The organism is Pseudomonadota bacterium, from assembly GCA_018823285.1.
Lineage (GTDB): Bacteria > Desulfobacterota > Desulfobulbia > Desulfobulbales > JAGXFP01 > JAHJIQ01.
Window position 1 is genome coordinate 1 of sequence record JAHJIQ010000011.1, and the last position, 45,535, is coordinate 45,535.

Here is a 45,535-nt window from a genome sequence, read left to right on the forward strand (position 1 = left end):
CCGATTCAGTAGCGCCGCCTCTTCAACCTGGGACAGCTCATACACCGTTTCACCGGTCTCGCTCTTGATTTTGGGGAACATCGCCGGCTGCACCTGCTCGTTCTCGGCCAACCCTCGCGCATCAATGATCAGCCACGGCTGATCCCCGTCATCCAGTTCCGCCCTCGGTTTCAAGGGGCGGACCGGGAAATCCCGCCATGAAGGTTCACTGCCGAAATGATCCAGAAGCTTGGCGGTAAGGCCGGATACCCCTTTCATCAAAGCGACGTTGATCACCTCGAAATAAGGATCGGGGACATTGTCGACAAAGGTGCTCTGAATCTGCTTGTCCTGCAGGAAAGCGTTGAGTTTGATCGTAACCCTGCCGCTGCCGATGGTTTCGAGGGTCCGGCGGTCGTCGAGGTGAATCCCGGCCGCAAGTTTGACGATGCTCGCCGATGCCAGCAGGTTGGCAGCCCCCTGCGCCCTCGGTTTCGAATTGTTGTTGCCGCTCAGATAACCGCGCCCGACACCATAGATGAGCCCCTGATCCCAGTCGATCCAGCCGTTGGCATGCTTTTCGATGTATGCGCTGAATCGACTGGCATCTACACTGGCGGATATGGCCGGCAGACAGAAAAGACAGAGGGCAACCAGAGAAGCCACCCTCACAAAACGACGATTGATCTTCTGCGGGCGATAGCTGCTGATCATAACGTCTCCCTTGGGCCTTGAGGCCGACTTTGGTTAGACCCTCCGGTCTGTGGACTCTCCGCCGGGAAAATACTTGAGGCAGAGCATTATCATTGCAATCATCCGGGAGCGGTCGAGGGTCATATCCAGCTCCGCAGGGTTGGTTTAATGATCAGGTCGGAAGCGAGGTCGCCTGATCAAAAAAGTCGGTCACATTATCTTTGTCCTTGGACTCCATCAAGGCAATGGCCGTCCGCGGGTGCTGGTTCAGGGTTCCGGTAACCATGTAGGGAATTGAGTACCCCCAGTCGATTTTCTTGCTCCAGGGGAGGACCTCCTTCTCGATAACTTCAATCAGAGGACGGACGTTGAATTTTGGATTCTTCAGGAAGGAGATCAGAAGTTCAAGCGGGCAGTTTCCCGCGCCCCGGCCGATTCCATACAGGGTCGCATCAAGGAAGTTGACCCCGTTGATGATCGCTGAAATGGTGTTGGCGAAACCGAGCTGCTGATTGTTGTGGCAATGAATACCGATGGTTTTGCCGGGCAGGCTGGTCATATACTTCTTCGCCAGTACATCGATGTGTTCGGAATAGAAGAACCCATAGCTGTCAACCAGATAGATGATCGGCACCCGGCTCTGGGCAAGATCGTTCAAAGCCTCTTCAAGGTCCCGTTCGTTGACGGTGGAAATGGCCATCAGGTTGATGGTCGTCTCATATCCCTTGTCCATGCAATGGTGGGCCAGCGCGATCGCCTTGTCAATCTGGTGGACATAACAGGCGACCCTGATCATATCCAGGGAACTTTCACTGCTGACCACGATATCGTCAAACTCTATCCGGCCGATATCAGCCATCGCCGAGAGCTTGACCTTCTTCTCCCCGTCGCCGATGACCCGCCTCAAGTCCTTTTCCGCACAGAATTTCCAGGGTCCCATCTCATCCCGGGAAAACATCCCCTCCGAACTGAGATAGCCGATCTCCATATAATCAACCCCCGCCTTGCCGAGGGCATGATAGACATTGCGCACGAAATCCTCACTGAACTGCCACTTGTTCATCAAACCGCCATCCCTGACGGTGCAGTCGATCACTTTAATCTGGGGCCTGTACACTTTCCTTTCTCCTTTAATGAATGAAAAAGCCTGTTGGGGGCCGGAACCACGGCCCGATTTATCTTACTCTTAAATATTAATATTTTGCAATGCTGTCGGCGGTCGCTTTTCTGATGGCATTGAGATATTCCCCTACGTTTTTCGCGACGGATTCAAGGTCTTTTTCGGCCATTGCCGCCCGGCCGAAAAGGGAATTCCCTATTCCCACCCCTGCCGCGCCGCAGGCAAAATAGTCGCCGATATTGTGAATATTCACCCCGCCGACGGCGATCATCGGGATCTGGTCAAAAGGGCCCCTCAACTCCCTGATATATTCCGGACCCACAACACCACAGGGAAACACCTTGACCATCTCCGCTCCCGCAGACCAGGCGGTATACACCTCGGTGGGAGTAAAAGCCCCCGCTATGACCGGCACACCTTTCTTCCCGGCAAATTCAATAACCCGGACACTGGTGTTAGGTGTCACGAGAAACATCGCTCCGCAGTCAATTGCCGCACGAGCCTCCTCAAGACACCGGACGGTGCCCATCCCGAGGTACCTGTCGGCCGGGACATCTCCCCGGCAGCCCGCGACAATATCAACAGCGCCCGGGGTATTCATGGTTATTTCCATGGCCTGAAGACCGGCGCCAAAGGCAACCGCCATCAGCTCCCTGAAAAAAGAGCCTTCCACCCCCCGCAGGATTCCAATCACAGGAACATCAAGTTGCATGACAGATCCAGTTTACGTTAAATCACGGCAAAATCAGCGCCGAAACCGCCATCCCGGTAGTAAATCAGTAGTATGCTCCCGGTGAAATTCCTTGACTTTTCAAGGTCATCAGGCAAATATCACCCTGCTACCACACTGTGGCAGCACCTCCCGGGAGCGCGGCTCCGGGCAGACAGATTAGCCTCTGCAACGGCACGGGTCAAGCAGGAAATCGGAAAATCAATTCAATCGAGCGCCAGAATAATGCCGGAAAAACAAGTTATTATCCAAAACGCCCTTGAAGCGATCATCACCGTCAACCAGGCCGGAGTCATCACCTCCTGGAACACCGCGGCGGAAAACATCTTCGGCTGGACCGAAAAGGAAGCCCTTGACCGAAAATTTTCCGAAGTGATCACCAACGGTTCCGGTCCCATACTCCCCGGGATCACCGACAATGTCGGGAGCCTCCAGGTTGAAAAAAAAATCAATCATAAAGACGGCCGCAAGGTTGCCGTCGAACTGCTGGTCACCGACGTCTCCACCGAAAAAAGTCCGCTGCTGGCTGTATTTGCCAGGGACATTTCCAAACGATGGGAAAGGGAAAAGAGGCTGAACCGCTCCCTCAACGACCAGCAGATCGTCAACGCCCTGCTCAATGTGTCACTGATGGCCGGATCGATGGAAGACCAGCTGGAACTGATTCTTGAGCTGATCCTGTCGATTAAAACCATCAAACTCCTGCCCAGCGGAGCGATTCTTCTGGTTGAAGACAATCCTGAAACCCTGGTGCTAAAAGTCCAGCGAGGATTCTCGGCGCAGCAGATCGCAACCTGCAGCCAGGTCCCTTTCGGCACCTGTCATTGCGGCAGGGCGGCACGCTCCGGCGAGATCCAGTTTGTCGAATGTATCGACAGCAGTCATGATTTCACCTTCGACAAGATGAAACCCCACGGCCATTACTGTGTCCCGATCAGATACGAGGGCAGAGTCCTTGGTGTGATCGCCCTGTACATTGAAGAAGGCCACCGGCAGGACGGCCAGGAACTGGAAACCCTTTCCGCGATCGCCAACGTCCTGGCCGGGATTCTCGCCAGGAAAAAAATGGATACCCAGCTGGTCGAACTTGTCGACAGCCTCAAGCTGACCATCAGAGACCTCGACAACCAGAAAAAATTCAACGAATCGGTTATCGGCAGCCTCGATCGCGGGCTGATGATCCTTGACAAGGAAGGGCGGATTGAAAAAACAAACCCCGCCGGAGAACTGTTGATTAGATCCTTTTATAACGATGACCCTCTGGGCCGAACGCTTGCCGAAGTCATCGGAAAAACTGCCGCCGAACAGATCAGAAAGGGGGAAGGGCAGAACCGGTTTGAGCGGGCGGAAATATCGCTGAAAACCAGAACTTCAGGTTCCGGCAAGAAAATATTCGAATACACCACCGTGCCGCGGGAAGATGCTTCCGGGCAGGAACAGGGGACGATCATCACCTTGAAGGATGTCACGGACCTGAAAAAGATCCAGGCGGAGATGGAAAAGATGAACCGCTTCAGCACCATTGCCGAGATCGCCTCCGCAGTGGCCCACGAAGTGAGAAACCCCCTGGCCGGAATCAGGACCATGTCCCAGGCGATCGACGAACAGCTGCCCGCAGGAGACGACAAGAAAGAATATATCCAGCGGGTGATCAAGCAGGTGGACCGGCTCAATATCCTCCTCACCGATTTCTTCACCTATGCCAGGCCCCCGGAGCCCAAGCAGGTGAAAATTTCGCTGAAGAAAATCATGGATGATATCAAGCCCCTGGTCAGCTCCCGGATCAGCAAATGCCGGATTGCCCTGCAGGAAAGCTACCAGCCAAAACTCCCCGACATCATGGTCGACCCGAACCAGATCCAGCAGGTTTTCTTAAACCTGATGCTGAACGCCATCGATGCCATCAAGCAGGGCGGCACCATCAGCGTCAAAGCGGAATCTTACAATGGCGGCAAGCATCCGTTCGATACCGATCTCTTCCCGTGGCTGCTGGAACACAAAAACTTCGTATCGGTTCATTTCAGTGATGACGGCTGCGGGATTCCCGACGAGATCTCCGACAAGGTCTTCGAACCATTTTTTACCAACAAACACGACGGCTCAGGCCTCGGGCTGTCAATTGTTTATCGGATCCTGAAAGAGAACAACGCCGGGATTTACATCGACCGGAACCGGAAAAAAGGTGCAACCTTCATTCTTTTTTTCAGTGTATGATAGCCCATGGCAAAAGTTCTGATCATAGAGGATTCGGAAGACATCAGACTGGTATTGTCCGATCTGGTGAGAAAGGAAGGGTACACCCCCTTTGCGGCGGGCTCCGGCGAAGAAGGGCTGCAAATCCTCGGCAGCCAGGTGATCGATCTGGTCTTCCTCGACATCGGTCTGCCCGATGCGAACGGCATCGAACTGCTCACCCCGATCCATGAGACGGCGCCGGACGTGGACGTGGTCATGCTGACCGGGATGAACGATGCCAGATCCGCGGTGAATTCCCTAAAAGGGGGCGCCGTCGACTATATTATCAAGCCCTTCGAACTCCTTGAGTTCAGACATATCCTGACCCGGCTGATCGCAGGCCGACTCTCCTTCAAGCAGGCCGCCCTGCACGCCAGGGAAACCAACAAAACGGACAATATGCTGGGAAATTCACCGGGCATGGTCCGCCTCAGAGCCGAGATTGAGACCGCCGCCCGGGTCAAGGCGCCGGTTCTGATCACCGGTGAAACCGGGACCGGCAAGGAACTTGTCGCCCGAGCAATCTACCGGCAATCTCAATCCGGAGAAGGGGTTTTTGTCAAGATTGACTGCGGCACCCTCTCTCCCGCGATCATGGAATCAGAGCTTTTCGGCCATGAAAAAGGCGCCTTTACCGATGCCAGGGAATCCCGTAAGGGCCTGGTGGAAATGGCCGACGGCGGCACCCTGTTCCTCGACGAGATCGGCAACCTGCCGCTTGATCTGCAGCCCAAATTGTTGAGACTTATCGAGGAATCAACCTTCAGAAAGGTCGGCGGCGCAAAAGACATTCAGGTCAATGTCAGGATCATTGCGGCCACCAATGTTTCCATTGCCGAAGAGATTCGGACCGGACGTTTCCGCGATGATCTCTACTACCGGCTCAATGTGCTGAATATTCAGATTCCACCGCTACGAGACCGGGGTGATGACGTCCTCCTCCTGGCTGCGATTTTTCTCGATACCTTTTCCCGGGAGATGAAGAAAAAGATCAGGGGCTTTACCCCCGATGCGGAAAAGGAGATCCGGGACCATGACTGGCCGGGCAATGTGAGAGAGCTGAAAAATCATATTGAGCGCGGAGTCATCTACTGCAACGGTGACCGCCTGCACAGCACCGGACTGAAGAAAAAGATGCCCACCTCACAGGATGAGGAAAGACTGACCCTGCAGGAAATGGAAACCCTGCATATCCGAAAAGTGCTCCAGGCAACCGGCAACAATAAGTCCCAGGCGGCACGCATCCTCGACATTTCCAGAACCACCCTGCGGGAAAAACTCAACCGTTGATCGGATTCCGGCCACCTGGTCGAAATCTGATCACCCGACCCTGGCCCTGCCCCGGACCACCCATCTCCCCACTTGTCCTTGAACACCAGCAAGCATCTGAAATCATTGGATAAAAACAAAATGTATCCCGCCCATACAACCGTGGCACGATAGTTGATATTGTATCTCCACTGTCCGGGAATGACCCCGACGAATTCAGATTCATTTCAACTCAAGAATGGGTATCGGCGTGAGCGACAAAACCGTCAAGAAAAAGATCCTGATCGTTGATGATGAAGAAGACATGATCTGGTCTCTGCAGAAAAACCTCAACAATGAAAACCTGCAGGCTGAGATCATGACCGCCTCGTCCGGAGAAGAAGCTCTGGAGATTCTCAACAGCCGAAGAATTGATCTGGTCATTACCGACATCAAAATGCCGGGGATCAGCGGTCTCGATCTCCTGATCGAGATCAAGAACCGTTATACCTACACCTCGGTCATCATCATGACCGCCTTTCCATCCACGGAATTCAAAAAGGAGGCGATCCTGCGCGGCAGCCTCCATTTCATCGAAAAACCCTTTGACATTAATGCGTTGCGAGACATGGTGGCCCATGCCCTGCGCGAAGACAACATGTTCAAGGGAACCGTCTCCGGGGTCGGGCTGACCGATGTCATCCAGATCAAGGGGATGTCGAGGGTCACTTCTGCTTTACGGGTCAAGGATGGAGAGCAACAGGGAATCATCTATTTTGATGAAGGGCAGATCATTCATGCAATCTGCGACGATCTGGAAGGCGAGGAGGCTTTTTATCGAATACTGGAATTCAAGGGCGGGGTTCTTGACTCGATGAATGTCTCCAACTTCCCGTCCCGAACCATCGACCTGCCGATAGAGGCCTTGCTGATCGAGGGCGCCAGAAGGTTCGATGAAGCGAATGCCGGCATAAGCCGGAAAGATGAGGAGTTCAACCTTGCCGGACTGGATAAGGCGGAAGACCTGTTCGTTTCGGCAAATAATAAAGCCCGCACCCCCATCAAGGAGCCAACCAAAAAAGATGGCGGGAAAAAGCATATCAACCACGAGGAGGATGAGGTAATGGCAGAACTAAAAGATGTATTGACTGAATTCACCAACATACCGGGGGTCAACACTGCCTGCCTGGTCGGTCGGGACGGCTTTCTGCTCGACAGCATCGCCATCTCCGGCATAGACACCGAAATGATCGGGGCCATCGCTTCAAGCGGTTTCGGCGCTTCCGAGTCGATGGGCGCCCAGCTGGGCAAAGGCGGGATGAGCATGAGCATGATCGAATACGACAACGGCCCGGTGATGCTGTCACCCATCGGCGAAGAGGCCTTTCTGGTGATCGTGGCCGAAAAGGAAGCCAACCTCGGGATGATCAGGCTGAAGATCAAAAAGCATTCCCGGGAAATTGCAAGCACCGCTGCGATCTGATCCGGTCGGTAACAGCAGCCGGGGATCGCTGGGAACAGGAACTCCTGTCGCCGGCAGGCATCCTCTCTGCCGACCCTGACACATGACCCATACCGCACGCCGACACCCGGGGCAAATCAACAGTGGGCATCGATTTTGCCGGAGAGAAAAACCCGATAATCCTGCTCGGAAACAGGCAGGAGACACCTGGAGAAACATATCATGGCTGAAGGAAAAATACTGGACATAGCACATATCAGCTTCCTTGACATGATCAAGGTAATGATCACCATGAGCGGAGCCGCGGCAGCAAAGGGCACGTTGATCAGAAATGCGATCAACACTGCGGAAAAGATCCACGAAACCGCATATGACACCTTTGAAGATTTTCTGGCCGCCATTGAAAAGTCGACAAACCCGATCACCCAGGTTGAAGGAAAGGCCTCGCACCAGGGAGAATTCGTCTTCGGCCTGGAAAAATGCCCGTTCGGACCATCGATTCAGAACTACACCGGTGTTTTTGAAAAACTGCCGGACGGCTATGCCGATTTCACCACCGAATTCAATAAACCAAGCAAGGTGACCGACATGTACCGGGTCGGCGAGGGCGCCGGAGTAAGTCCCTTCTGTTCCGTCCACCAGCCCATGCGAAGCGCCATTGCCGAGAAAATAAAAATCGGCGGCAAAAAAATCAGGATCTACCAGCTCGGCTGTAAAGCCGGTTCGGGCAAGAAGGGTTTTGCCGAAAAATGGATTGCGGAAACGGGGGTGGACAAGTCGATCGTTGACAAAACCCTGGACAACCATATGTGCTGTTATTATCTGAAAATCGAGGAATGATTCCGGCCGAATGGGTTTGCAAACGCCGGGGAGGAACACTGTGACCACAAGAATAACCGTTGCCAGCCACAAGGGCGGAGTCAGCAAGACCACAACTACCCTGAATCTCGGGTATGCCTTGAGCATGCTCGGGAAAAAGGTTCTCCTGGTGGACAGCGACCCCCAGGGAGGAATCGGCGTCGCCTGTAACTTAAGATTTACCACGGTCAAAGGGCTGGTCACGATTTTAAAGGGAGAGGCGACTTTTCCTGAAGTCCGGGTTTTTATTGATGCCTCTGAAAACCTGGCGGTAATCGGCACCGGCATCGAAGCGCCTGAGGATATTTCCTTCTTCGAGGAGCAGGCGCAATCAGGCCGTCTCCGGGAACTTCTGAATACCGACCTTGCGGAGTTCGACTACGTTTTGTTTGACGCCCCGGTCGGTGTCGGCCTGATCACCAGAGAGCTGCTGGCGGCCAGTGACTCCTTCATCCACGTGATCAACTGCCGGGCCAGTACCATCAAATCCGTGGCCAGGCTTCTGCAGCTCTTCGTCTGGATCAGAAAAACCATAAAACCCGGCTTGAAGCTCGCCGGAATCCTGGTCTCGATGTATGACGAAAAAAACGGGGTAGAGAAAAGATACCTGAAGCTGCTCAGGTCGAGACTTCCCTTAAGCCTTTTTTTCAAAACCATGCTCCCCTACGACACTCTGTATGACAAGGCCAGTGTAAAGGCGCTGCCGGTTGCTAAAATGGCGGGAGGGAAAAAACTGGCAGCCCTGTATGAGGCGCTGGCAGGGGAGATCATCGCTGGAAAAAGTGGCGGGGCGAAAGTTGATGAAACCCTGACGGATTCGATCCTGAGTGATCATGAACTTGAGCGGGATCTGGCCGGAGGCAGGAACGGGGCGGATATTGTCTGGGTTGACCGACGCAGCGATCAGCTGAAAAGAATCCTCGGTGATCTGTGCGAAAAGGGGTTATGCCATGGAGCGCTGCTGGCCGACGAGATGGGTTTTCTCCTCGCTGAATACAACAGCCCGCTTGGCGGTGAAACGCTGGCAACCTACAGTTCGGTCCTTGGCGAATCGCTCATTAAAGCGGGCTCGATTCTTGAAATGCCCGACGCGAACAACCTGGTAATGGACCTGAACGAGTCGGACAAACTCATTCTCCACTGGTGCTCCATCCTCGATGAACGTTACTACCTGATCACCATCTGCCCGCAGGAACACGAAGCGCTCGGAGAAATCGAACAGGCCGCCAACCAGATAGTGGAAGAACTTTCCGCCTGATCATGACAAAAAAAGGCCGCCCCAGCCAAATGAACAAGGGCGGCCGCTTGATAAACCAGTCTCCGGTGGATCCGATTACCGCTGAATCGCCACCACCTTCTGGAATTTTTCCGCATCAACCAATTCACGGTGCCCCAACATCTTTTCAAATTTGATGTGGACCGAGTAGTCATCCTTGTCGTCACTTCCGGGGCCGTTAAACCTTACCCCCAGGGCAAGCCCCAGCCTCTCGACATAAGACATGGTCGGGGGCATGCTGAATTTCACATGCAGCCTTCTTCCCAACAGCAACTGCGCGTGAGTACGATCTTTCACGTTGATATGGAACGAAACGCCACCCACCGAAACATCACCCATATTCCCGCGCAGGGTCTTGCCGATCGGCACCCCTTCTTCATTGACCAGCTTGATCAGCACTCTGCCCGGCAAACCGACCCGTTTCTGGGTCCGCCGATCCATGGCATTTTTTTTCAGAAGATCGTGGACCTTGGTTTCCTTGTCCGAAAAACTGCGCACCTTCGCTTCGAGTTCCGGTGCGGTGTGCCGCCACCGGTTTAATGTGTCTCGATCGAGATACTGCATTTTCACCTTGTCGATTGCCACCAGACTCGTTGTGCAAAGCGAGGCGTCAAAAAACGTATCTTCCCCGGCAATATTCCCCGGAGCCACTTTTTTGATAAAAATCTCCCGGTTGTCCTTGGTATAGAGATGTTTGGCCTGGCCGGAGTTGCAGAAATAGAGATTTGAATTATTGCCTCCCTGTTCAAATATCGCCTGCCCGGGACGAAAAACCACATCCTGCATATCGTTGAAAAGAGTATTCGCTTCGTCGATGGTCAGCTTGTCATAAAGCTTGGCCCAGATCTCCATATGCCCCTTATCGGAAGGGCTGGTGCGGGCCCGCTCGATAATTTCATGGGCCTTGATCGCCTCGGTAAGGGCCATCGGGTCTACGGAAATTATCTTCTCCCGAAGGGTTTCCGCAGTTTCGAAGTCCTGACCCTGGGCGTATTTGGTGATGAGAAAGAGAAGTGATTTTATCGCTTCGTCGGTGTTTCCTTCCCGGATATGCTTGGCAACAAGCTCTTCGTGTTTGCTGATGACATCCGCATTCTTTTTCATAGGCAGGTCTTTTTGATAATCAGTACTTTTTGGCTGAATATATATCGAAAGAAATCTTTACACAAACATTTTGTTATCAATCTATTTCCCACGCCGCCTGGACACTATTCATTGAGTCACGAACGTCGACGTCTTGTCAAATTTATTATGTAGCAACATCCGGGCCATCCGAAAAAATTGAATCAAACTACGTAGATTTTACTGATACCATTGAATATTTCAATATACAAGCATCAGATATCTGAAGAATCATTTATAAATGTTGACAATTTTTGGCCGAAACGGCTATCTGTCTGACAATATTTGGTGCAGCACAGGATATTCCTGGAGTTTTTATAATGCGGAGGAACACATGGCGGCAGAAGGCAACAAGATCATCTACTCGATGATCCGGGTGAGTAAATTCTTTAACAAAAAACCGGTTCTCGAAAACATCTCGCTCTCCTATTTTTACGGGGCGAAGATCGGGGTTCTGGGACTGAACGGTTCAGGCAAAAGTTCGCTGTTGAAAATTCTGGCCGGGGTGGACCAGGAGTTTAACGGCGAAATCCATCTTTCCCCCGGCTACACCATCGGTTTTCTGGAACAGGAACCAAATCTTGATCCCGGAAAAACGGTCAGGGACATTGTCGAGGAAGGGGTCCAGGAAACCGTGGATCTGCTGGCCGAGTTCAACCGGATCAACGAACAGTTTTCCGAACCGATGTCCGATGACGAAATGAATGCCCTCATCGAAAAACAGGGCAAGGTGCAGGACAAACTGGATGCTCTCGACGCCTGGGATCTGGATTCCAAGCTGGAAATGGCCATGGACGCTTTGCGCTGCCCTCCTGGCGACACTTCGATCAAAATTCTTTCCGGCGGCGAGAAAAGAAGGGTCGCCCTCTGCCGTCTGCTCCTGAAAAAACCGGACATTCTCCTCCTTGACGAACCGACCAACCACCTGGATGCGGAAACCGTCTCCTGGCTCGAACAACACCTGCAGCGCTACCACGGCACGGTCATCGCGGTCACCCACGACCGGTACTTCCTCGACAACGTGGCCGGCTGGATCCTCGAACTCGACCGGGGCCGCGGTATTCCATGGGAAGGGAACTACTCTTCATGGCTCGACCAGAAACAGAAACGACTGGCCCTGGAGGAAAAGCAGGAATCCGACCGGCAGAAAACCCTGCAGCGGGAGCTGGAGTGGATCAGGATGAACCCCAAAGGGCGGCACGCCAAGGCTAAAGCCAGGATCACCGCCTACGACAAGTTGCTGGAAGAAGCAGGCCAGGACAAAGTGCGTGACTTGCAGATCTATATCCCGCCCGGTCCACGCCTCGGCAAACTGGTCATCGAAGCTGACAAGGTGAGCAAGGCCTATGGCGATCGTCTGCTGGTCGAGAACATGACCTTTTCCCTTCCCCCCGGCGGTATTGTCGGGGTCATCGGCCCGAACGGCGCCGGCAAGACCACCCTGTTCAGAATGATCACCGGTCAGGAAACCGCCGACTCAGGCTCATTCAAGATCGGCGACACCGTCACCCTCGCCTATGTGGACCAGAGCAGAGATGACCTCAATCCAGAACATACGATCTGGCAGGCAATCACCGGCGGCAGCGAGACCCTGATGCTCGGCAACCGCGAGGTCAACTCCAGGGCCTACGTGGCGCGTTTTAATTTTTCCGGCACCGAGCAGCAGCAGAAAGTAGGGCTCCTGTCGGGAGGGCAGCGCAACCGGGTCCACCTGGCGAAGATGCTCAAGGAAGGCGCCAACGTCATTCTGCTCGACGAGCCGACCAACGATCTTGACGTCAACACCCTGCGCGCCCTGGAGGAAGCGCTGGAGAATTTCGGCGGCTGCGCCGTGGTGATCAGCCATGACCGCTGGTTTCTGGATCGAATCGCCACCCACATCCTCGCCTTCGAGGGCAACAGCCAGGTGGTGTACTTCGACGGCAACTACTCAGAATATGAGGAAGACCGCAAGGCCCGCCTCGGCCACGAGGCAGACCAGCCCCACCGGATCAAATACCGGCACCTGACCAGATAACAAGAGATCAAGAAATGAAGCGAAAGCGGCTCAGGGGAAAACTTGAACCGCTTTCGCTTTTGAATCAGCTAAATATAAAAGTTCCCCTCGTAATCTTGCTCCGTTTTTCATGTCAGACACATTTCCACAATACCAATCACGGGTGGACCAGTCGGCTTCCCAGCTGATAGTACTTTTTGAAGATGTCCACCGGTACCTCGGTCTGCCAGTGGCCGGTAGCAAGAGCAATTGCCCAGATCAGCAGAAAGAGAGACACCACCGCAACCGGAAGCAGAAACGGCGACAGACGTATACTGCAGTAAACCGACACCGTCAGGCAATCGGGCACCGGGCAGGTGGCAATGCATTCCAGGCAGCCGATGCATTCCGGACTCCATACCGAAATCCGGTTGCTGACCGGAATGGAACCGGGGCATTTTTTTTCGCATCTTTTACAATCGATACAGGTTTCCTGATCCCGCCTGACCCGCACCGGGCTGACCAAGGCGATTATCCCGAGCAATGCGCCATACGGACAGAGATACCGGCACCAGAAATTGCGCAGAAAAAAGGATGCCGCAACCAGGAAGGACATCACCCAGATGGTGAGAGCGGTCGGCTCCAGAAAAAAAAGCAGCATCTTGGCATCAACCGCCATATTGTACGGGGAGCGGTTAAAGCCTTCAATGGATCGCACGTCCATCTTGACCAGAATCAGAAAGGCAAAAAAACCGAGCAGCAGATATTTCATCGCCAGCAGCTGATAGTCGAGCCAGACTGGAGGCTTCCAGAGGATTTTCAGTTTCAGGGCGAGCTTCTCCGCCTGATGGGAGACAAAACCCACCGGACAGATCCAGCCACAAAATCCTTTCCGGAAAAAAAAGGCGAGCAAAATAGCGGCTATAAAAATGGTCAGCCCGGCCGGATGGATGTGATCATACACCCCGGTCAGAAAAAACCGCTTCAAGCTGACCAGGGCGCCGATGGGCAGAAAAGCCTCAACGGCTGGAGGCCTGGGAACATACGACTCGGATCGTCCCATCGCCCAGAGATAAAAAAGGTAAAACCGGTACCCGGAATACAGGCAGAACAGGGCAAAGGACGCCTGGACGATAACCCGGAGCCTGGTCAACCCGGCTGTTTTCATTAAATCCTTGATAGTCACTGATCGCCTCCAAATTTTCCTCCCATTATAGTGAAGGACGGGCGCAAAAAACCTTGACCTGGGTCAGGAAATTGAGCGAGGCCTACAATAACCCCTGCTCGCCAAGCTCCTTGAAAAATTGCCGGTCGACTTCCAGGATATGTTTTTTGAGCCATTGGATCAGATAGTTCAAGGTGTCAGCCGATACCTTCTTGTCCTTCCGGAAAGCGAAGACCAGCTCCATGCATTTTTTGGTGAAATCCCAGTGCGCCATGAAGTGATCTTTAAAATCAGCATGCTTTTCCAGATAAAGCTGTTCGCTTTTGAAATGCTCCTCCGCATAGCCGGCCATGTCCACCAGCACATGGCCGATGATATCTTCTTCCCGACCATCGGCCACCGCCCGGCCAAGAATATTGACCAGTTCAAAAAGGCGCTGGTGCTGCCGGTCAATCTCTTCAACGCCTACCCCGTAAGAGTCGTTCCACTCCAAAGTTTCCATAACCACTGATGTCCTCGCTTTTCCTAGAGGTTAATTGTAACCCGCCCGCCATGAACCCTGTCAGGGCAACAGGCCGAGATCCGCCATTTCCAGAAAATATTCCCTGTCGACGTGAATAACATGCTTCAGCAGCCAGTTTACCAGAAAATCCGCCATCTCCCTGCCGGCAGATTCCCTGCTTTCCTGGAACATTTTCACCAGTTCCATATTCTTCCTGGTAAACTCCCAGTGCATCAGGTAATGCTCCTTGAATCGGGGGTGTTTCTCAAGATAGAGCTGTTCGGCCCTGAAATGGCAATCCACATAATTGGTCATTTCGTTGAGGAGATGCTCGACAATATCCGCATCAAGACTTTCCCGGACTGCATTCAGAAGATTGTTGATTTCCTCGAACAGCTTCCGGTGCTGTTCATCAATTTCTTCAATTCCCACCCGGTAAGAATCATTCCACAGAATATAACTGTTCAACAGCACCCTCCTTGAACTGATTGCCGAACCGAACCGGGAAGAAGAGCCAGGAACGGCATCATGATGTACAAAGTATAGAGAATGCCCCGTACAGAGTCAAAAAAATTCATCAGCGCCATGCAACAAAGGCCTCTGAATCCACCAGGGGGTCAGGAGGCGGCTTCAACCTTGAACTTGCAATGATTTAATGGTAAAAAAGCCGCTTACCTCATAGCCTTGGTCGTTACACGCTCGTGTTCAACGACCGGCTGCAAGCCAATCATATCCAGACAGGAGCCAAAAGTGACGCAGCAAGAATCTTCGCCGGAGACGCTCTGGCTTTCAGGGAACGAGGCCCTGGCTTTGGGAGCCCACGAAGCCACGGTCAAAGTCGCCTCCGGGTACCCCGGAACCCCTTCCACGGAAATACTCGAAAACCTGACCGGCTACGACAATGTCTATACCGAGTGGGCCCCCAACGAAAAAGTGGGCCTGGAAGTGGCCATCGGCGCCTCGTTTGCCGGAGTCCGCGCCCTGGCCACCATGAAACACGTGGGACTAAACGTGGCCGCCGATCCCCTTTTCACCGCCTCGTATACCGGGGTGCGGGGAGGCTTGGTCATTATCGTGGCCGACGATCCCACCATGCACAGCTCCCAGAACGAGCAGGACAGCCGCAATTACGCATGGGCCGCCAAGCTGCCGATGCTGGAGCCGTCGGATCCGGCCGAGGCCAAAGAGTACCTGAAGCAGGCCTATGAGATCAGCGAGGAGTTTGACACCCCGGTCCTTCTACGAAGCTGCACCAGGGTGGCCCATGTCAAAGGCATCGTCGCATCCGGCCCGATTACCGCCTCAAAAGTGACTCCCGGAATTGAAAAAATGCCGGCAAAGTTTGTCATGCTGCCCGCCAACGCCAGACAGCGCCGTCTGGCTGTGGCCGAACGGATGGAAAAACTCGCCTTGATGGCAGACCACTCGTCTCTCAACACCATTGAATGGGGTGATAAAAAACGGGGCATCATCGCCGCCGGCACCTCGTATCTGTACGCGAAGGAAGCCTTCCCGGAGGCCTCCTTCCTAAAGCTCGGACTGGTCAACCCCCTTCCTCAATCCCTGATCAAAGAGTTCGCATCGAAAGTAAAAGAGCTGATCGTCATTGAAGACCTCGATCCGTTCCTTGAAACGCAGATCAAAGCCATGGGCATCAAATGTCACGGCAAGGACATGATCCCGGCCATCGGGGAATTGACCACCGCCGTTGTCCGCACGGGGGTGAGCGGGAAAGCGGGGAAAACGGATTTCGCTCCCGTCGAACTGGTCCCCAGACCGCCCAACATGTGCGCAGGATGTCCGCACCGCGGGCTGTTCTACAACCTGAACCGTCTCAAGGTGTTCGTCTCAGGAGACATCGGCTGCTACACTTTGGGTTTTCTGCCGCCTCTTTCCGCCATGGATTCCTGTGTCTGCATGGGCGCGAGCATCGGCGTGGCCCACGGCATGGCCAAGGCCCTCGGTGACGAGGGCAAAGGCAAGATCGTCGCGGTGCTGGGCGATTCGACCTTTATCCATTCCGGGATCACCGGGCTGATCAATACCGTGTACAACAAGGATTATTCCACGGTCATCATCCTCGACAACCGGATCACCGCCATGACCGGCCACCAGCCGAACCCCGCCTCCGGCTCCACCCTGATGGGCGAGCCGGCCAACTCGATCAACTTTGAAGAACTCTGCCGCGCCATTGGCGTGAAACACGTCCGGACGGTCAATCCGCAGAACATCAAGGAAACCCATGACGCGCTGAAAGAGGAGATCGAGCGGGATGAGCCGTCGGTCGTTATCACCCGTTTCCCATGTGTCCTGATCCCGGAAGAAAAGAAACGAAAGAAAATTCCCCTGCACTCTAATACCGACAACTGCACGGGCTGCACCGCCTGCCTGCGGATCGGCTGCCCGGCCATTCACTGGGAACCGCTCACCGCCGAGGAAGTTGCGGCACGGGGAGGCAAAAAAGCCCAGAAGGGAATTTCAAGAATAGATGAGGTGATGTGCGTCGGCTGCGGCCTCTGTAAGCAGCTCTGTAAATTCGATGCGATCGTCGACGGGGAGGAGAAATCATGAAGAACAGCGGCAACATTCTCCTCTGCGGGGTCGGCGGCCAGGGAATCCTGCTGGCCAGTGAACTCATTGCCTTTGCCCTGCTGGCCTCCGGAATGGACGCCAAGAAAAGCGAAGTTCACGGCATGGCCCAGCGGGGAGGCTCGGTGGAAGCGCATCTGCGCTACGGCAAAAAAGTGTACTCGCCGCTGATCGAACCGGGCACCGCCGACGTCCTGATCGCCCTCGAAACCATGGAAGCAATGCGCTATCTGCCTTATCTGCACCAGGGCAGCACGGTGATCATCAACACCCAGAAGATCATGCCCCCGGCCGTCGCCACCGGCAAAACCGAATACCCGGCCGATATTATTTCCGAACTAAAAAAACGGGGTCTGAAAGTCATCCCCATCGACGGCTTCGAAATTGCCAGAAAGGCGGGCAACGTCAAGGCTGCCAACGTTTCTCTGGTCGGCGCCCTCTCAAGCATCCTGCCGATTCCGGAAAAGACCTTCATCAAGGTAATCAACGACAAGATCCCCGCCCGCTTCCTGGAGGCGAACCTTGAAGTGTTCCGGGCAGGCAGGAAAGCGGCAAAAGGGAATGAAGGGTTAAAAATGTAAAGTGAAGAGTTGAGGATGTTACGTATCAACATGCTCGGGACATTTGGAACTTTAGTCCACCCAAGGCATTAACAAGGAGTCTGCAATGATCTGGAATGAACAAGCCGAAACAATGCCCAGGGAGGAGCTCGTGAAAGTACAGCTCTCCCGGTTACAATCCCAGGTGGAAAGGGTCTATGCCACCGTCCCCTATTACCGGCAGAAAATGGATGACGCCGGCGTCGCTCCCGGAGACATCAAGTCCCTGCAGGACATCAGACGGCTGCCGTTCACCACCAAAGAAGATTTAAGAAAAAACTACCCCTTCGGGCTTTTTACCGTTCCCCTGGAACGGGTGGTCCGGATCCATGCCTCTTCCGGCACAACCGGGCAACCCACCGTGGTCGGCTACACCAGGCGGGATATTAAAATGTGGGCCGAGATGATGGCCAGAAGCCTTGCCGCCGCCGGGGTGACCAGAAAAGACGTGGTTCACAACGCCTATGGCTACGGTCTTTTCACCGGCGGGCTCGGCGCCCACTACGGGGCGGAAGAGATGGGCTGCGCGGTGATTCCGATCTCCGGGGGGAATTCCAAGCGGCAGATCACCATCATGAAGGATTTCGGCTCCACGGTGCTGCTCGCGACGCCGTCGTATACCCTGAATCTCGCAGACACCATGGCCGATATGGGCGTTGATCCCTCAGAGTTGAAACTCCGGGTCGGGATCTTCGGCGCCGAACCCTGGAGCGAACAGATGCGCCAGGAGATCGAGAAACGGCTGCAGATCAAAGCCATCGACATCTACGGCCTCTCCGAGGTTCTGGGACCGGGAGTTGCCGTTGAATGTATTGAAGAGCAGAAAGGTCTGCATATCATGGAGGACCATTTCCTGCCGGAAATCGTCGACCGGGACACCTTTGAACCCCTGCCGGTGGGGGAAAAGGGGGAGCTCGTCTTCACCACCCTGACCAAGGAGGCATTCCCGGTCATCCGCTACCGCACCAAGGACATCTGTCAACTGATCCCCGATGTCTGCACCTGCGGCCGCACCTTTTACCGGATGCCGAAGGTCACCGGCCGCACCGACGACATGCTGATCATCCGGGGCGTCAACGTCTTTCCCTCCCAGATTGAAGAGATTCTGATGAAGGTGGAAGGGGTCGAGCCCCATTACCAGATCGTGGTCGAAAGAGAGGGCAACCTTGATTCCATCGAGGTCCAGGTCGAGGTCAGCGAAGATGTCTTCTCGGATGAAGTCAAAATCCTTGAAAAACTGGCCGCGACCATCCGCACCAATATCAAGGACCTGCTGGGAATCTCGAGCCGGATAAAACTGGTTGAGCCGAAAACCATTCAGCGCAGTGAAGGCAAAGCCCAGAGAGTGATCGACAAACGCAAAATCTGACGGAGGCACGAATATGCAGGTACAACAGGTAGCTGTTTTTCTTGAAAACAAATCCGGCCGGCTTGCGGAGATCAGCCATTGTCTGGCCGAAGGCGGGGTGAACATCCGGGCGCTCTCCCTTGCCGATACGGCCGACTTCGGAATCCTCCGGCTGGTCGCCGACAACACCGACAAGGCCAGGACGATCCTCAAAGAGAACGGCTTCACCGTCGGGGTTACCGAGGTGGTGGCCGTGGCCGCTGAAGACAGACCAGGAGGGCTCGACAAGATCCTCCAGGTGGTCAGCAAGGCATCTCTGAACGTCGAATACATGTACGCCTTCACCCAGAAAAGCGGCGAATCGGGGCTTCTGCTGTTCCGGTTCGACAATCAGGAACAGGCCATAGCGGCCTTCACCGGGGCGGGGATCAGGATTTTAAGTGGCGAAGAAGTCCACTCCATGTAATTATAGGGCCTGCTCGGTAGTAAATTGGTATTTTCTTACCTGCAACAGATGCGTTGAAGGGGTTCCATATAACCATGATCAAGGAAAGGAGGAAAAGGTGAAAAGATTTATTTCTACAAGTGTTATTGCCGTCACAGCCGCACTGGTGACATTTGCTTTACTGCTGCCCACCGGCTGCGCAAAGAAAGAAAAGGAAACCATCAAAATAGGGGCCATCCTTGCCGTCACCGGGCCCGCCTCCTTTCTCGGCGGCCCTGAGGCCAGGACCATCGAAATGCTGGCCGAAGAAATCAACGCCAAGGGCGGCGTCGACGGCCACAAGGTTGAGCTCGTCATCAAGGATTCCGGCGGCGACCCGGAAAAAGCCATTTCCTTCGCCAAACAGCTGATCGAGGAAGAGAAAGTCTTCGCGATCATCGGCCCTTCCACCAGCGGCGAAACCATGAAGATCAAACAGATCGCCGAGGAAGGCAAAACCATCCTTCTGTCCTGCGCCGCCGCCCAGGTCATCGTCAACCCGGTGGCCAAATATGTCTTCAAGACCCCGCAGAAAGACAGCCATGCCGTCCAGAAAATCTACACGGCGATGAAGGATCTGGGGATCACCAATATCGCGGTCCTGGCCGGCAACACCGGTTTCGGCAAAGCGGGCAAGGAGCAGCTTCTCGAGATCGCCCCCACTTTCGGAATCAATGTGGTGATGGCCGAGGTGTATGACAAAAAAGCCACCGACCTCTCTGCCGTTGTTGCCAAGCTGATGGCCAACAAGGACATCCAGGCCGTAGTCAACTGGTCCATCGTTCCGGCCCAGGGAATTCTGGCCAAGAACATGCGCCAGGCCGGCTGGGACGCTCCCCTGTTCCAGAGTCACGGCTTCGGTAACATCAAGTATGTTGAAGCGGGCGGCGCCGCCGCCGAAGGCATCATCTTCCCGGCCGGCAAACTCCTGGCCCCCGACATGCTGGCCGACAGCGACCCGCAGAAAGCAGTGCTGATCAAATACACTCAAGACTACGAAGGCAAGTACAACGAGCCGGTCTCGACCTTCGGCGGCCACGCTTTTGATGCCTTCAAGATTCTCTGCCGCGCCATCGAGCAGGCCGGAACGGACCGGGAGAAAGTCCGGAACGCGGTTGAAAACATGAAGGGCTTTGCCGGCACCGGCGGCATTTTCAACTTCACCGCGGAAGATCATAACGGCCTCGACATCGACGCCTTCGCCATGTGGACGGTGAAAGACGGCAAATTCGTTCCGTACACCAAGTAGTTTATAACCGTTTCGTATTTTCCGGCCGCCGTCAGTGCCGTAGCAACCTGGCGGCGGCTTTTTATGTATGCCAAGTGCCTGAAGTTTAAAGTTTACAGTGCCTAAAGTTAGCGACACGCCACCATAAACTTTAGCACTCTAGGCACTTACAACTTTAGGCACTGTTTTTTCCGATGACGAGCCAGCTTTTCCTCCAATACCTCTTTGCCGGACTGACTTACGGCATCATCTATGCCATAGTCGCCATCGGCTTCAATATCATTTACAACACCACCGGAATCATCAATTTCGCCCAGGGTGAATTCGTGATGCTCGGCGGCATGATCGCCATCTCACTGAACCAGATCATGCCGATGCCGGTGGCAATTACCATTGCAGTTCTCTTCACCATGGTCATCGGCGCCCTGATTGAGATTATCTTTATCCGCTGGCTCGACCGGCCGTCTGTATTGCGGATGATCATCATCACCATCGGCATCTCGATCCTGATCAGGGAAGCGGCACTCCATATCTGGGGTGAGAGTGTGCGTTCGCTGCCATATTTCATGGGCAACGAAATCACCGCCATCTCCATCTTCGGAACCAGAATCTCACCGCAGGTTCTCTGGGTGATGGGGGTCTGCTCGGTCATGGTTGTTCTGCTCAGTCTTTTTTTCCGATTCACCCTGACCGGGCAGAAAATGCAGGCCTGCGCCGCCAACCGCACCGCCGCGACCCTCTGCGGGATCAACACCCGCAACATGGTCACCCTCTCCTTCATGCTCAGCGCGGGGATCGGTGCCCTGGCCGGATGCGTGATGTCGCCGATCACTTACACCCAGTATGACGGAGGCACCGGGCTTGCCATCAAGGGATTCACGGTCGCCATCATGGGCGGCCTCGGCAACAGCATGGGGGCGGTCGCCGCCGGGTTCATGCTCGGTCTCCTGGAGGCCTTCAGCATCAGTGTACTGCCACTCGCGTTTCAGGACGCCATCTCGATCGGCATCCTGCTGATCATTCTTTTTGCAAGACCGCACGGCCTTTTCGGTCGGAGTGATGCGGCGGGATTGAAGGAGTTCTGATGAAAAAATTCCTTCCTGTACTGATCCTGCTGACGCTGGTGGTCGCCGTGCAGATCCTGACCCAGTTGACCGGAACCACCTATTACCTGACCCAGTTGACCATGAGCGCCTATTATTGCGTAGTGATCATCGGCCTCTGCCTGCTGATGGGCTACGCCGGACAAATTTCCCTCGGTCATGCAGGTTTCTTCGCCATCGGCGGCTATATGTCGGCCATGCTGACGACCCACAACCTGATCCCCTACCAGAATCACATCCTGGTAAAACTGGCGGAAACCCTTGGCGTTCTGGTCGGGAAAATCGACACCTTCGGCGAACCTCTCCTGGTCTTTCATCCCTGGATCGCCTGTATCATCGCCATTCTTCTTGCCCTGATAATCGCCTTTGTGATCGGCATCCCGGTCCTGAAATTAAAAGGCCACTACCTGGCTATGGCTACCCTCGGGTTCGGCATCATCATCTACCGGATCGCGCTGGCCTCAGCCATCTTCGGCGAGGCGGATGGGATTTCCGAAGTTCCCGGATTTACCCTCCTGCCCGGGATGACCGTGAACGGCGGTTTCGGCTCAAGAATCAGTAACTACTATATTGCCTGGGCCATGGTCCTGCTGACCATGCTCTGTTTCATCAACCTGGTCGGCTCCAGGGTCGGCCGCGCCCTGAGGGCCATTCACGGGTCCGAGGACGCAGCCAACGCGATGGGCGTCAACACCCCCCGCTACAAACTGAAAACCTTTGTCTTCAGCGCTGGCCTCGCAGCGCTGGCCGGAGTATTCCTGACCCATTACAATGGCGGGATCGGCCCATCCGAAGCCTCGATCATGAAATCGGTCCGCTATGTGGCCATTGTGGCCATCGGCGGCATGGCAAATCTCTGGGGCGCCTTGACCATGGGGGTGATCCTTAACTTCCTGTCGTTGCGGGGCGTTTTCGGCTCGTATGACGAAGCGGTCTTCGGCACAATCCTGATCGTCATCATGCTCTTTGCCCCGGAAGGGCTGCTGCGACTGAGCCTGCTCCATAAAGTGAAAAGGTTTCTCGGGAGAGGTGAATCATGACAACCCTTCTTGAGGCCAGAAATCTGAACCGGAGTTTCGGCGGCCTGAAAGCGGTGAGCGACGTCAGTTTTCAGGTGGCAGAAAACCAGATCAAGGCGGTCATCGGCCCGAACGGGGCGGGAAAAACCACACTGTTCAACCTGATCTCGGGTGCTCTGCCCGTGAATTCAGGAAAGGTCCTCTTCCAAAACCGGGAAATTCAGGGGTTGCAGCCCTACCAGATTGCGGCTCGCGGCATTGCCAGGACCTACCAGAACATCAAACTGTTCCCGGGCATGACCGCCCTGGAAAACGTGATGGTCGGCAGGCATTGCCGGAGCCGGGCCGGTTTTGTGGCGAGCATCCTGAACCTGCCCGCCACCAGGAAAGAAGAACGGACCATCCGGGAAAGCGCCATGGAACTACTGGCGCTGCTGGAAATTGAGGAACTTGCCGATGTCGAGGCGAAAAGCCTTGCCTTCGGACAACAGCGGGCCGTTGAGTTCGCGAGAGCCCTGGCGGCGGAACCATCACTCCTGCTTCTCGACGAACCGGCGGCGGGACTCAACATCTATGAAACCGCAGAGATCGCCCGCCTGATCACTAAGATCAGGGACCGGGGAATCACGGTCCTGCTGGTTGAACATGACATGTCGCTGGTCATGGATATCTCCGACGAAATCGTGGTTTTAAGCTTCGGGCAGAAAATTGCCGAAGACCTGCCTGCCGGTATCCAGCAAAACCCGGAAGTCATCCAGATCTACCTGGGAGACGGCAATGCTTAAGATAAAAAACCTGGAAGCCGGCTATGGCAAACTGCGGGTATTAAAAAAGATCTCCCTGCACGTGAATCCCGGCGAAATCGTCACCCTGATCGGGGCCAACGGGGCTGGAAAAACCACGCTTCTGAGTACGATCACCGGCCTGGTTCGGGCCGCCGGCGGGGAAGTCGTTCTCCGCGGAGAAAACATTGAACACCTGGCTGCGGAAAAGATCGTCTTCCGCGGCTGCTCGCTGGTCCCGGAAGGCAGGCAGGTCTTCGTCACCATGACCGTTGAGGAAAATCTCGTGCTCGGCGGCTACCCGCAGTATAAAAAAGGAAACCGCAAGTTCCGGGACAATCTGGCGCACATCTATGAACTCTTCCCGGTTCTGCGGGAGAGGCGCGACCAGCTCGCCGGGACCCTTTCCGGCGGGGAACAGCAGATGCTCGCCATGGGCCGGGCAATGATGGCCAAACCGGCCCTGATCATGCTGGACGAACCCTCCACCGGCCTTGCTCCCCTCGTGGTCAAGGCAATTTTCCGGGTCATCAGAAAACTGCGGGAAGAGGGCAACACGGTGCTCCTGATCGAACAGAACGCCAATGCCGCTCTCGCCATCGCCGACCGCGGCTATGTGCTTGAAACAGGCAAGATCATTCTCCAGGGCCCGGCACAGGATCTTCTGGCCAACAAGGATGTCCAGCGGGCCTATCTGGGAAGGGATGTGGAATAGAGGAAATCGTCTGAAGTTTATCGTATCACAAGTGTGATAGATTAGTATTCCGGACACCTCAGATAAAACAGATGAGGAGGAACCATGTACTGGGAACAGGACAAAGAATGCATCAGCAGGGAAGACCTTGAGCAGCTCCAGCTGGAAAGACTTCAGTCAACCCTCTATCGGGTGGCCACCCATGTGCCGTTTTATCGCAAGAAATTCAAAGAGCTGCAGATCGATCCGGATGGTTTCAGCTCCCTGGCCGATCTGCGTAAACTCCCCTTCACCACCAAACAGGACCTGCGTGACAATTACCCTTACGGCCTCTTCGCCGTCCCGCTGCGGGAGGTGGTGCGCGTCCACGCCTCTTCGGGCACAACCGGCCAGGCGACGGTGGTCGGCTATACCAGAAACGATATCAAAAACTGGTCTTCCCTGGTGGCCCGGGTCCTCACCGGGGCCGGGGTCAGCCAGGATGATGTGGTCCAGATCGCCTTCGGTTACGGGCTTTTCACCGGCGGCTTCGGCCTGCATTACGGAGCGGAACTGGTCGGCGCGTCGGTCATCCCGATCTCTTCCGGCAACACCAAGCGCCAGATCCAGATCATGCAGGATTTCCGGACCACCGCCCTGGTCTGCACCCCGAGCTACGCCCTGCTGCTGGCCGATGTGATAGAGGAAAAAAACATCAACATCAACACCCTGTCCCTGAAATACGGCCTGTTCGGCGGTGAACCGTGGTCCGAGGCGATGCGCAATGAAATCCAGAACAAACTGAAGATCATCGCCACCGACAATTACGGCCTCTCCGAGGTCATGGGGCCGGGGGTTGCCGGCGAATGCCAGGAGAGAAAGGGTCTGCACATGAATGAAGACCACTTCCTGTTCGAAATCATCAACCCCGATACTCTGGAGCCGGTCCTTCCAGGTGAAGTGGGGGAACTGGTCATCACCACCCTGACCAAGGAGGCCTTCCCGGTCATCCGGTACCGGACCCGGGACCTCACCCGACTGATCCCCGAACCGTGTCCCTGCGGCCGCACCCTGACCAGAATGCAGCGGGTTTTGGGACGCACCGATGACATGCTGATCATCAAAGGAGTCAACGTCTACCCGTCCCAGATCGAGGAAGTCCTGTTCGAGATCGAAGGAACCAAGCCCCATTACCAGATAGTGATTGAGAGAGAAGGGAGACTCGACAAGATCACCGTGCTGGTCGAGGTCATTGAATCGATCTTCTTCGACCAGATGAAAAAACAGCGGGAGATGGTCGACCTGATCAAGGGCAGGCTGAACAGCGAACTCGGCATCGGGGTCGAAATCAAACTGGTCGAAGAAAAAAGCCTGGAACGCTCCGAAGGGAAGGCCCGGCGGATTATCGACAAGAGAAAGCTGTGAAAGGGATTTCCTGACCGGGATTTACAAATGCTCCCTCCTATCCGTCAGCCGATGATGATCCCGACTCTCAGAAAGTATTTGCCGCCGATAACCCTACCGGTTATCTTTTTCGCCCTGATTGTCTGCCTTGGTGCGATACTCCTGCACAGCGGGTCGAGCCACGGCGACAAGAACTTATCCTGGACCGACGCTGTCTTCACGGCAACGTCCGCGGTCTGCGTCACCGGCCTGACCGTGGTGGACACCGGCTCTTTCTTCAACGGCTTCGGCCAGGGAACCATTCTGCTCCTGATCCAGGTCGGCGGTCTGGGAATCATGACCTTTACCAGCCTGCTCTTTTACCTCTGGCGGCAGCGGGTCTCTTTGACCGACCAGATCGCGGTCGGCCAGGCGATCCTCCGTGACAGCTCCTCTCACCTGGGCTCTTTTCTCAAACAGATGCTCCTGATGACCCTGCTGATCGAGATCGGCGGCGCACTCCTCCTGTTCCTGGCCGCCCCGTCTTCAATCAGCCCGTATTCTGCAGTATTTCACGCTGTTTCGGCCTTCTGCAACGCAGGGTTTGCTCTCCACCCGGACAGTCTTGTTGCCTGGAAGGGCAACTGGCCCGTCAACCTCATTGTCATGGCACTGATCATCATCGGCGGCCTTGGTTTCTCGGTGCTCCTGGAGCTCCGAATCTTTTTCGCCGGCCTTCTAGGAAAATCCACGGGACGGAAAAAACCCCCTCGTTTGAGCTGGTACGCCCTGACGGTCATCAAGACCTCTCTTGCTCTCATTCTGGCAGGCTGGGCGGCCATTTTTCTGGCCGAATTCATCGGTTTTCAGAAACCCGCCAACTGGTCTGAATCGATCCTTGCCGCTCTCTTTCAATCGGTTACCTGCCGTACCGCCGGGTTCAACACTCTCGACATCGGCAATATGACAAATATTTCCCTGCTGCTCATGATTGTCCTGATGTTTATCGGTGGCGCACCAGGTTCCTGCGCGGGTGGGATCAAGGTTTCAACATTCAGGGTTTTCTGGGCTTTTATCATCAGTCAACTGCAGGGCCGCAACCAGGTGATCGTCGGCCGTTTTGCCATATCCGGAAAAGATGTAAGCAGGACGTTGATCCTCATTATTTTTACCGCGGTGGTCATTTTTTCGGCTACATTGCTTCTCTCGGCCACCGAAGGCGGAAATATTCCCCACCCTCAGGCCAGGGGGCAGCTCCTGGAAATCCTTTTCGAGGTGGTTTCCGCCATGGGCACGGTAGGCCTCTCCACCGGCCTGACGGCAAAATTATCCACGCCCGGCAAATGGATCGTCATTCTGCTGATGTTTATCGGCAGACTGGGGCCTCTGGTCTTTCTCGCGGTCCTTCAGGAGTTACGCAGGGATAAACTTTATTTACTGCCCGAAGAAAATATCATGATCGGCTGACGGCTTTCCCAGAAACGATCCAAAAGAATCAAGAGGTGCTCAATGTCAGAGTTTGTACAGGCGGGAATTATCGGTTTGGGCAAGTTCGGCTTCACCTTCGGGGAAACCTTGATCCGCCAGGGAGTGAACGTTCTTGGTATCGATAGCAATCCGGATCATGTGAAGCGGGCCCAGCACGTTTTTACCCGGACCCTGCAGGCCGATGCCTCGGACAAGGAGACCCTGATCCAGACCGGAATCACCGATATGAGCCATGTCCTGGTCAGTGTCGGAGAATCAATAGCCGCCAGCACCATGATCTCCATGTACCTTAAGGAACTGGGGGTCCCGCTGGTCTGGGTGAAGGCGATCAATGCCGACCACGCAAACCTGTTGCGGAAAGTCGGTGTGGATGATGTGATCATTCCGGAAGAAATGGCGGCCAGACAACTTGCCAACCGGTTGACCATTCCGGGCTTTATCGATTACTTTCCTTTCAACAAGGAGATGATCCTGCGGGAAATCAATATTGAAAAATGGTCCGGGTTGTCCCTGAAAGAAATCGGACTGACCAACCGTTACCAGATCCAGGCCATCGCTTTGAAAAAGAAGAACGAATGCGATTATTCGTTCATCCCCAAAGCGGATGAACCATTGCAGGAGGGGGATAAACTGGTCGTGATCGGTGAAATCGGACATCTTGACAAGATACGTCCATAGAATAAAAATCAATCCGGGTTAGCACCACTGCCGGAATCCATTTATCATCAGTTCACTTAAAAAAAAGGAGCTCCCATGGCTTTATCGAAAAAAATGGTTGCATTCGCCGAGCGCTCATCGTGGATCAGGAAGATGTTTGAGGAAGGGGCTAAAATGAAAGCCCAGTTCGGCGCGGAGAATGTTTTCGACTTCAGCCTCGGCAACCCCGATGTGCCGCCGCCACCAGAATTTCTGCCGGCCATGCAACAGATTATCCGGGAAGAGGCGCCGGGGGTCCATGCCTACATGCCCAACACCGGCTACCAGACGGTGCGGGACGCCATCGCCGCCCAGATCGCCAAAGAGCAGGATATTGCCCTGACCGGCAACGACATGCTGATGACCTGCGGCGCGGCCGGCGGTCTGAACGTGGTCATGAAGGCCCTGCTCGACCCGGGCGACGAGGTGGTGATCCTGGCCCCGTTCTTTGTCGAGTACAATTTCTACATCGACAACCACGGCGGCGTTACGAAAATCGTCAACACCACCGAGGATTTCAGCCTCGACCTCCCGGCCATTGAGCAAGCGCTCACAGCAAAAACCAAGGCAATCATCATCAACAGCCCCAACAACCCAACCGGCCAGGTCTATCCGGCGGACGATCTGGCGGTGCTCGGCAGGATTCTTGAAGAGGCAGGGAAAAAATTCGCGACCACCATCTATCTGGTCGCCGACGAGCCGTATCGTAAAATCGTCTTCGACCACACCGAAGTTCCCTCGATATTCAAGGCCACGACCAGCACCATCCTGGTCTCCTCCTACTCCAAAGACCTGTCGCTGCCCGGGGAGCGGATCGGCTACATCGGCGTTCATCCGGAAATCGATGACAAACCGCTCCTGCTCGGGGCCATGGCCCTGGCCAACCGGATCCTGGGCTTCGTTAACGCCCCCGCCCTGATCCAGAGGGTGGTCGGCAAACTGCAGGGGGTTACGGTCGACAACTCGATTTACGAAAAAAGGCGGGAGATGTTCTGCCGGATTCTCCGGGATGCCGGCTATGAATTCGTACCGCCGAAAGGGGCCTTCTACCTTTTCCCGAAATCGCCGCTGGCCGATGACGTGAAATTTGTGAGCCTGCTGCAGGAGGAGAAGATTCTCGCCGTGCCCGGCAGGGGCTTTGGCCTGCCCGGCTATTTCCGGCTCGCCTTCTGCGTCGAGGACTCGGTCATCGAACGTTCCGCCCCCGGCTTTCAAAGAGCGATTGCCGCGGCCCGGGCGCTTTAAAAAAGGAGCGGGCGCGAAACTTCCGGAATCCCTTCTCAACCGGAGTCTTTGCGTATTCTTCGGGCGATACCGTTTGCCGCCGTCCAGCAGAAAAATGAAAAGGATTCCATGACCCCCAAAGCTCCCCGCATCCATTACGGCTGGCATATTGTCTGGAGCGGCACCCTCGGCATCTTCGCCTGCCTCGGGCTGGGCCGCTTCGCGCTGGGCATGCTCTTGCCGGCCATGGGTGAGTCGCTTGGCTTGAGCTATACCCAGATGGGGCTGATCTCCACCTCGAACTTCACCGGCTACCTGCTGTCGGTCCTGGGCTGCAGCCTCCTGACCGCAAGGATCGGCCACCGGCTGGTTATCTTCCTGGCCCTGATCCTGATCGGCGGCTCAATGGTCCTGATCGGCCGGGCCGAACTTTTTATTTCCATCGTCCTCCTCTATTTCCTTACCGGCATCGGCAGCGGCGCGGCCAATGTGCCGATCATGGCCCTGGTTTCCGGCTGGTTTACCAAAAAAAAACGGGGCCGGGCCACCGGCTTTGCCGTGATCGGCAGCGGTTTTGCGATTCTTCTCGCGGGCAAACTTATTCCGATACTCAATGAACAGGGCGGGGTCGATGGCTGGAGACTGGGCTGGATTACTCTCGGAATCATTGTCCTCGCGGCGGCACTGGTCTGTTTTCTGGTGCAACGCAACTCGCCGAAAGAAATGGGCCTTGAGCCTTATGGCCGGGAAGGGGGCGATACCACCGGGCCCCTGCCGGACATCGACCGCAGAATCGACCAAAAAACCGTTCTCCATCTCTGCGCGATCTATTTCCTGTTCGGCGCCACCTACGTGGTCTATGTGACCTTTTTTGTGACCTCTCTGGTCCGGGATCGCGGTTTCTCGGAGATGTCGGCGGGTAATTTCTGGGCCTGGGTCGGGGCGTTGAGCCTGATGTCTGGTCCGATCTTCGGCAGCATGTCCGACAGGTTCGGGCGAAAGGTTGCCCTGGTAACCGTATTCTCGATCCAGGCCACCGCCTACCTGCTCGCCGGTCTGCAACAGGTCCCGGAGCTTTTCCTTTATGCCTCCATCGGCTGTTTCGGCATCACCGCCTGGGCGATTCCTTCGATCATCGCCGCTATGGTAGGCGATCTGGCCGGACCACAGAAAGCGGCCCGGGTCTTCGGTTTTGTCACCTTCATCTTTTCCCTGGGCCAGATCTCCGCCCCGGCGGTGGCAGGGATTCTCGCCGAACAATCGGGCAGCTTCTCGTCAAGCTTCTTGGCGACGGCTGGTCTTGCAGCCCTGGGTGCTGTTCTTGCAGGTTTTCTGACGCAAAAACCCCTGAAATGTGAAGGATGAGCCGTCTGATATCATGATCCACTTAAACGAATCACTTCTCCAGTTCATCAAATACGCGATCTGCGGCGGTCTTGCCACCGCAGCCCACATCATCTTCTTTCACCTGGCGGCGTGGAAGATCTTCCCGGCTTTACGGGAAAATGATTACGCCGTGGAATTCCTGGACCTCCCCGTTGCCGATATCGATGACCCGACCAGGGCCAGAAATTCGATGTCCAGCAATGTTCTCGCCTTCGTCTTCTCAAATATGGTCGCCTATATCCTGAATATCTTCTGGGTCTTCGAGCGAGGGAGGCACCCCATCGTTATTGAAATCGCCCTCTTTTATCTCGTCTCCGGGATCAGCACCCTGATCGGCACCCTGCTGATGGGTTTTCTGATCAAAAGGTTCGGACTGCTGACCAGCCACGCCTTTGCCACCAATATCGTCTCGGCGGTCCTGATCAACTATGTTGTCCGCAAATACTTTATCTTCTACGGATAACTCACACCGTTGAGCAGGCACGGTGACAAGGGATCCCTCGCCTTGCCAGATTTTCACCCATGCCTGAAGATACGGTAATCCTTGCAACTCTCAGGAAAGCATTCAAAAAACGGTGACAAAGATATTGACACCACCCCCATCCTCCTGCTAGGTATTTCTAATATTGAAACCCCTGGCTGAAAAGAAGAAGAAATCATGAAAACATACTTTGTCATGCTCGTATTGCTACTGGTAGCCATAACACCAACAACTACTCTGGCAAGAAACAGCGTTGACCGCTACTTGATCAAAGAGGCCCTTGCTCAGGAAAAAGCCAAAGCAAAGCTGGATGGCAGGATCAAGTTTTTCTTCGGGGACAAATACAACGGAAAAGTTAAAAAAAGCTATGGGGTATTCAAGACCAACAAGAAAACCAACGCTTTTTTAAAATCTGATAAAGAGGCCTGTGAATGGGTCTTTCTGACCGCCATGAAATCATTGCAGTCAAGAGCCCTCCAGCAGGGAGGCAACGCCGTAATCAATATCAGATCAAATTACAAAAATAACGAAATGAATCTGACCGATCATTTCACGTGTGGGGCAGGAGCGGTCATCGCCGGAACGTCACTTAAAGGTGAAGTGGTCCGCATGGAATAAACCGGCGTCATCACTCTCAATCTCCGGTGCCGATCGAAAATCTTTTCCAACCCTTTTCAGCTGACCTGCATTGACCTGCGCTTACGAAATTATGCTAAAGTGATACATTGTTTTTCAGGAAAAAGAAAAATTGAGAGAAAGGGAGAACAATTATGCACAGATTAAACGCGTTGCTTAAGATTTTGTTGTTACTGACAGCGGTCCAGATCCTCAGCGGTTGCGCGGTCGGTCAGAAATATGCAATAGAACAAGCCGATCCGAATCTTTCCCTTGCCGGCAGCGGCAGTGTTGCCGTTACTGTTCAGGATCAGCGGGAATACATTGTTTCCGGCCGCAATCAACCGCAGCTTGCCGGAATCATCAGGGGTGGCTGGGGGAATCCCTTTTTTGTCAGCACCACCAGCAACCGGCCGCTGGTAGAAGACATGGCCGAATCACTTAGCAATTCGTTAAATAAAAAAGGATTCAAAGTCACCCCGGTGACCGTTCTGCCGCAGGACGATGCTGTCGCAGTTGCCGGGAAACTGACAACGGCAGGTGGCGACAAACTGATTCATCTCGGCCTTCTGGAATGGAAACCTGACATGGGAGCGGCCGGGAATCTCGGGCTTAAATTCGACTTCAGGCTGGCAGTTATGAACGGCTCGGGGAATGTTCTCGCACAAAAAGATCTCACCGGTTTCGATGATCTTGGTCAATTGCGGGGTGCGAGATTCATGGTCATCTATGAACAGAAGGTCCGAGAAGCATTCAGCAGCAAGATGGAACAGCTGTTCAATTCACCGGAAGTGCTGCAGGCTTTGAGATAGGATCAGAACAGCGTGGCATGGGAAAGGGGCCGAACCAGAATTCTCGGCCCCTTTTCCTGAACATCTATTTCCCGCAAACTTTTTTTGCTTCCTCGTAAGGTTCGGAGAGGCAATTGACCAGCAGAACCTTTTCTTCCGACTCAAGCTCAGCGCCGTTGGAAATCATCCAGTCAATCAACCCCTTCATCCTTTCCGGAGTACCACCCATCGCATTGCAAACCCGGTCGGTGTTATGACAATCATTGCAGACAGTGGTCAACAGCTTGGCGCATTGACCTTCAGCCGCAGCCTGCACTGCCCCAAGGGTTGAAAATAAAAGAAAAACTGCAGCCAGAACCATATTTCGCTTCGCCATTGGAATCCTCCTTTATCAGTTCCTTTGATCATAATATAGAAGACCTCGGGATAAAATGACAGTTTTTTTTAGAAATGATTCCTAAAAAAACCAGTCGGCTACCTTCCCAGTGCCGGTTCATTGACCAGCAAAAACAAGATCGACAGGACGGCATCAACGTCGTTTCCTAAGGGATGACTTTCGGGATATCAGAAATCGACCGACAGCTGCAGACTCGCCCCGGCCTCTTTGGGGACCTCGTCATCATCAAACCGTTCCTTGGTCGAAGACATGGCCCCGGCCAGATCAAGTCTGACCGCCCACATATTCACGCCCAAACCGGCAGTATACACCCAATCGATATCGTCTTCGGCAAGATTTTTGTAAGCCCCACCCCGCAGGGCCAGGAAATGCCAGACATTCCACTCAAGACCGATCATGACATTCCGGGTCTCATAATTGCTCAAAGTGGTTTCATTTTCGGTCAGGTCGATATCCACCTCCAGAGTGAAGGTATCGACCGGAATAAAGGCCACCCCGAAAGTAACCTGGGGATCAATACGGACGTCGTCGAAAGTGACGGTCCCGGTGCTGAAAGCTATTGTGGGACCATCGAATTTCGGTGCGTTCAGGTTCCTGCCGATCAGGCCGACATTGAACATCGACATCCTGGCCATCAGACCGATATCGATGCCGAAATTGTTGGTTTCTTCATACTGTTCATCGCTTTTTTTGACGGCCTCCCCGGAGTCGTTGTCGAAAACAATAACCTGGTTGCCATAGACGCGGCCTTTCATGAACTTGAGGTTTGCGCCGATGGAGAAGTGCTCGTTGAATGCATGGCCGTATGTGAGGGGAACCTCCCCGACCCCGAAGCCGGTGAAGAGAGCGGTGGTAGTGTTGTCATCGAGGGTGGAAGCGCCGGATTGGGTCGAAACACTCGCCAGGATATCAACGGTGCCCTGGACGTTAGCGGAAGTCAGTCCTTCCTGGTAGGCATAATAATCCAGGCGGTCAATGGCGGTTGCGGTCAGGCCGGTGGCAAGAAGCTGGGTCCGTTGCGCGGCATCAAATACCTGCGGGGTATACCCGGTGTAATCAGCCGGCATGGCAACAGCGGTGATGTCAGTTGAGAGATCGGCACCATTCACCCTCAACCCGAGATTGATGGTATCAATACTCAATACCCGGCCGGTGGCCTGAAAATATCCATGCCCGCCAATGCCGAAACTGCCGACCCGGATGCCCAATCCTCCGTTGGCATTGGCACTGATGGCATTCCCGGGATCATCAAGTCCGTCAAGATCCTTGACCAGGCTGACCAGATTTTCAAGGTCGCCCTGGGATTGTATGCCATTTGTCGAAAGCATGTCCTGGTCGATCTTGTCAAGATCATCGAGATACTCTCCGAATTTGTTGTGCTGCCGGTACCCGGCGCCCGCGGAAATATCCACCCCCCAGTCCTTGCTCCCCAGATCATTGTTGTCGGAGAGCTGCTTCTCCTTGTTCCCGAGAAGAGATTCGTCTTTTTTGCCGAAAAACCCGAAAGCCGCCGGGTTATAATACTGGGCTGAGGTGTCGTTGACCGATGCCACATTGGCCCCGGCCATCCCCGCCGCCCTCGGCCCCGCCATAAAGGTATCCATGGCGAAGAGGTGGGCAGATGGAAACAAAAGAGCTGCAACGCTCAAAACAATCAGCGCCTGGGGAACCTTTTTCAATCCTGACATTTCTCCCTCCATAAATTGACCGGCCCATCTTGTGGCCTTGTTTCGATCAATACAGGATATGAAAAATGGTGCCGCCGGATCAACCTTTAATTCGCGACTTCTGCAATCCCGATCACAACATCCGGAAAATAAGCGACATGAAGGAGATAATGAACGCAGAAAAGGGAACCACTTCGACACGGGAAGAAAGGAATAAAGCTTTAGCAAATCACGACAGAGTAGCGAAGCCAATCGAGATGGTCATTGCACCGCTATTCTTCACGGACCACTCTCGATTCATGGACGGACCCACCATGTTCCTTTTTGAGTATCAGCCAGGTATACACCTTGATCTCGCCTTCGTTGCCCTGACTGTAGCTGACCTGCAGAATATTGCCATCCTCGCAGAGTGAGGCCGGATAATCCGGGACAAGTTCATACCCGACAAATCCCCCATCAGGCTTGGTCAGCTTCTTGATCTGATATCCGTCATATGCACAATGATCTGAAAAAAATGCTTCAGCTTTCCGGAGTGCTTCAGCGGCACCAATTTCTGGAACCAACTGTACCCGACCCGGTGCGGTGACCGGCCGGAAAGTGTACCCATCATTGGCGGCGTCAAGAATCACCAGCCGCTCCGCATCAGCGGCATACGTCCCGCCCACCAGAACCAGATTATATGTCCCGGCAATCTCTTTCCGGTCAACAACATCGCCCCTTTCTAGGGTTAGTGCTGCGCACCCGCCAATCACCAGATATAGAGCTGTAATAATTAGATATTTATTCATAGCCCACCTCTTCTGATTTATCGTTTAACTCCCAACTGGCATACCAAGAACGTATGCATGAAACCGCCGGCGGTCAAATACCTCAACAACCATTCCATTTCAGGATGTTCACTCAAGTTGACAAGCAGGGCATAATGTTTATTCAATAGTAGGTAGAAAAAAAAACACACATCATCCCTGAAGGTCTACGATGAACACAGAAGAAAATAATAAGAACAACGCCGACAAGACAGAGATTATAACCGCTGAAGAGGGTCGCAGCCTGGCATTGCCGGATCAGATTCCCCCATCCCATATTTACCTGTTGCCGGTCAACACCCGGCCATTCTTTCCCGGACAGATTCTTCCCATTGTCGTCACAGCTCAACATTGGGAAGAAACTCTCACCAGAATCGGAGAATCAGGCCATCACAGTTGCGGCATGGTATACGTTGGCGAACTTCCATCTGAGCAGGCAGAGCCGGAAAACTTTTCAGTGATCGGCACCCTGACCCGGCTTCATAAACCGACGAAACTGGACGATCATATCCAATTCATGGGTCAGGGGCTGCGACGCTTCAGGATAAAAAAATGGCTGAAAAGAGAGGCGCCATTTCTGGTTGAAGTTGAATACCCGGAAGAAGACACTGCTTCCACCGAGAGCGATGAAGTAAAAGCTTACGCCCTGGCCATCATCAATGCCATCAAGGAGCTGGTCAAGAACAATCCTCTCTACGGGGAGGAGCTCAAGCAGTACATGAAACACTTCAATCCAAATGAACCTTCACCGCTGACTGATTTTGCGGCACAGCTGACCACCACCACCGGCGAGAAGCTGCAGGAGATCCTCGAAACCATCAAGATTCTGCCCCGGATGAAAAAAGTGCTGCCGATCCTCCACAAGGAACTGCAGGTCCTTAAACTGCAGTCTGAGATCAGCGAGGAGATGAACCGCAAGATCAGCGAACGGCAGCGAGAGTTTTTCTTACGGGAGCAGATGAAAACGATCCAGGAAGAACTCGGGATCACCAAGGACGACCGCAGCGCCGATGTAGAGCTCTTCAGGAACCGCCTTACCGAACTCCATCCGCCGGAAGCAACCCTCGCCAGAATCAATGAGGAGTTGAAAAAACTCTCCATCCTGGAAACCGGCTCACCGGAATATGGCGTCACCCGCAACTATCTGGACTGGGCCACCTCAGTTCCCTGGGGCGTTTATTCGGAAGACAAGCTCGATCTCAAGAAAGCGCGAAAAATTCTCGACCGCGACCATGACGGCCTTTCGGATGTCAAAGACCGGATCATCGAATTTCTGGCGGTTGGCGCTTACCGGAAAGAGGTCACCGGCTCAATTATGCTTCTGGTGGGCCCTCCCGGGGTTGGAAAAACCTCAATCGGCAAATCCGTAGCCGAGGCCCTCGGCAGAAAGTTCTACCGGTTCAGTCTCGGCGGCATGCGTGACGAGGCCGAGATCAAAGGGCACCGACGCACCTATATCGGCGCCCTGCCTGGCAAGTTCGTTCAGGCCTTGAAAGAGGTGAAGGTTGCGAACCCGGTGATCATGCTCGATGAGATCGATAAAATCGGGGCCTCCTATCAGGGAGATCCAGCCTCGGCCCTGCTTGAGGTTCTCGACCCGGAACAGAATGTTGAATTTCTCGACCATTATCTTGACCTGAGGATCGATCTGTCCAAGATTCTCTTCATGTGTACCGCAAACCAGCTGGACACCATCCCGGCGCCGCTCCTTGACCGGATGGAGATGATCCGTCTTTCCGGCTACATCACGGAGGAAAAACTGGCTATTGCCAAAAATCATCTCTGGCCCCGCGCCCTCGAAAGAGGCGGTCTGAAAAAATTTCAGACCAGGATAACAGATGCTGCGCTGCACCAGATCATTGAAGGTTATGCCCGGGAAGCCGGGGTCAGAAGGCTTGAAAAACAGCTGAACAAGATCATCCGAAAATCGGTGGTCAAACTGCTCGACCAACCCGGAGCAAAAATCAGCGTTACCGTGAAAAACCTGGCCGACTTTATCGGGAAACCCGTCTTCCGGAAGGAAGAGATGATAACCGGAGTCGGAGTGGTTACCGGACTTGCCTGGACTGCCATGGGAGGGGCAACCCTGCCGGTGGAGGCAACCACTATCCACGACCAGCAGCGAGGTTTCAAACAGACCGGCCAGCTCGGCGAGGTGATGAAGGAATCTTCGGAGATCGCCTACAGCTACATTGCCGCCAACGCCTGGAAATTTGGCGCAAAAAAAGATTTTTTCAACAGCCGTTTCATTCATCTCCATGTTCCGGAAGGGGCCACCAAAAAAGACGGCCCCAGCGCCGGCATTACCATGGCCAGCGCCCTGCTTCTCCTTTCTCTGAACCGGGAAATTGACCGCTCGCTGGCAATGACCGGCGAACTGACCCTGACCGGGAATGTCCTGCCGGTAGGGGGGATCAAAGAGAAGATGATCGCCGCAAAAAGACGGGGGATCAGGGAGGTGATCCTCCCCGAGGCAAACAGGGGAGATTTTGAAGAACTCCCCGAGCACATCAGAAAAGGCATGACTGCACATTTCTGCAAAAAATTCAGGCAGGTGGCAAATATCATACTTTAAAAAAAATCGGCGGAAATCTTCACCCGGCTCCGTAAGGTGTGCACTACCGGGCAGCTCGGCGAAAAGGACAAGCCTCAGCGTTACGAGGCATGGATCATCGGATTCACTCATTAATGTCCCGGTTTGGCGCGGCAGCGGGTCGATTCTGAGAGGTGGCTTCCTGACAGGTACCTATTTCCTTGACTTCCAGAAATGCCCATCCTATGCTGTACTTAAGCATTTGCTTTATCCTTGGGGAAACGCCGGATCTGCTTTGGAAAATTGGGATGAGAGAACAGAGAGTACATGAAAGGATCTACTTTACCTCTGAAACAGAGGTGGTAGGAACCTTTCATCCTGTGAATGCCCCGGAAAATGCGTTCTTTGCCAGAATCCTGAACATGAGTCTCGGCGGGCTGTTTGCGTCTATCCGGCTTGATCGTGATTTGAAATTAAAGACAAATGATCTTCTTGTCCTGAATGAGATTCACTCAAACAGCATCATTAACCAGACCACCAATATCTTGCTGGAAGTCAGATGGACCCATGATCAGGGAATGTTTGACTATCTCGGCTGCGGCTGCCAGTTCATCGAGATCACCGATGACGGCCTGCAACAGATCCGAAAACTCCTGGAATGGGGCGGCCTGATGGCCGGGATCTGAGACCAAACTCTTTCTCCTGCCATCTTTCATTATTTTCACCCTGAATGCCGATCCTGCGAACGAATTTCAACTACCATTTGAGTCCCCAAAGCTTCCTGCGTCAAACCCCCGATTTATGGATTACATATTTGTAAGAAAGTGGTACTCTGCAGCATCGATTTTTCATAACCCATCAAGGCTCAGCAAAAAGATGACCGATAACAACTCCCAACAGGAACTGGCCGATCTCACCTGCCTCTACGAAATCACCCGCGCCCTTGCCTCTTCGACCGATCTGCGCGATTGTCTGGAGCAGGTCATGGAAACTCTTTCCGCCAGAACCGGGATGACCAATGGCACCGTCACCATTATCAACCCGGTGAACGGCGAACTCGCAATTGAAGTGGCGCACGGCATGAGTGACGAGTCCCGCAAACTCGGCAAATACAAGATCGGCGAAGGGATAACCGGGCGGGTGGTTGCCAGCGGCGCACCGATTGTTGTCCCCCAGATCAGTGAAGAACCGATGTTCCTGAACCGCACCAAATCCAGAGGAAATGTTAAAGCAGAGGCAACCTCCTTTATCTGCGTACCCATCAAACGGGGCAATAACACCATCGGCGCATTGAGCATCGACCGGAAATACCGGGAAGGTCTCAACTTTGAAAAAGATCTGCAGTTCCTGACCGTTATCAGCGGTCTCATCGCCCAGAGCGTCACCAGAATTCAGGCGGTAAACAGGGAGAAAAAGCGCCTTGAAGACGAAAATCAACTGTTAAAAATGGAGCTGTACGGAAAATACCAGTTTGAAAATTTTATCAGCAACAGCAGCCGGATGCAGGAAGTATTTGAAATGATGCATCGGGTCAAGGACTCCGAAGCCACGGTATTTTTACGTGGCGAGTCCGGAACCGGGAAAACTCTGGTTGCCAAAGGGCTCCACTACAACAGCAAACGGGCCAAAGAACCCTTCGTGGTGGTCAACTGTTCAGCCGTGCCGGAAACCCTTCTCGAAAGCGAGCTTTTCGGTCATGAAAAAGGAGCCTTTACCGGTGCCCACACCGCCAAAAAAGGGCGTTTCGAACTTGCCGGGAAAGGAACTCTTTTTCTTGATGAGATCGGCGAACTCTCCCAGGCCATTCAGGTCAAACTACTGAACGTGGTCCAGGACCGGGAATTCCAACCCCTGGGCAGCGGCAAAACCATCAAATCAGGGGCACGGCTGATTACGGCAACGAACAAGAATCTGGAAGATGCCGTCGCCTCGGGCAGTTTCCGTGAAGATCTTTACTACCGGCTCAACGTCTTTCCGATCTATATGCCACCATTACGGGACAGAAAAACCGACATCCTGCTCCTGGCCGAATTTTTCCTGAATAAATACAGCGCCGAAAACAACCGGCAAATCCGGCGGATCTCAACCCCGGCCATTGACCTTCTGATGCAGTATCACTGGCCGGGGAATGTTCGAGAGCTGGAAAACTGTATCGAGCGGGCAGTGCTGATCTGCGACGATGATTCCATCAAGAGCATCCACCTGCCTCCCAGCCTGCAGACCGCAAGGACCAGCGGCAGTGAGGAAAATACCGGTCTTTCTTTCTCCCGGGCGGTGGAAAATTTTGAAAAGGAACTCATCGTCGCCTCGCTCAAAAGGACCGGCGGTAACCAGACAAAAACAGCAGAAGAGCTTGGTTCATCGCTCCGGATCATCAATTACAAGATCGGGAAATACCTGATCGACTGTCGACAATTCAAGAAAGCAAACCGATGAATCTCCTGCTCCATATCTGCTGCGGCCCCTGCACCACCTATCCTTTCAAAACCCTTACCGCAGAAGGGCACACTATCCAGGGGTATTTCCACAATCCGAACATTCACCCCTATCGTGAGTTCCAGCGGAGGATCAGCGCTCTGGAAGAGTTCTGCCGGCAGACCGGAATGGAAGTGGAGTATGATCGCGAATACGGCTTGAAAGAGTATCTGCGAAAAGTTGTATTCAATGAGGAAAACCGCTGCCGGACCTGTTACGAGATGCGCCTCGCCGAAACAGCCCGCAAGGCGGCTACAATCGGGGCGGACGCCTTCAGCACCACCCTCCTCTACAGCCGGTTTCAGAAACACGACCGGATCCGTGAAATCGGTGAAAAGATGGCAAGTGAATACGGAGTTTCCTTTTATTACCGGGACTTCCGGGAAGGGTGGCGGGAGGGGATCGACCTCGCCATTGAACGCGGCCTGTACCGTCAGCCCTATTGCGGCTGCATCTACAGTGAGCAGGAACGCTATGAAAAAAGAGCCGGGTGAACACCTCTCCCGGCTTCGCAATTCTCACGGCGAGCATCCGCATCTGTCTCATCCTCAGGAGATCAAAGCACCGCAAAGCAGGTTCTCCCTCGCTTACTCCGGGACAAGGGCGATACTGTAATCGTCGTTCACGGTAAAAGTGAACTCCCGGGGCTCGGTGGGTTCCATCAGCCTGGGGTCACTGAAAGTCGGATCCTTCCAGACCGGAACCCGGGGCGGGAAAAACCGGTCAAGCTGCTTGATCCTGGGGATCTGGTCGGCAAAATCCTCATAGGTGATGCAGAGATATACCGGCGTCCGCCGGACCATGTCCTCAAAGGCGAAAGTATAGGTGGTGGTTGAAATTGTCCGCCGGTAGTCCTGATCGGACTTGAAGCTGACCCCGATGGCTTCGTCATGCAATTTTTTATAGTTGAACATCCGTCCGACCAGGCGGCCGCGAATCAGCTGCCCCGGCCTGACACCGGCCATAATCTGCCTCTGGAAGGAGTTGCGCACGTCCGCAAACCTCTCCTCGTAACCGTGACGAATATAACGCTCCAGAACTCCGCCGGAGAGGGAGATCAGAAAAAACAGCAGGATAAATGCCAACGGCCGGGACAGCAGGGGTTCCCTGACGCTTGCCCAACCCTGGGAGAGAAAGAGTTGGAAGGTGAGTTGTCGGGGCGGTTGGATCGCGTCGAGATAGTTCCTGGCCAGCATATACTGGAACAGGCAAAGCAGGCAAAAGAACAGAACGATGACCAGGATGTGAAAAACGGCGCGGACAAAACTCTGCCCCCTGGCGTTCAGGGGCGTATCGAAAGGAAAGAGACGATAGGTGGTCACCACCTCGAAGGCCCGGTCGAATCGTTCAGCGGCCAGAGCGGGTGGATTCATGGCCACGGACACATACTCCTGCCGGACGGGGTCGTATAGTCTGGCCGTCTTCGTGCTTTCCGCATAACCCCGCAACGCCCCCTGGTGGCTGAGCCCCATATTGAGGAGGAGATAGGGCTTCTGCAGCATTCCCAGAAGCAACAGGGCAAAGACGAAATAGATCAGGGCGGAGATCAGAACCAGGGGGCGGCCGTCAGACTTGAGTCCCCAGGTCATGGCCGCAACCATGTTTACCGAGGTGACCTGGGAAAAAGCGACAAGAAAGTAATAGGCGCCGCCGATGATTAAGGCCAGCAAGATCAAGAATAGGATGAGGATAAAGCTGAGTTGAGCAGATCGTCTGCTCAAAAGAAACTTATACCCGAAGGGTGAAAACACCATTTTCATCTTCGGCCCCCATGGTCGACCCTAAGTTCGGCAAACCTCGTGTTCATTTATGAAGAGGACTCCTGCTCAATCGAAAGCTTCCCACTTTTTTTCCCTGCGGTCATAGTGGTAAGACATCATGAAACTGCCCGGGGTATGAAAATTGAACGAATAATCGTCGGGCCAGGCGCGGTAAAACTGCTGGTTGCGGAGAAAGGATGGTGCCGGAGAAATCGGAGTGAGTTGCGCAAGAGATTCCGGATAGATATCGTTGACCAGCCTGTATTGTTCAATACCGGCAATCAGCGATTCACAGTAATTTTTCCCTGCCCTGATTCTGTTCTGCTCCATCTTGCCGAGGATCGGCAGCGAGATCGTCTGGAGAAACAGGGCCAACGCCACGGTGGCCAGCCACTTTGCCATGCGGTGGGGATGGTCTTTCAGCCCGCGCCGCATCATGTAGAAAATAAGGGCCGCGATTGCCAAAAGCAGGGTGACAACCTGCAGAGAAACGACAGCGATCAGGTAACCAAAACCGGCATCGCTGCAGTACGGCGCACCAACGGCGATAATGACCGCAATGGAAATGATCGTCCGGAATTTAACACTGCTCATCACGGCATCCTGGGCGGTTGGCGATGGGAAAAAATCTCTGCCGGCGGGCAAAAAAAAGCGGATTGCCCTGGAAAATTCTAGCTGAAAAAAAACCACCGCACCAGAAAAAGCTGCACTGTGGTGACCCGTCCCCGAACCATAAACTGGTCCTGAATGCAACAAAGGTCATGGCATCCGTCGGCCATAACAGATACCCAGAATATCAATAAGGAATTTGCCTCTTAAGCAAACTCAGCTATTCGCATTCTGGAGTCCGGGTCTAGTGTCGCGTCAAGGATGAAATGTCATAATATTTTTCCGGCATTTTTTGTGCCGGCAAGGCACGTGTTGGGTTGCATAGCAGCGCTATGTAACCCAACAGGTAACGCAGGAGGCGCGAAAAACGACGAGAAAGATGTGACGGTTCAGAGTTGACGTGACACTAGCCCGGCCGGTCTTGATCCGGCATCCGGGATAGCTCAATAAAGGCAAAAATGGTCAATTAGCCGAGTTTCATAGAGAGCCACAATAAGGAATGACAAAGAATTCCAGACTCGGAAAACTCTATCGTACAGGAAGCGGAATTTTGTCGATGCTGGTCATAGAAAGGGGGCATGGCATACTTCACCGGCACACCAGGAAAATTTCACCGGTAAACAGCAAGCAGTTTTCAGGCGAACTGGCTGCGGAAATCCCCTGCACTGACGGCACTGGGCAGCTGACGGTCCATGCCCGGAACTATAAAGGAATTCTCAAAGAATGATTCGCGGAAGAAAAGCCGTCTGTACTACTTCGGGGCGACTACTTCTTAACAGGTTCCTTGCCCGGTTCCTTTTCGAGCAGCGCCAGCATCCTGTTGGCTTCTGCGGCAGCAAAGGTTTCGGGATAGTGATCCAGAAGATATTCAATCCTGATCCTCGCCTGTTCGGGCTGTTCTGTTTTCAGATACCAGTTGGCCACGTACAATTCGTGTTCGCCAAGGAACTCCGTACTTTTCTTGATCAGGGCTTTTGCTTCAACGACATAGGAGGATTTAGGATACGTTTTGATCAGCCGGGTAAAGATTTCTATCGCCTTGTGGGCGCCGGAGGTATCGCGATCGACGGTATCAATCTTGGTGTACTGGCACCGCCCGGTTTGAAAGATAACGTAGGGAATAGCCTCATTGGTCGGATGGTTTTTTTCAAATTCCTCATAGAGACCCTGCGCCTCTTCATATTCTTCCATATAAAACTTGCAGTCGGCGGATTTCAGCTCGGCCAGCAGGGAGAAACGGCTGAACGGGAAACGGTCCTTGATGATATCAAATGTCTGCAGGGCCTTGTAATACTTGCCCCGGTCAAACAGCTCGAGACCTTCACGGGCCAAATCCTCGGCAGGGACTTCCTTACCGTCCTTTCCCGCACAACCGGCCATGGTGAGCAGAACCACTGCCACCATGAAACCCGCCGTAATTTTGCCGGAAATATTCATCTTTCTCAGCCCAGGGTTGACAGAAAATGTTCTGCGGACATGGCCGCCACCGCGCCTTCGCCGGCACCGTTAATGACCTGGCGGACATCCTTGCTGACAATATCGCCGGCCGCCATGACCCCTTTCAGATTGGTGCGCATTTCCCGGTCGGTGATAATAAACCCGTCTTCCATGGCGAGCTGGTCCAGCGGCAGCATCTCGTTGTTCGGAATTGTCCCGACCAGAATGAAGATTCCGTAAACCGAAAGTCTCGACTCCTTGCCGTCATTATCACGCAGGGAGATCTCCTCCACCCCGTTCTTGCCATCGATTGAGGTCACCACCGAGTTCCAGACAAATTCAATCTTGTCATTGGCAAAGGCCTGCTCCTGAACAATCTTGGTCGCCCGGAGCTCGTCCCGCCTATGGATCACGGTGACCTTGCTGGCAAACTTGGTCAGATACACGGCCTCCTGAATCGCGGTATTGCCACCTCCGACCACCGCAATTTCCTGATTCCGGAAAAAAGGACCGTCGCAGGTCGCGCAGTAGGAAACCCCTTTTCCGGCATTTTCAGCCTCTCCGGGGACATTGAGCTTGCCCGGCCTGGCGCCTGTGGCCAGAATCACAGCATCGGCGGTAAGAACTTCACCACCGGCAAGCGAGATCTTCTTAACCGGCCCGGCCAGATCCATCGACACGACCTCGGCTCCGGATCTGGTTTCAAGCTCAAAGCGGGCCGCCTGGGCGACCATCTTCTCAACCAGTTCATGGCCGGCAATCCCATCGGGAAAACCGGGATAGTTGTCGATCCAGTCGGTATTCAGGACCTGACCGCCGGGAACACCTTTTTCCAGAAGAAGAGTTTTGATTCTGGATCGGGATGCATAAAGACCCGCCGTTAATCCTGTCGGGCCGCCACCTACAATGATGAGTTGATAATCTGCCATGATCTCAAAATGAAAAAGCCCTCCCCGGAGAGAGGGCTTTCGTACAATGTAAAATTGATCTTAAAGGGCTTTGTTGAGCATTGAAACAAGCTGGGCCTTGCCGACCGCACCGGTCACCTGATCGACCACCTGACCTCCCTTGAAGAGAATCAGGGTAGGGATGGCCCTGATCCCGAACTTGCCCGGAGTGGAAGGGTTTTCATCAACATTCATTTTGGCGATAACCGCTTTGCCCGCGTACTCGCCGGCCAGGTCTTCGACCACCGGCCCGATCGCCTTGCAGGGACCGCACCAGGGGGCCCAGAAGTCGACGAGGGTGGGAGTGTTGGATTTTATGGTTGCATCAAAATCAGCATCTGAAAGCTGTTTAACATTATCACCGGCCATGAGGAAGCTCCCTGTAGATATTAAAAATTGAACCAATCATTTATGCACCCTTCGGGCAGAAGTCTCGCATGAGCAGGTAAGCTGCTCAACTCTGCTTTTCACCCTTCGGGTATAAGTCTCGATGTCTCGCTAGCTCGCTTATCGGTACGAGCAGGCAAGCTGCTCAACTCAGCTTTTCACCCTTCGGGTATAAGTTTCGTACGAGCAGGCAAGCTGCTCAACTCAGCTTTTCACCCTTCGGGTATAAGTTTCGTACGAGCAGGCAAGCTGCTCAACTCAGC

The 45,535-nt window shown here is 54.0% G+C and carries 43 protein-coding genes; 28 read left to right on the top strand and 15 right to left on the bottom strand.

Annotation, left to right across the window (positions count from 1 at the left end):
- The 3 genes from KKG35_03190 to KKG35_03200 all read right to left on the bottom strand — a co-directional run.
- Positions 1 to 693 (bottom strand): hypothetical protein (locus tag KKG35_03190; GenBank protein MBU1737117.1); only part of this gene is annotated, 693 nt, incomplete at its 3' end.
- Between the two features lie 151 nt (positions 694 to 844).
- Positions 845 to 1,789: an aldolase catalytic domain-containing protein gene (locus KKG35_03195; GenBank protein ID MBU1737118.1), complete on the bottom strand. Its 945-nt coding sequence runs from the start codon at positions 1,787 to 1,789 to the stop codon at positions 845 to 847.
- A 76-nt stretch (positions 1,790 to 1,865) separates the two neighbouring features.
- Entirely contained in the window at positions 1,866 to 2,504 is a 639-nt protein-coding gene (locus tag KKG35_03200; protein MBU1737119.1) for a bifunctional 4-hydroxy-2-oxoglutarate aldolase/2-dehydro-3-deoxy-phosphogluconate aldolase, read from the bottom strand.
- Positions 2,505 to 2,747: 243 nt separating this feature from the next.
- Here KKG35_03200 and KKG35_03205 point away from each other — a divergent pair, with 243 nt between their 5' ends.
- The 5 genes from KKG35_03205 (at position 2,748) to KKG35_03225 (ending at position 9,583) form a co-directional block, all read left to right on the top strand.
- Entirely contained in the window at positions 2,748 to 4,736 is a 1,989-nt protein-coding gene (locus KKG35_03205) for a PAS domain S-box protein (protein MBU1737120.1), read from the top strand.
- A 6-nt stretch (positions 4,737 to 4,742) separates the two neighbouring features.
- Positions 4,743 to 6,047 (top strand): sigma-54 dependent transcriptional regulator, encoded by a 1,305-nt coding sequence (locus tag KKG35_03210; GenBank protein MBU1737121.1) that lies wholly within the window; start codon positions 4,743 to 4,745, stop codon positions 6,045 to 6,047.
- A 229-nt stretch (positions 6,048 to 6,276) separates the two neighbouring features.
- Positions 6,277 to 7,488, top strand: coding sequence for a response regulator (locus KKG35_03215; protein ID MBU1737122.1), 1,212 nt, complete (start codon positions 6,277 to 6,279; stop codon positions 7,486 to 7,488).
- 201 nt (positions 7,489 to 7,689) lie between these two features.
- Positions 7,690 to 8,307 (top strand): hypothetical protein, encoded by a 618-nt coding sequence (locus KKG35_03220; protein ID MBU1737123.1) that lies wholly within the window; start codon positions 7,690 to 7,692, stop codon positions 8,305 to 8,307.
- A 40-nt stretch (positions 8,308 to 8,347) separates the two neighbouring features.
- A complete protein-coding gene (locus KKG35_03225) occupies positions 8,348 to 9,583 on the top strand; it encodes a ParA family protein (GenBank protein ID MBU1737124.1) in 1,236 nt (411 codons plus the stop codon).
- Between the two features lie 75 nt (positions 9,584 to 9,658).
- On the opposite strand, the gene KKG35_03230 is transcribed toward KKG35_03225, so the two are convergent.
- Positions 9,659 to 10,705 (bottom strand): cyclic nucleotide-binding domain-containing protein, encoded by a 1,047-nt coding sequence (locus tag KKG35_03230; GenBank protein ID MBU1737125.1) that lies wholly within the window; start codon positions 10,703 to 10,705, stop codon positions 9,659 to 9,661.
- 352 nt (positions 10,706 to 11,057) lie between these two features.
- Between KKG35_03230 and ettA the strand changes: the two genes are divergently transcribed.
- Positions 11,058 to 12,740: an energy-dependent translational throttle protein EttA gene (gene ettA / locus KKG35_03235; protein ID MBU1737126.1), complete on the top strand. Its 1,683-nt coding sequence runs from the start codon at positions 11,058 to 11,060 to the stop codon at positions 12,738 to 12,740.
- Between the two features lie 136 nt (positions 12,741 to 12,876).
- Here the strand turns inward: ettA and KKG35_03240 are convergent, their stop codons facing one another.
- From KKG35_03240 to KKG35_03250, 3 genes are all read right to left on the bottom strand, one after another.
- A complete protein-coding gene (locus KKG35_03240; protein MBU1737127.1) occupies positions 12,877 to 13,866 on the bottom strand; it encodes a 4Fe-4S binding protein in 990 nt (329 codons plus the stop codon).
- Between the two features lie 100 nt (positions 13,867 to 13,966).
- The gene (locus KKG35_03245) at positions 13,967 to 14,365 is read right to left on the bottom strand and encodes a bacteriohemerythrin (GenBank protein ID MBU1737128.1); all 399 of its coding nucleotides are present in this window, start codon (positions 14,363 to 14,365) and stop codon (positions 13,967 to 13,969) included.
- 60 nt (positions 14,366 to 14,425) lie between these two features.
- Entirely contained in the window at positions 14,426 to 14,833 is a 408-nt protein-coding gene (locus KKG35_03250) for a bacteriohemerythrin (GenBank protein MBU1737129.1), read from the bottom strand.
- 282 nt (positions 14,834 to 15,115) lie between these two features.
- Here KKG35_03250 and iorA point away from each other — a divergent pair, with 282 nt between their 5' ends.
- The 17 genes from iorA (at position 15,116) to KKG35_03335 (ending at position 32,275) form a co-directional block, all read left to right on the top strand.
- On the top strand, positions 15,116 to 16,936 hold the full coding sequence (iorA, locus tag KKG35_03255) for an indolepyruvate ferredoxin oxidoreductase subunit alpha (protein ID MBU1737130.1): 1,821 nt from the start codon (positions 15,116 to 15,118) through the stop codon (positions 16,934 to 16,936).
- Positions 16,933 to 17,535, top strand: a complete 603-nt coding sequence (locus KKG35_03260; protein MBU1737131.1) for an indolepyruvate oxidoreductase subunit beta — start codon at positions 16,933 to 16,935, stop codon at positions 17,533 to 17,535. Before iorA ends, KKG35_03260 begins: the two co-directional genes overlap by 4 nt.
- Positions 17,536 to 17,620: 85 nt before the next feature.
- A complete protein-coding gene (locus tag KKG35_03265; GenBank protein ID MBU1737132.1) occupies positions 17,621 to 18,922 on the top strand; it encodes a phenylacetate--CoA ligase in 1,302 nt (433 codons plus the stop codon).
- Positions 18,923 to 18,935: 13 nt separating this feature from the next.
- Positions 18,936 to 19,367, top strand: a complete 432-nt coding sequence (locus KKG35_03270) for an amino acid-binding protein (protein ID MBU1737133.1) — start codon at positions 18,936 to 18,938, stop codon at positions 19,365 to 19,367.
- 97 nt (positions 19,368 to 19,464) lie between these two features.
- On the top strand, positions 19,465 to 20,634 hold the full coding sequence (locus tag KKG35_03275) for an ABC transporter substrate-binding protein (protein MBU1737134.1): 1,170 nt from the start codon (positions 19,465 to 19,467) through the stop codon (positions 20,632 to 20,634).
- A 173-nt stretch (positions 20,635 to 20,807) separates the two neighbouring features.
- A complete protein-coding gene (locus KKG35_03280) occupies positions 20,808 to 21,698 on the top strand; it encodes a branched-chain amino acid ABC transporter permease (protein ID MBU1737135.1) in 891 nt (296 codons plus the stop codon).
- Complete coding sequence (locus tag KKG35_03285; protein MBU1737136.1) at positions 21,698 to 22,756, top strand: branched-chain amino acid ABC transporter permease; 1,059 nt, start codon at positions 21,698 to 21,700, stop codon at positions 22,754 to 22,756. The genes KKG35_03280 and KKG35_03285 overlap by 1 nt, the downstream gene beginning before the upstream one ends.
- Entirely contained in the window at positions 22,753 to 23,520 is a 768-nt protein-coding gene (locus tag KKG35_03290) for an ABC transporter ATP-binding protein (protein ID MBU1737137.1), read from the top strand. Before KKG35_03285 ends, KKG35_03290 begins: the two co-directional genes overlap by 4 nt.
- The gene (locus tag KKG35_03295) at positions 23,513 to 24,232 is read left to right on the top strand and encodes an ABC transporter ATP-binding protein (protein ID MBU1737138.1); all 720 of its coding nucleotides are present in this window, start codon (positions 23,513 to 23,515) and stop codon (positions 24,230 to 24,232) included. Before KKG35_03290 ends, KKG35_03295 begins: the two co-directional genes overlap by 8 nt.
- An 84-nt stretch (positions 24,233 to 24,316) precedes the next feature.
- Positions 24,317 to 25,615 (top strand): phenylacetate--CoA ligase, encoded by a 1,299-nt coding sequence (locus tag KKG35_03300; GenBank protein ID MBU1737139.1) that lies wholly within the window; start codon positions 24,317 to 24,319, stop codon positions 25,613 to 25,615.
- Between the two features lie 54 nt (positions 25,616 to 25,669).
- Positions 25,670 to 27,040, top strand: coding sequence for a potassium transporter TrkH (locus KKG35_03305; GenBank protein ID MBU1737140.1), 1,371 nt, complete (start codon positions 25,670 to 25,672; stop codon positions 27,038 to 27,040).
- A 42-nt stretch (positions 27,041 to 27,082) separates the two neighbouring features.
- On the top strand, positions 27,083 to 27,739 hold the full coding sequence (locus KKG35_03310) for a TrkA family potassium uptake protein (GenBank protein ID MBU1737141.1): 657 nt from the start codon (positions 27,083 to 27,085) through the stop codon (positions 27,737 to 27,739).
- Positions 27,740 to 27,814: 75 nt separating this feature from the next.
- Positions 27,815 to 29,002, top strand: a complete 1,188-nt coding sequence (locus tag KKG35_03315) for a pyridoxal phosphate-dependent aminotransferase (GenBank protein MBU1737142.1) — start codon at positions 27,815 to 27,817, stop codon at positions 29,000 to 29,002.
- 108 nt (positions 29,003 to 29,110) lie between these two features.
- Entirely contained in the window at positions 29,111 to 30,346 is a 1,236-nt protein-coding gene (locus KKG35_03320) for an MFS transporter (protein MBU1737143.1), read from the top strand.
- Between the two features lie 13 nt (positions 30,347 to 30,359).
- A complete protein-coding gene (locus KKG35_03325; GenBank protein MBU1737144.1) occupies positions 30,360 to 30,830 on the top strand; it encodes a GtrA family protein in 471 nt (156 codons plus the stop codon).
- A gap of 195 nt (positions 30,831 to 31,025) precedes the next feature.
- Positions 31,026 to 31,466: a hypothetical protein gene (locus tag KKG35_03330; GenBank protein ID MBU1737145.1), complete on the top strand. Its 441-nt coding sequence runs from the start codon at positions 31,026 to 31,028 to the stop codon at positions 31,464 to 31,466.
- 152 nt (positions 31,467 to 31,618) lie between these two features.
- Positions 31,619 to 32,275, top strand: coding sequence for a hypothetical protein (locus KKG35_03335; GenBank protein ID MBU1737146.1), 657 nt, complete (start codon positions 31,619 to 31,621; stop codon positions 32,273 to 32,275).
- 64 nt (positions 32,276 to 32,339) lie between these two features.
- On the opposite strand, the gene KKG35_03340 is transcribed toward KKG35_03335, so the two are convergent.
- From KKG35_03340 to KKG35_03350, 3 genes are all read right to left on the bottom strand, one after another.
- A complete protein-coding gene (locus KKG35_03340) occupies positions 32,340 to 32,630 on the bottom strand; it encodes a hypothetical protein (GenBank protein MBU1737147.1) in 291 nt (96 codons plus the stop codon).
- A gap of 188 nt (positions 32,631 to 32,818) precedes the next feature.
- The gene (gene traF / locus KKG35_03345) at positions 32,819 to 34,339 is read right to left on the bottom strand and encodes a conjugal transfer protein TraF (GenBank protein MBU1737148.1); all 1,521 of its coding nucleotides are present in this window, start codon (positions 34,337 to 34,339) and stop codon (positions 32,819 to 32,821) included.
- Positions 34,340 to 34,590: 251 nt separating this feature from the next.
- Positions 34,591 to 35,106, bottom strand: coding sequence for a hypothetical protein (locus KKG35_03350; GenBank protein MBU1737149.1), 516 nt, complete (start codon positions 35,104 to 35,106; stop codon positions 34,591 to 34,593).
- Positions 35,107 to 35,296: 190 nt separating this feature from the next.
- Here KKG35_03350 and lon point away from each other — a divergent pair, with 190 nt between their 5' ends.
- From lon to KKG35_03370, 4 genes are all read left to right on the top strand, one after another.
- Positions 35,297 to 37,699 (top strand): endopeptidase La, encoded by a 2,403-nt coding sequence (gene lon / locus KKG35_03355; protein MBU1737150.1) that lies wholly within the window; start codon positions 35,297 to 35,299, stop codon positions 37,697 to 37,699.
- A 266-nt stretch (positions 37,700 to 37,965) separates the two neighbouring features.
- Positions 37,966 to 38,343 carry a PilZ domain-containing protein gene (locus KKG35_03360; GenBank protein ID MBU1737151.1) on the top strand — a complete coding sequence of 126 codons (378 nt, stop codon included), beginning with the start codon at positions 37,966 to 37,968 and terminating at the stop codon, positions 38,341 to 38,343.
- Positions 38,344 to 38,533: 190 nt separating this feature from the next.
- Entirely contained in the window at positions 38,534 to 40,093 is a 1,560-nt protein-coding gene (locus KKG35_03365) for a sigma 54-interacting transcriptional regulator (GenBank protein ID MBU1737152.1), read from the top strand.
- Positions 40,090 to 40,626, top strand: a complete 537-nt coding sequence (locus KKG35_03370; GenBank protein ID MBU1737153.1) for an epoxyqueuosine reductase QueH — start codon at positions 40,090 to 40,092, stop codon at positions 40,624 to 40,626. Before KKG35_03365 ends, KKG35_03370 begins: the two co-directional genes overlap by 4 nt.
- A 93-nt stretch (positions 40,627 to 40,719) precedes the next feature.
- Here the strand turns inward: KKG35_03370 and KKG35_03375 are convergent, their stop codons facing one another.
- Entirely contained in the window at positions 40,720 to 41,802 is a 1,083-nt protein-coding gene (locus KKG35_03375; GenBank protein ID MBU1737154.1) for a hypothetical protein, read from the bottom strand.
- 156 nt (positions 41,803 to 41,958) lie between these two features.
- Positions 41,959 to 42,486 (bottom strand): hypothetical protein, encoded by a 528-nt coding sequence (locus KKG35_03380; protein MBU1737155.1) that lies wholly within the window; start codon positions 42,484 to 42,486, stop codon positions 41,959 to 41,961.
- A gap of 571 nt (positions 42,487 to 43,057) precedes the next feature.
- Here KKG35_03380 and KKG35_03385 point away from each other — a divergent pair.
- Positions 43,058 to 43,228 carry a hypothetical protein gene (locus KKG35_03385; protein MBU1737156.1) on the top strand — a complete coding sequence of 57 codons (171 nt, stop codon included), beginning with the start codon at positions 43,058 to 43,060 and terminating at the stop codon, positions 43,226 to 43,228.
- A 38-nt stretch (positions 43,229 to 43,266) separates the two neighbouring features.
- On the opposite strand, the gene bamD is transcribed toward KKG35_03385, so the two are convergent.
- The 3 genes from bamD to trxA are packed head-to-tail and all read right to left on the bottom strand — an operon-like array spanning position 43,267 to position 45,254.
- Entirely contained in the window at positions 43,267 to 43,938 is a 672-nt protein-coding gene (gene bamD, locus KKG35_03390) for an outer membrane protein assembly factor BamD (protein MBU1737157.1), read from the bottom strand.
- 5 nt (positions 43,939 to 43,943) lie between these two features.
- Positions 43,944 to 44,867: a thioredoxin-disulfide reductase gene (trxB, locus tag KKG35_03395; protein ID MBU1737158.1), complete on the bottom strand. Its 924-nt coding sequence runs from the start codon at positions 44,865 to 44,867 to the stop codon at positions 43,944 to 43,946.
- Positions 44,868 to 44,927: 60 nt separating this feature from the next.
- Entirely contained in the window at positions 44,928 to 45,254 is a 327-nt protein-coding gene (gene trxA, locus KKG35_03400) for a thioredoxin (GenBank protein MBU1737159.1), read from the bottom strand.
- Between the last annotated feature and the right edge of the window lie 281 nt (positions 45,255 to 45,535).

What these genes read in the sequence shown, in the direction of transcription:
- KKG35_03315 (MBU1737142.1), top strand. Translation starts at nt 27,815, where the DNA reads ATGGCTTTATCGAAAAAAATGGTTGCATTCGCCGAGCGCTCATCGTGG.
- KKG35_03300 (MBU1737139.1), top strand. Translation starts at nt 24,317, where the DNA reads ATGTACTGGGAACAGGACAAAGAATGCATCAGCAGGGAAGACCTTGAG.
- KKG35_03340 (MBU1737147.1), bottom strand. Translation starts at nt 32,630, where the DNA reads ATGGCGAAGCGAAATATGGTTCTGGCTGCAGTTTTTCTTTTATTTTCA.
- KKG35_03270 (MBU1737133.1), top strand. Translation starts at nt 18,936, where the DNA reads ATGCAGGTACAACAGGTAGCTGTTTTTCTTGAAAACAAATCCGGCCGG.
- KKG35_03360 (MBU1737151.1), top strand. Translation starts at nt 37,966, where the DNA reads ATGAGAGAACAGAGAGTACATGAAAGGATCTACTTTACCTCTGAAACA.
- KKG35_03325 (MBU1737144.1), top strand. Translation starts at nt 30,360, where the DNA reads ATGATCCACTTAAACGAATCACTTCTCCAGTTCATCAAATACGCGATC.
- KKG35_03220 (MBU1737123.1), top strand. Translation starts at nt 7,690, where the DNA reads ATGGCTGAAGGAAAAATACTGGACATAGCACATATCAGCTTCCTTGAC.
- KKG35_03210 (MBU1737121.1), top strand. Translation starts at nt 4,743, where the DNA reads ATGGCAAAAGTTCTGATCATAGAGGATTCGGAAGACATCAGACTGGTA.
- KKG35_03365 (MBU1737152.1), top strand. Translation starts at nt 38,534, where the DNA reads ATGACCGATAACAACTCCCAACAGGAACTGGCCGATCTCACCTGCCTC.
- lon (MBU1737150.1), top strand. Translation starts at nt 35,297, where the DNA reads ATGAACACAGAAGAAAATAATAAGAACAACGCCGACAAGACAGAGATT.
- KKG35_03370 (MBU1737153.1), top strand. Translation starts at nt 40,090, where the DNA reads ATGAATCTCCTGCTCCATATCTGCTGCGGCCCCTGCACCACCTATCCT.
- ettA (MBU1737126.1), top strand. Translation starts at nt 11,058, where the DNA reads ATGGCGGCAGAAGGCAACAAGATCATCTACTCGATGATCCGGGTGAGT.
- KKG35_03380 (MBU1737155.1), bottom strand. Translation starts at nt 42,486, where the DNA reads ATGAGCAGTGTTAAATTCCGGACGATCATTTCCATTGCGGTCATTATC.
- KKG35_03320 (MBU1737143.1), top strand. Translation starts at nt 29,111, where the DNA reads ATGACCCCCAAAGCTCCCCGCATCCATTACGGCTGGCATATTGTCTGG.
- KKG35_03290 (MBU1737137.1), top strand. Translation starts at nt 22,753, where the DNA reads ATGACAACCCTTCTTGAGGCCAGAAATCTGAACCGGAGTTTCGGCGGC.
- KKG35_03310 (MBU1737141.1), top strand. Translation starts at nt 27,083, where the DNA reads ATGTCAGAGTTTGTACAGGCGGGAATTATCGGTTTGGGCAAGTTCGGC.
- KKG35_03330 (MBU1737145.1), top strand. Translation starts at nt 31,026, where the DNA reads ATGAAAACATACTTTGTCATGCTCGTATTGCTACTGGTAGCCATAACA.
- KKG35_03285 (MBU1737136.1), top strand. Translation starts at nt 21,698, where the DNA reads ATGAAAAAATTCCTTCCTGTACTGATCCTGCTGACGCTGGTGGTCGCC.
- KKG35_03205 (MBU1737120.1), top strand. Translation starts at nt 2,748, where the DNA reads ATGCCGGAAAAACAAGTTATTATCCAAAACGCCCTTGAAGCGATCATC.
- KKG35_03385 (MBU1737156.1), top strand. Translation starts at nt 43,058, where the DNA reads ATGCTGGTCATAGAAAGGGGGCATGGCATACTTCACCGGCACACCAGG.
- bamD (MBU1737157.1), bottom strand. Translation starts at nt 43,938, where the DNA reads ATGAATATTTCCGGCAAAATTACGGCGGGTTTCATGGTGGCAGTGGTT.
- trxB (MBU1737158.1), bottom strand. Translation starts at nt 44,867, where the DNA reads ATGGCAGATTATCAACTCATCATTGTAGGTGGCGGCCCGACAGGATTA.
- KKG35_03230 (MBU1737125.1), bottom strand. Translation starts at nt 10,705, where the DNA reads ATGAAAAAGAATGCGGATGTCATCAGCAAACACGAAGAGCTTGTTGCC.
- KKG35_03305 (MBU1737140.1), top strand. Translation starts at nt 25,670, where the DNA reads ATGATCCCGACTCTCAGAAAGTATTTGCCGCCGATAACCCTACCGGTT.
- KKG35_03265 (MBU1737132.1), top strand. Translation starts at nt 17,621, where the DNA reads ATGATCTGGAATGAACAAGCCGAAACAATGCCCAGGGAGGAGCTCGTG.
- trxA (MBU1737159.1), bottom strand. Translation starts at nt 45,254, where the DNA reads ATGGCCGGTGATAATGTTAAACAGCTTTCAGATGCTGATTTTGATGCA.
- KKG35_03280 (MBU1737135.1), top strand. Translation starts at nt 20,808, where the DNA reads ATGACGAGCCAGCTTTTCCTCCAATACCTCTTTGCCGGACTGACTTAC.
- KKG35_03350 (MBU1737149.1), bottom strand. Translation starts at nt 35,106, where the DNA reads ATGAATAAATATCTAATTATTACAGCTCTATATCTGGTGATTGGCGGG.
- KKG35_03200 (MBU1737119.1), bottom strand. Translation starts at nt 2,504, where the DNA reads ATGCAACTTGATGTTCCTGTGATTGGAATCCTGCGGGGGGTGGAAGGC.
- KKG35_03295 (MBU1737138.1), top strand. Translation starts at nt 23,513, where the DNA reads ATGCTTAAGATAAAAAACCTGGAAGCCGGCTATGGCAAACTGCGGGTA.
- KKG35_03260 (MBU1737131.1), top strand. Translation starts at nt 16,933, where the DNA reads ATGAAGAACAGCGGCAACATTCTCCTCTGCGGGGTCGGCGGCCAGGGA.
- KKG35_03240 (MBU1737127.1), bottom strand. Translation starts at nt 13,866, where the DNA reads ATGAAAACAGCCGGGTTGACCAGGCTCCGGGTTATCGTCCAGGCGTCC.
- KKG35_03335 (MBU1737146.1), top strand. Translation starts at nt 31,619, where the DNA reads ATGCACAGATTAAACGCGTTGCTTAAGATTTTGTTGTTACTGACAGCG.
- KKG35_03245 (MBU1737128.1), bottom strand. Translation starts at nt 14,365, where the DNA reads ATGGAAACTTTGGAGTGGAACGACTCTTACGGGGTAGGCGTTGAAGAG.
- traF (MBU1737148.1), bottom strand. Translation starts at nt 34,339, where the DNA reads ATGTCAGGATTGAAAAAGGTTCCCCAGGCGCTGATTGTTTTGAGCGTT.